45 protein-coding genes and 1 pseudogene (1 of these 46 running past the window's edge) are annotated in these 57671 nt (G+C 50.7%); 33 read left to right on the top strand and 13 right to left on the bottom strand.

What is annotated here, in order from left to right:
* The 7 genes from HMPREF9141_RS01160 to HMPREF9141_RS01130 form a co-directional block, all read left to right on the top strand.
* Positions 1 to 1135: the 3' portion of an O-antigen ligase family protein gene (locus tag HMPREF9141_RS01160; RefSeq protein WP_007366555.1), read on the top strand. Its footprint begins 188 nt before the window's first position; 1135 of the gene's 1323 nt are visible here — the last part of the coding sequence; its start codon lies beyond the left edge, outside the window; the stop codon is at positions 1133 to 1135.
* 3 nt (positions 1136 to 1138) lie between these two features.
* Positions 1139 to 2113, top strand: a complete 975-nt coding sequence (locus tag HMPREF9141_RS01155; protein ID WP_007366554.1) for a glycosyltransferase family 2 protein — start codon at positions 1139 to 1141, stop codon at positions 2111 to 2113.
* On the top strand, positions 2110 to 3066 hold the full coding sequence (locus tag HMPREF9141_RS01150; protein ID WP_007366553.1) for a glycosyltransferase: 957 nt from the start codon (positions 2110 to 2112) through the stop codon (positions 3064 to 3066). The genes HMPREF9141_RS01155 and HMPREF9141_RS01150 overlap by 4 nt, the downstream gene beginning before the upstream one ends.
* Positions 3067 to 3098: 32 nt before the next feature.
* Complete coding sequence (locus tag HMPREF9141_RS01145; RefSeq protein WP_007366552.1) at positions 3099 to 4331, top strand: glycosyltransferase family 4 protein; 1233 nt, start codon at positions 3099 to 3101, stop codon at positions 4329 to 4331.
* Positions 4332 to 4337: 6 nt separating this feature from the next.
* The gene (locus tag HMPREF9141_RS01140; protein ID WP_007366551.1) at positions 4338 to 5438 is read left to right on the top strand and encodes a glycosyltransferase family 4 protein; all 1101 of its coding nucleotides are present in this window, start codon (positions 4338 to 4340) and stop codon (positions 5436 to 5438) included.
* A gap of 123 nt (positions 5439 to 5561) precedes the next feature.
* Complete coding sequence (locus HMPREF9141_RS01135) at positions 5562 to 7733, top strand: GH92 family glycosyl hydrolase (protein WP_007366550.1); 2172 nt, start codon at positions 5562 to 5564, stop codon at positions 7731 to 7733.
* 196 nt (positions 7734 to 7929) lie between these two features.
* Complete coding sequence (locus HMPREF9141_RS01130) at positions 7930 to 8805, top strand: hypothetical protein (RefSeq protein ID WP_007366549.1); 876 nt, start codon at positions 7930 to 7932, stop codon at positions 8803 to 8805.
* A gap of 114 nt (positions 8806 to 8919) precedes the next feature.
* On the opposite strand, the gene HMPREF9141_RS01125 is transcribed toward HMPREF9141_RS01130, so the two are convergent.
* From HMPREF9141_RS01125 to HMPREF9141_RS01105, 5 genes are all read right to left on the bottom strand, one after another.
* Entirely contained in the window at positions 8920 to 9432 is a 513-nt protein-coding gene (locus HMPREF9141_RS01125; protein WP_007366548.1) for a dihydrofolate reductase, read from the bottom strand.
* A gap of 112 nt (positions 9433 to 9544) precedes the next feature.
* The gene (locus HMPREF9141_RS01120; RefSeq protein WP_007366547.1) at positions 9545 to 10339 is read right to left on the bottom strand and encodes a thymidylate synthase; all 795 of its coding nucleotides are present in this window, start codon (positions 10337 to 10339) and stop codon (positions 9545 to 9547) included.
* A gap of 14 nt (positions 10340 to 10353) precedes the next feature.
* Positions 10354 to 11685 (bottom strand): methyltransferase RsmF C-terminal domain-like protein, encoded by a 1332-nt coding sequence (locus HMPREF9141_RS01115; RefSeq protein ID WP_007366546.1) that lies wholly within the window; start codon positions 11683 to 11685, stop codon positions 10354 to 10356.
* 74 nt (positions 11686 to 11759) lie between these two features.
* Positions 11760 to 13853: a PorE family type IX secretion system protein gene (gene porE, locus HMPREF9141_RS01110; RefSeq protein WP_007366545.1), complete on the bottom strand. Its 2094-nt coding sequence runs from the start codon at positions 13851 to 13853 to the stop codon at positions 11760 to 11762.
* Between the two features lie 109 nt (positions 13854 to 13962).
* Positions 13963 to 16650: an endonuclease MutS2 gene (locus HMPREF9141_RS01105; RefSeq protein WP_007366544.1), complete on the bottom strand. Its 2688-nt coding sequence runs from the start codon at positions 16648 to 16650 to the stop codon at positions 13963 to 13965.
* 654 nt (positions 16651 to 17304) lie between these two features.
* Between HMPREF9141_RS01105 and HMPREF9141_RS01100 the strand changes: the two genes are divergently transcribed.
* Together HMPREF9141_RS01100 and HMPREF9141_RS01095 are read left to right on the top strand one after the other, a co-directional pair.
* Complete coding sequence (locus HMPREF9141_RS01100; protein WP_007366543.1) at positions 17305 to 19317, top strand: TonB-dependent receptor; 2013 nt, start codon at positions 17305 to 17307, stop codon at positions 19315 to 19317.
* A gap of 213 nt (positions 19318 to 19530) precedes the next feature.
* The gene (locus tag HMPREF9141_RS01095; protein ID WP_007366542.1) at positions 19531 to 22935 is read left to right on the top strand and encodes a trifunctional glycoside hydrolase family 18/polysaccharide deacetylase/glycosyltransferase family 2 protein; all 3405 of its coding nucleotides are present in this window, start codon (positions 19531 to 19533) and stop codon (positions 22933 to 22935) included.
* A gap of 76 nt (positions 22936 to 23011) precedes the next feature.
* Here the strand turns inward: HMPREF9141_RS01095 and HMPREF9141_RS01090 are convergent, their stop codons facing one another.
* Complete coding sequence (locus tag HMPREF9141_RS01090; RefSeq protein ID WP_007366541.1) at positions 23012 to 23644, bottom strand: cation diffusion facilitator family transporter; 633 nt, start codon at positions 23642 to 23644, stop codon at positions 23012 to 23014.
* A gap of 198 nt (positions 23645 to 23842) precedes the next feature.
* Positions 23843 to 24631, bottom strand: coding sequence for a Cof-type HAD-IIB family hydrolase (locus HMPREF9141_RS01085; RefSeq protein WP_007366540.1), 789 nt, complete (start codon positions 24629 to 24631; stop codon positions 23843 to 23845).
* 349 nt (positions 24632 to 24980) lie between these two features.
* On the opposite strand from HMPREF9141_RS01085, the gene HMPREF9141_RS01080 reads away from it, so the two are divergent.
* Positions 24981 to 26216: a site-specific integrase gene (locus HMPREF9141_RS01080; protein WP_007366539.1), complete on the top strand. Its 1236-nt coding sequence runs from the start codon at positions 24981 to 24983 to the stop codon at positions 26214 to 26216.
* A gap of 13 nt (positions 26217 to 26229) precedes the next feature.
* Positions 26230 to 26592, top strand: coding sequence for a virulence RhuM family protein (locus HMPREF9141_RS01075; protein ID WP_007366538.1), 363 nt, complete (start codon positions 26230 to 26232; stop codon positions 26590 to 26592).
* Positions 26593 to 26683: 91 nt separating this feature from the next.
* Here the strand turns inward: HMPREF9141_RS01075 and HMPREF9141_RS01070 are convergent, their stop codons facing one another.
* Both HMPREF9141_RS01070 and HMPREF9141_RS01065 read right to left on the bottom strand, forming a co-directional pair.
* Positions 26684 to 26989 carry a helix-turn-helix domain-containing protein gene (locus HMPREF9141_RS01070; RefSeq protein WP_014224629.1) on the bottom strand — a complete coding sequence of 102 codons (306 nt, stop codon included), beginning with the start codon at positions 26987 to 26989 and terminating at the stop codon, positions 26684 to 26686.
* Between the two features lie 39 nt (positions 26990 to 27028).
* Positions 27029 to 27322, bottom strand: a complete 294-nt coding sequence (locus HMPREF9141_RS01065; RefSeq protein ID WP_007366536.1) for a helix-turn-helix domain-containing protein — start codon at positions 27320 to 27322, stop codon at positions 27029 to 27031.
* 250 nt (positions 27323 to 27572) lie between these two features.
* Here HMPREF9141_RS01065 and HMPREF9141_RS01060 point away from each other — a divergent pair, with 250 nt between their 5' ends.
* The 6 genes from HMPREF9141_RS01060 (at position 27573) to HMPREF9141_RS01035 (ending at position 38611) form a co-directional block, all read left to right on the top strand.
* Complete coding sequence (locus tag HMPREF9141_RS01060) at positions 27573 to 27965, top strand: helix-turn-helix domain-containing protein (RefSeq protein ID WP_014224631.1); 393 nt, start codon at positions 27573 to 27575, stop codon at positions 27963 to 27965.
* A 3-nt stretch (positions 27966 to 27968) separates the two neighbouring features.
* Positions 27969 to 28319, top strand: coding sequence for a helix-turn-helix domain-containing protein (locus HMPREF9141_RS01055; protein WP_007366534.1), 351 nt, complete (start codon positions 27969 to 27971; stop codon positions 28317 to 28319).
* A gap of 19 nt (positions 28320 to 28338) precedes the next feature.
* Positions 28339 to 29916 carry a DUF3945 domain-containing protein gene (locus HMPREF9141_RS01050; protein ID WP_007366533.1) on the top strand — a complete coding sequence of 526 codons (1578 nt, stop codon included), beginning with the start codon at positions 28339 to 28341 and terminating at the stop codon, positions 29914 to 29916.
* 59 nt (positions 29917 to 29975) lie between these two features.
* Complete coding sequence (locus HMPREF9141_RS01045) at positions 29976 to 32066, top strand: type IA DNA topoisomerase (RefSeq protein WP_007366532.1); 2091 nt, start codon at positions 29976 to 29978, stop codon at positions 32064 to 32066.
* 238 nt (positions 32067 to 32304) lie between these two features.
* Positions 32305 to 32757, top strand: a complete 453-nt coding sequence (locus tag HMPREF9141_RS01040; RefSeq protein ID WP_007366531.1) for a DUF1896 domain-containing protein — start codon at positions 32305 to 32307, stop codon at positions 32755 to 32757.
* A complete protein-coding gene (locus HMPREF9141_RS01035; protein WP_007366530.1) occupies positions 32747 to 38611 on the top strand; it encodes a helicase-like domain-containing protein in 5865 nt (1954 codons plus the stop codon). The genes HMPREF9141_RS01040 and HMPREF9141_RS01035 overlap by 11 nt, the downstream gene beginning before the upstream one ends.
* 187 nt (positions 38612 to 38798) lie before the next feature.
* Here HMPREF9141_RS01035 and HMPREF9141_RS01030 read toward each other — a convergent pair.
* Positions 38799 to 39077 (bottom strand): annotated as a pseudogene (locus HMPREF9141_RS01030) (DUF418 domain-containing protein); the annotation flags it as partial.
* 117 nt (positions 39078 to 39194) lie between these two features.
* Between HMPREF9141_RS01030 and HMPREF9141_RS01025 the strand changes: the two are divergent.
* The 9 genes from HMPREF9141_RS01025 to HMPREF9141_RS00985 all read left to right on the top strand — a co-directional run bounded on the left by HMPREF9141_RS01025 (position 39195) and on the right by HMPREF9141_RS00985 (position 49779).
* On the top strand, positions 39195 to 39572 hold the full coding sequence (locus tag HMPREF9141_RS01025; protein ID WP_007366528.1) for a nuclear transport factor 2 family protein: 378 nt from the start codon (positions 39195 to 39197) through the stop codon (positions 39570 to 39572).
* A gap of 11 nt (positions 39573 to 39583) precedes the next feature.
* Positions 39584 to 40441, top strand: coding sequence for a GNAT family N-acetyltransferase (locus HMPREF9141_RS01020; protein ID WP_007366527.1), 858 nt, complete (start codon positions 39584 to 39586; stop codon positions 40439 to 40441).
* 256 nt (positions 40442 to 40697) lie between these two features.
* Positions 40698 to 42623, top strand: coding sequence for a tetracycline resistance ribosomal protection protein (gene tet, locus HMPREF9141_RS01015; RefSeq protein ID WP_007366526.1), 1926 nt, complete (start codon positions 40698 to 40700; stop codon positions 42621 to 42623).
* The gene (locus HMPREF9141_RS01010) at positions 42623 to 44941 is read left to right on the top strand and encodes a hybrid sensor histidine kinase/response regulator (protein WP_007366525.1); all 2319 of its coding nucleotides are present in this window, start codon (positions 42623 to 42625) and stop codon (positions 44939 to 44941) included. The genes tet and HMPREF9141_RS01010 overlap by 1 nt, the downstream gene beginning before the upstream one ends.
* The gene (locus HMPREF9141_RS01005) at positions 44934 to 46256 is read left to right on the top strand and encodes a sigma-54-dependent transcriptional regulator (protein WP_007366524.1); all 1323 of its coding nucleotides are present in this window, start codon (positions 44934 to 44936) and stop codon (positions 46254 to 46256) included. Before HMPREF9141_RS01010 ends, HMPREF9141_RS01005 begins: the two co-directional genes overlap by 8 nt.
* Before the next feature lie 281 nt (positions 46257 to 46537).
* Complete coding sequence (locus HMPREF9141_RS01000; protein WP_007366523.1) at positions 46538 to 46951, top strand: dihydrofolate reductase family protein; 414 nt, start codon at positions 46538 to 46540, stop codon at positions 46949 to 46951.
* A 211-nt stretch (positions 46952 to 47162) separates the two neighbouring features.
* Entirely contained in the window at positions 47163 to 47780 is a 618-nt protein-coding gene (locus tag HMPREF9141_RS00995; RefSeq protein ID WP_007366522.1) for an RteC domain-containing protein, read from the top strand.
* Between the two features lie 150 nt (positions 47781 to 47930).
* Positions 47931 to 49394: an ATP-binding protein gene (locus tag HMPREF9141_RS00990; RefSeq protein WP_007366521.1), complete on the top strand. Its 1464-nt coding sequence runs from the start codon at positions 47931 to 47933 to the stop codon at positions 49392 to 49394.
* Positions 49387 to 49779 (top strand): hypothetical protein, encoded by a 393-nt coding sequence (locus HMPREF9141_RS00985; protein ID WP_007366520.1) that lies wholly within the window; start codon positions 49387 to 49389, stop codon positions 49777 to 49779. The genes HMPREF9141_RS00990 and HMPREF9141_RS00985 overlap by 8 nt, the downstream gene beginning before the upstream one ends.
* A 41-nt stretch (positions 49780 to 49820) precedes the next feature.
* Here HMPREF9141_RS00985 and mobC read toward each other — a convergent pair whose 3' ends face one another.
* Genes mobC through mobA form a run of 3 tightly spaced genes read right to left on the bottom strand, consistent with a single transcriptional unit; the run spans position 49821 to position 53516 of the window.
* The gene (gene mobC / locus HMPREF9141_RS00980) at positions 49821 to 51830 is read right to left on the bottom strand and encodes a conjugal transfer protein MobC (RefSeq protein WP_007366519.1); all 2010 of its coding nucleotides are present in this window, start codon (positions 51828 to 51830) and stop codon (positions 49821 to 49823) included.
* 31 nt (positions 51831 to 51861) lie between these two features.
* Entirely contained in the window at positions 51862 to 53112 is a 1251-nt protein-coding gene (gene mobB / locus HMPREF9141_RS00975) for a conjugal transfer protein MobB (protein WP_007366518.1), read from the bottom strand.
* The gene (mobA, locus tag HMPREF9141_RS00970; RefSeq protein WP_005944180.1) at positions 53091 to 53516 is read right to left on the bottom strand and encodes a conjugal transfer protein MobA; all 426 of its coding nucleotides are present in this window, start codon (positions 53514 to 53516) and stop codon (positions 53091 to 53093) included. Before mobA ends, mobB begins: the two co-directional genes overlap by 22 nt.
* 422 nt (positions 53517 to 53938) lie before the next feature.
* On the opposite strand from mobA, the gene HMPREF9141_RS00965 reads away from it, so the two are divergent.
* The 7 genes from HMPREF9141_RS00965 to HMPREF9141_RS00935 all read left to right on the top strand — a co-directional run.
* Positions 53939 to 54988 (top strand): ParA family protein, encoded by a 1050-nt coding sequence (locus tag HMPREF9141_RS00965; RefSeq protein ID WP_007366517.1) that lies wholly within the window; start codon positions 53939 to 53941, stop codon positions 54986 to 54988.
* Positions 54989 to 54990: 2 nt separating this feature from the next.
* Positions 54991 to 55431, top strand: coding sequence for a DUF3408 domain-containing protein (locus HMPREF9141_RS00960; RefSeq protein ID WP_007366516.1), 441 nt, complete (start codon positions 54991 to 54993; stop codon positions 55429 to 55431).
* Positions 55432 to 55433: 2 nt separating this feature from the next.
* Positions 55434 to 55781, top strand: a complete 348-nt coding sequence (locus HMPREF9141_RS00955; protein ID WP_028899187.1) for a DUF3408 domain-containing protein — start codon at positions 55434 to 55436, stop codon at positions 55779 to 55781.
* Positions 55782 to 55801: 20 nt separating this feature from the next.
* Positions 55802 to 56536: a hypothetical protein gene (locus tag HMPREF9141_RS00950; protein WP_007366514.1), complete on the top strand. Its 735-nt coding sequence runs from the start codon at positions 55802 to 55804 to the stop codon at positions 56534 to 56536.
* 202 nt (positions 56537 to 56738) lie between these two features.
* On the top strand, positions 56739 to 57050 hold the full coding sequence (locus HMPREF9141_RS00945) for a DUF4134 domain-containing protein (protein WP_009016663.1): 312 nt from the start codon (positions 56739 to 56741) through the stop codon (positions 57048 to 57050).
* 10 nt (positions 57051 to 57060) lie between these two features.
* Positions 57061 to 57393, top strand: a complete 333-nt coding sequence (locus HMPREF9141_RS00940) for a DUF4133 domain-containing protein (RefSeq protein WP_007366512.1) — start codon at positions 57061 to 57063, stop codon at positions 57391 to 57393.
* On the top strand, positions 57390 to 57671 hold a 282-nt coding region (locus tag HMPREF9141_RS00935; protein WP_007366511.1), incomplete at its 3' end, for a DUF3875 domain-containing protein. The genes HMPREF9141_RS00940 and HMPREF9141_RS00935, both read left to right, overlap by 4 nt.

Genomic DNA, 57671 nt, shown 5'->3' with positions numbered 1-57671 from the left:
AAGGAATAAGCAATGCGATTTCTCACGAAGTAATGTAAAGTTTGCATTGTTTCCTATTTTCACATTAATATTGCCTCTATCTTTTATCGGACTTTTTGGAAGCGTAGATTATGTCTTTCAATGTAAAGAACTCTTCAAATTCACATTGACAGAAATTGCTCCATATATTTTGTTTATTATTATTGTTAATTCGCAGGAAAAGCTACAGATTTGTTTAAGGTTTTTCGTTTTCAGTTTTATTATAATTGGGATTTATGGTATAGTAACTTATATAATTAGACTGAACCCATTGGTGCAAGCTTTTGCTCTTACCTTCAACTATTCGAAGGAGATGTTCATAGGAAATGGCGAAGAAAGCATACGTGGAGCTTTCACTTCAAGTACAACTGGTAATCAGTCTGAAGGAGCTATCCCCTGGGGACAGATTTGTTTGGTTCTAACGTGTTTTGGTTTCTTCTTTAAAGGGCTGTCAAACACATTCTGGAAAAAGGCCTATGTCATCTTGGCAATCTTAAACTGCTTTATGTCTACAAAACGTTCTGCAATTTTTCCTTTAATGGGAGTCATTGCTTACTATTTGGTTGAGAGAAATCTTTTCGTGAAAAGAAACATTATACGTTTTCTGGTTGTTTTGGGAATATCTGTCATTGTGGTAAATAGTACTCCTACTTTAAAAGAATATTATCATGCTAATATTGAACCTTCAATATTCTTTTGGGATGATAATTTAGCTGAGAAAAATGAGATTACGGGATCAAATAGAGAACTGAGATTTTCACAAGCAAAATATGTAAATAATCTAATATCCAATAATGAGTTATTCGGCTTAGGTTATGGATATACAACAAAACATATAGAGAAATATGGAGGAAACACAGATGCTTTGTTCTTCGAGTCTCTATACTTATGGGCGATTGCTAATTCTGGTTATATCGGTTTGATGGTATGGATATTTTTCTTTTATAGTTGGTCCAGGAAGATGATAGTAGATAATAACAAACATGTGGATATCTATGTTTTTAATGGAGCCTATATTTTAAGTATTTTCCTTACGAATATATATTGCTCATTTGCATACTATATGATAACGTCAGCTTTTATTTTAAAGAATCAGCAAATGAACAAATTAAAGTAGATTATGAATAACGCTTTGTTTTGTACTATAATAATCCCTATTTATCAAGTAGAAAGATACATAGGTAAATGTTTAAAATCCGTGATGGCACAGTCCTTTACGAAGGGTGTTGAATGTATCCTTGTGAATGACTGTACAAAAGATGAAAGCGTCAGAATCGCTCAAAAATTAATTGATAAGTATAGGGGAGAGATTCCTTTTCATATTATAAATAGGCCTAAAAATGGCGGACTTTCCGCGGCTCGCAATACAGGTATTTTGCAAGCGGGGGGTGACTACCTGTATTTCTTGGATAGTGATGACTATATAACCCCTGATTGCATTGAGGTTCTAGAAAGGACTTCAAGAAAGTTTCCCAAGGCTCAAATTGTGCAGGCTGGTGCTCAGGCTACTAGCAGTGGTTTTGAATATTTAAGTTTAAAATCAAAAAAATTGAGAGAATATTCAGAAGATACTGAGTATATTAAGCGTGAGATGCTGATGGCGCACTTTCCTCCAACAGCGTGGAATAAATTGGTTAAACGAAAATGGTTATTGGAGAATCATCTCTTTTTCAAGGAGGGTCTGCTTCATGAAGATGATTATTGGAATTTCTTTGCGGCAAAGTTTGTTTCGGCTTATGCTATATGCAAGGAGGATACTTATATGTATAATATTCGTCCGGGAAGTATTACACAAGCTCCAAATGAACAAAATATAAGATCTCGTTTAATATCAGCTTCTGATTTTATGGATAATATTGACGATCTTTGCCGGCATGAGCAATTAGCTGTCGTCTATAAATTGTTGATAGCAGATTATCGGGTGTTGCCAGGAAAAGAAAGCAGGAATTATCTGCCCTTGTTTACAAGGTTGAAGTCTATGTGTGGAGTTTTTGGTAAGATTGCAATCTTCTTTGTCTTATTTTTCCCAAAAGGTATCCTGAGAAATCGTTTGGCAAAGTTGTTTCATGACAAAATCATACCTCGATTGATATGACAAAGCATAAAATATCAATAGTAGTCCCCGTTTACAATTGTACAGCTTGGTTAGAAGAGTGTGTGAATAGTATACTCGATCAAGATGTACCAGTAAATTTTGAAACGCAAATTGTTCTTGTGGATGATGGGAGTACTGACAATTCTGGAGAGAAGTGTGATGTTTTGGCCGATGGTCAGGATAATATTGTCGTAATTCATCAGTCTAATAGGGGGGTGAGTGTAGCCCGGAATGAGGGAATTAAAGCTTCTGATGGTGATTGGATTTGTTTTGTGGATGGTGACGATGTCTTGAAAAATGGTGCTTTCAAGATATTAGAAAATCAGAATGTAGCAGGATGTGATATTGTCCGTTATGGGGCTTATATTTTCGGAGAGAATAGTAGGTTAGCCTCGTTTGGGAAAAAGTATAGTTCTGATAAAGATGAATATATTAAACTTGTCGTTCGGAGGACGGCAATGTTAGGTGTGTGGGGGGCTTTCTATAAAAGAAAGCTGTTTTTTGAAAATGACATTTTTTTTCAGCAAGGAGTTCGTATAGGTGAAGATTGGATGATATTGTTTAAGTTACTGCTTAAAGCTAAGTCATTTATATATGTAAATCAAGATTTATATGGTTATCGAATGAATGACTGCAGTGTAACAAGAAAGTTGGTCTCCACCGTTCGTCCTGACGCTCTCATAGCATTGAATTATATTCTGGATTTTGCGAAGGCCAATAATTATCCTGTAACAAAACGGGACATAGCAATTGCTCGTTCTGACATCCGTCGAAATATGATGAAGGAAGCGATCCTGAATAGAAATAAAGCTTTCTTTAAAGAGACTGATGAGGCAATAGGCACATATGCACCTCAAAGTTTCTGGAAAGATGTATTGTATAGCCGAAAAATAAAGCATAAAATAGGTTTTATTATATATTGGCTGTTTTTTCTCTGGTATAAAATGAAGTAAACCATATATTGATAAATAATTTCATATATAAGATGAAGATATTGTTAATTGATGTTTATAATTACAACAAAGGTGGTGCTGAGACAGTTTGTTTCAACACTGGAAAACTGTTAGAGGAGCATGGTCACCAAGTGGTTTACTTTACTTTAAGATGGGACAAGAATAATCCCTCACCTTATAGTGGATATTTTCCGGAATCAAAGGAAACCAGGAAAGGCCTCTTGAAGCAGGTAAAGAATGTGGTGAATTATTTTTATCATTTTGAAGCTGCAAAGAAAATAGAACAGTTAATTAAACATGAGAAGCCGGATATTGCTCATATCCATCTGATATGGGGACAGATTACCGCTTCTATTCTTCCTGTCTTAAAAAAACATCAGATACCAATCTTGTTCACAGTGCATGACTATCGCATGGTTTGTCCTGCTTATGTGTTTCGTAATGGCAGCGGTAGAATTTGTGAAGATTGTAAAGGAAAATATTTTTATAAGTGCTTTGTACATACGTGTTGTAAAGGAAGCAAGGTGTTAAGTGCAGTTATGGCTTCTGAGCAATACTTCCGTAATGTTTTTTTTAATCCCAGCAAGTATATCGATGGTTTACTTTATGTCAGTAACTTTGCCAGAGATATTCATGAAAGGTATATGCCTGCCCTGAAAGACATTCCGAGAATTACCCTCTATAACTTTTGCACATCTATTGCCAGGATTCCCAAAGCTATGCCAAAGGAGAGATATTTTTTATACTTTGGCAGATTGTCGTCTGAGAAAGGAGTGAAGACCTTGCTGAAGGTTTTTCGAGACTTGCCAAACTGCCGGTTGGACGTAGTGGGTACAGGGCCGGAAGAAAAGGCTTTAAAGAAGTATGCTCATATATCCTGTATGAATAATGTTAATTTCTTGGGATATAAAAGAGGTAAGGAGCTGCAAGATTTGGTGACCAATGCTTTTTTTGTTTTAGTCCCCTCTGAATGCTATGAGAATAACCCAATGAGCATTATAGAAGCTTATGCGGTAGGAACTCCGGTGATTGGAGCAAAGATTGGTGGTATTCCAGAGATTATATTGGAAGGGAATACTGGCTATCAATTTATAAGTGGGGATGTGCAAACCCTGAAAGATAAAGTAATGCTTGCCGATTCTGTATCTGCAAAAGATTACGTACATTTGAGTTCTGAGACTTTGAATTTCGCACATGGGAATCTAAGTCTGGACAGGTACTATCTGAAATTAATATCTTTTTACAATCAATTTATAAAGAAGTAAGCCTTTATGAAGTTAGTCGTGACGGGTACTCGTGGTATTCCGAACATCATGGGAGGAGTAGAAACGCATTGTGAGGAACTATTTTCTCGTATTGCTTCTCGTGGTTTTGATGTGACTGTAATTAGACGCTCGAACTATATACATGATAGGCTGGAAATGTGGAAGGGGGTAAAGCTCATTACATTGCCTTCTCCCAAGAAAAAATCATTTGAGGCTATTATTCATACTTTCCGTGCCATCAAAAAAGCGAAAAAGTTGGGGGCGGATATACTTCACATCCATGCGATTGGCCCTGCACTGCTGACACCTTATGCCAAATTGCTTGGTATGAGGGTTGTTTTCACACATCATGGCCCAGACTATGATCGGGACAAGTGGAGCGGAATAGCCAAGATTATATTGAGGTTAGGTGAGCGGATGGGTTGTCTATTTGCAGATGAAGTTATTGTTATCTCAGATGTAATAAAAAAAATAATAGCTCAGAAGTATGGGAGAATAAAGAATGTACATCTTATATATAATGGTGTATCTAGGCCGGAACTCTGCGATTACCCAGAGTATTTTTCGAGTCTTGGAATTGAAAAGAAGAGATATATCCTTGCCATGTGCCGCTTCGTACCTGAAAAGAATCTGCATCATTTGGTAGAGGCCTATGTGAAGTTAAGAGGAAAAGGAAAGGATTTAGGAGTAAAATTAGTTCTTGCTGGTGATTCTGACTTTGAGGATGCCTATTCGATTAAGTTGAAGGAGATGGCAAGAAAGAATGGTGTGGTACTTACTGGATTTATTAAAGGAAGGAAACTTCATTCCTTGTTGACGAACTGCTCTTGCTTCTGTCTCCCCTCCTCTCATGAGGGTTTACCTATTGCATTATTAGAGGCAATGAGTTACGGTGTAAGGGTTTTGGTGAGTGATATTCCTGCAAATTTAGAAATTAGTTTGCCTAAAGAAAATTATTTTCATTGTGGAAATGTTGAAGAGCTTTCAGAGAAACTTATAGGTGTTATTAGTAGACCCTTGAAGTCTGTTGATTATGATATGAGCAAGTATAACTGGGAAGAGATAGCAGATGAAGTAGTTGCTATTTACAGAAAATATGAGGGATAAACGGCTTTTGTTTGACACCAAAGGTTGGTATGTTATGTTTTTTATTATGGAGACATTTTGATGTTCATGGATAGATGTTTTTTGTTTGTACTTTCATTATTACTGTTGACAGGTAGCCATGCGATGACACGGAATGAACCCGTGGATTATGTGAACCCACTGGTGGGAACGGAGTCAAAACCGGAACTGTCGACAGGGAACACTTATCCTGCCGTTGCCCTGCCCTGGGGCATGAACTTCTGGACTGCGCAGACCGGGAAGATGGGGGACGGATGGGTCTATACCTATGGCGCCGACAAGATGCGCGGACTGAAGCAGACCCACCAGCCCAGTCCGTGGATAAACGACTACGGACAGTTTTCCATCATGCCGGTGACGGGGCACAAGGTGTTTGACGAGGAGGGACGTGCAAGCTGGTTCTCACACAAGGCCGAGACGGCTACACCTTATTATTATAAGGTATATCTGGCCGACCATGATGCCACGGCAGAGATTGCTCCGACCAGCAGAGCCGCCGCTGTGCGCATTACTTACCCCGAGACGGATACGGCCTATTTCGTAGTGGACGCTTTTGACAAGGGATCATCGGTGACGATACTGCCAGACCAGCGTACGGTCATCGGCTATACGACGAAGAACAGCGGGGGAGTCCCTGATGGATTTAAGAACTATTTTGTCCTTCGTTTCGATCATGCCTTCACCTATACCGGTACGCTGGAAGACGGCATGCTGAAAGATGGCAGACTCTCTTCAACCTGCGATCATGCCATGGCGGTAGTGGGTTTCCACACCCGACGGGGCGAACAGGTCAACGTACAGATAGCTTCATCCTTTATCAGTGACGAGCAGGCACTGCGTAATCTTAAGGAAGTTGAGGGCAGGTCGTTTGATGAAGTGAAGGAAGCGGGCAGGACTGAGTGGAATAGGGTGCTCGGTCGTATAGAGGTGGAGGACGACAATATCGACCATCTCCGTACTTTTTACAGCTGTCTTTACCGTTCCGTCCTCTTCCCCCGGTCATTCTACGAGATTGATGCGGAGGGCAGCGTCATCCACTACAGTCCGTACAACGGCAAGGTGCTTCCCGGCTATCTGTTCACCGATACAGGCTTCTGGGATACTTTCCGGTCGCTCTTCCCACTGCTTAACCTTGTCTATCCGTCGATGAACGAGAAGATGCAGGCCGGGCTTGTCAATGCTTACAAGGAGAGCGGCTTCCTGCCTGAATGGGCAAGTCCGGGGCACAGAGACTGCATGGTAGGCAACAATTCCGCTTCGGTAGTTGCTGATGCTTACATCAAGGGGCTGCGTGGCTATGACATAGAGACGCTCTGGAAGGCTGTGGTACATGGTGCCAATTCCGTCCACCCTGGCATCCGTTCAACCGGTCGCAAGGGCTTTGAATACTATAACCGGCTGGGATATGTCCCCTATGATGTCGGGATAAACGAGAGCGTAGCCCGTACCCTGGAATATGCTTATGACGACTGGTGTATCTACCAGTTGGGGTTGAAACTTGGAAAGAGTGCCAAAGAACTGCGTCCGTTCAAGGAGCGTGCGATGAATTATCGGAAGGTGTTCGACAAAGAAACAGGCCTGATGCGTGGGCGCAACAAGGACGGCACTTTCCAGTCACCGTTCAATCCTTTCAAGTGGGGTGATGCTTTCACTGAAGGGAACAGCTGGCATTACACCTGGAGCGTCTTCCACGACCCTGAAGGGCTGGCCCGCCTAATGGGTGGGAATGACAGGTTCAATGTCATGCTGGACAGTGTGTTCAACCTCCCTCCCGTCTTCGACGACAGCTATTACGGCTTCACCATCCACGAGATACGTGAGATGCAGATTATGAACATGGGCAACTATGCGCATGGCAACCAGCCCATCCAGCACATGATTTACCTTTACGACTACAGCGGACAGCCCTGGAAGACTCAGTACTGGGTGCGTGAGGTGATGAACCGCCTCTATACGACCCAGCCCGACGGATATTGTGGCGACGAGGACAATGGGCAGACTTCTGCCTGGTATGTCTTTTCTGCACTCGGCTTCTATCCTGTCTGTCCGGGTAGTACACGGTATATGATCGGTACGCCTTATTTCCGTACGGCCAAGGTACATCTGGAAAACGGAAAGACTCTTGCTATCCATGCTGACACGGATAATCCTGCGAACCGTTACATCCAGCGTATCATGATGAACGGGCAGCCCTATCCACATTATTATCTTGAACATGAGCAGTTGAAAGCCGGTGCCATGATAAATTTCACGATGAGCGACAGTCCGGTAAAATAAGTTTATCCTGTCTGATTCTTCAACCCAGTCAGCAGCATCTAACCTTTATCTGGTATGCTGATGACTGGGTTTTTCGTTGTAAATAGGGATTTCCCTACTTTCAAATAGTGTATTTACATATTTCTCGTCATCATGTTTGTGTAATTTTGCATCAGATAAGATAAGAAACGGTAAATACTCACAAAAGAATACGGATATGAAACGAGTCACTAAGTTTTTCCTGGCACTTGCCGTAGTTGCAAGTCCCATGGTGTTTACGAGCTGCGATGATGACGATCCTTGGAACAACGGATATTATTACGACGATCTGGTAACGAATGCCGTGCGCAATTACAACTATAAGTATCCTAACGGTTCTGACTATTACACGGCTTATAACTGGTTCTATTACAATTATCCTGATGCTAACACAGAGGAGTTCTATCAGTTCATGGACGCGATAGGGAGCGGACGCTCTGCCTACTGGAACTACTACAACCAAGGCGGTTACAACTGGAACAACAACTACAACGGACAGCAGAATTCACAGAACAGCCAGCTGGTAGCAGAGGCTCAGACGCTGACCGGAGAGTGGGAAGGTGACGTGACCTATGAGTACACGGACGACAAGACCAAGCAGCGCAAGCGTGACAGGTTCACAGCAAACATGAAGTTCTTCCAGTACAGCTCTTCTGCCAATTCCTTGAGCGGGAATGGTGTCGAGGTAGACATGGATGCAAAGGGGAACCAGCAGACACTTGCCTTCTCATGGTATGTCAACAATGATGGAAACATCTACATCAAATACAGCAGGTCGGGTACCGTTTTCGTGTTAGACAGCAAGGATAAAAGGGAGGGCTTCCACTTAGGCTATGAGTCGGCAAAAGGGTATGACACCTTCTATGGTACAGCCTACAGTACCAATACAACTGATGTGATGAAGTTCGACTTTGCCCGTCAGCGTCCTGCAAGTGCCAAGGCTGCTTCAGGTGTCCAGACAAGGGCTGCCGGCCAGGCATCCTTCGGATCCGCCAAGCAGAACAACTATGTGCAGAACAGCACCGGTTCAGTAAACCGACTGCACATGAGGTAAGAGAAATCGCTTTTCTATAGCTTCATATATACTTGAATGGGATCCTGCCAACTGAGAAGTTGGCGGGACTTTTTGGTTCTTTCGATATTGGAAGCAAAGGGGAATAAACTTGGGTTAGAACCCGCCATTGGCCCGTTTCGGTTCTTTCCGGATATAGTTGACAAAGGTGTAAGCAGGATGGTCGGCCGTGGCAGGATGTTCCTCTTGCGCCTCTACCGTCCAGGTGCCATCATCGTAAGCCGGGAAGAACACGTCGGCATGGAGAGGGGTTGCGGCGATTTCAGTAAGGTAAAGCCGGTCGGCGAACGCAAGGGCTTCCTTGTAGAGAGTGGCTCCGCCGATGATGAATACCTGTTCGTCGGCACTGACATGACTTAGGGCCTCGTCGAGTGAAGGATAAACCTCACATCCGGGGAACATCGTTGCTGTCCGGCTCAGTACAATGTTCCGGCGGTCGGGCAGTGCACCTTTCGGCAGGGAGTGAAAGGTTCTGCGCCCCATGATAACGGTATGTCCCGTTGTCAGCTGTTTGAATCTTTTCAGGTCTTCACGGATGAAGTAGACCATGTCGTTCTGATAGCCGATGGCACGATTGGCTGCCACGGCGGCGATGATGTTGATGTTCATGATGGGAATGATAGGTGATGAAGGAAGCCTCCCTAAGTCCGAAGGGAGGAAGGCCTCCCCAAGCCCCTCAGAGGGAGGGGATGTGGGAGGGTTGTAGGGTGTGGGAGGTATTTTATACTGACACCTCTGCGGAAATATGAGGCCAGGGGTGGTAGTCGGTCAGTTCAAAGTCTTCGTACTCGAAGCTGAAAATATCCTTGACAGCCGGGTTGATTTTCATCTTCGGCAGGGGATGCGGCTCACGTGTGAGCTGTAATCTTGCCTGCTCAAGATGGTTCAGATAGAGGTGTGTGTCGCCAGTCGTATGGACGAACTCGCCGGCTTCCAGCCCTGTCACCTGCGCCATCATCTGCAGCAGGAGGGCATAAGAGGCGATGTTGAAAGGTACGCCGAGGAAGGTGTCGGCCGAACGCTGGTAGAGCTGGAGGGAGAGCCTTCCGTCGGCCACATAGAACTGGAACAGACAGTGGCAGGGAGGGAGTGCCATCTCGTCGACCTCTGCCGGATTCCAGGCTGTGACCAGCATACGGCGTGAGTTGGGGTTGTTGCGTATCATTTCCACGACATTCTTTATCTGGTCGATGGTTCCCCCTTTGTAGTCGGGCCATGAACGCCACTGGTGACCGTAGACAGGCCCGAGATTACCGTTCTCGTCCGCCCATTCATTCCATATTCTCACACCATGTTCCTGGAGATAATGTACGTTTGTGTCCCCTTTCAGAAACCATAGCAATTCATAGATGATGCTCTTCAGGTGAAGTTTCTTTGTCGTCAACAGCGGGAAGCCGTCCCGCAGGTCAAAGCGCATCTGGTTGCCGAAGACGGAGAGCGTCCCGGTTCCGGTGCGGTCACCTTTCTGTATTCCTTCCGTGAGGATGCGGTCCAGGAGGTTGAGGTATTGTTGCATATTTCTTTGTATGATTATGTTCTTTCCGTCAGGACAGCCGGTGCCTCCGGCACATGGCTGCTCTTTATCCGCCATTCCTGCGGATAGAGGTTGTTGGCACGGTTGCCGAGGTTCTTTGCGAAGCCTATCGGATACCCTTTATATGTGAGGAGGACAATTCCATGCGGCGCATCGTCAGGCAGTATGACCGCCTCGTGCCGGAGGTAGGCGACAGCTGTAGGATAGTCGGTCTCAACCTTTGGATAGGCCGATCTGTCGGCAGTGCAGGAGAGTGCCAGTGTGTGGTCGGGGACGAGGGTCTTCCCTTTCAGTATTCCTTCCTTCACCCCGTACGACAGTACCCGCAGGTGTCTGCCCGCTTCAGCGACGGCTTTTCCGTACGATATTTCCGTGTTGCGGCTTAATGCCTCGTCCACGCCCTGTTTGCGGATGACCGCCATGAAAAGTCCTTCGCCACGTGTCCTGCCCGGGATGAAGCGGTAGACCGGGAATGCGTGTCCGTTTTTCAGCGGGTTTCCGACAAGCGATTCCGTGATGTTCCATGCCTCCTTGGTAGGTACGGGAAGCAGTTCTGCACCGTATTCATGGAGTATCCACGCCACATTCTCCTCATCTTCGTGGGCATTGAAGGTGCAGGTAGAGTAGACGAGGATACCTCCCGGCTTCAGGTTGTCCCATATATCGGCAATGATGCTGCGCTGCAGCTGCCGGCAGTTCTCCACGTTCTGCGTGCTCCACTCTGCGATGGACTGCGGATCTTTGCGGAACATTCCTTCTCCTGAACAGGGGACATCGGCTATGATGACATCGAAGACCAGCTTCGACTTCTTATAGTCACGTGGATAGTTCTGTGTGACGGCAATGTCTCCATGACCGAATTTCTGCACGTTCTCTGCCAGTATCTGTGCCCTTCTGCCGACAGGCTCATTGGAGAAAAGGAAAGACCCTTCGGGCAGGGCTGTGCGTGCGCAGGTCGTCTTTCCACCCGGTGCGGCACACAGGTCGAGTGCCATGACGGGATGTTTCACCCATTGGCGAAGGACATGGGACAGAAACATGGACGATGCCTCCTGTACGTAATAAACACCGGCATGGAGCAACGGATCGAACGTGAAATTGGGTCTGCTCTCCAGCCAATATCCCTCTTTGCACCACGGAATCGGCTTTGGGTCGAGTGCTGCACGGACCTTACAGCCGCCTTCCGGCAGCTTGAAAGGATTCAGCCGGATGCTCACGGGAGCCGGCCTTCCCATTGCTTCGAGGAAGGTCTGGAAGAGGGTGTCGCCGAAGAGCGTGCGGGTGTAGGCTGCGAAGGCGGGGGGTAGGGGAGTGGGAGCTGCTGTCATTGGCGGTGGGTGGTGAGGGGGCGGTGATAAGCGATGATAGGTGATGATAGGCGGTGGTAAGCAATGATGGAAAATCAGGAATTGAGGTCGATGATGATTTCGTCGTCGGCATCGTCCTTCTTTGCCTTCGGCTTGGGCTGCTGCTTCAGGTTTCCCTTTTCGTCAAACATGCCGTAGGTGGTACGGAGAACCGTGAACTCAGTCCGGCGGTTCAGCTGATTGGCTGTCTCCTGCTTCTCCTTGTCGAGTTTCCTGATGAAGTCTTCGGTCAGGACATCATTCTCTTTCAGCCAGGGATACTTCTCGGTGAGCTTCTTGCGTATCTTCTTCGGGCGTTCCTTCCCATAGCCTACCGGTGTGAGACGGTCGCGGGCAATGCCGTGTGCGGTGAGGTAGGCCACCACTGCATCCGCACGCCTCTGTGAGAGCCGCTTGTTGTACTCGGCAGAACCGATGTAATCGGTATGGGCTGAAAGTTCTATCGTCACATTTGGATTTTCGTCCAGCAGCTTGACGAGTTCGTTCAGCGCCTTTTCAGATTCCGGTCGGAGTGTCGCCTTGTCGAAATCGTAGAAGATGTTGTCGATCAGTACAGGTACATGCAGGCCAGCCAACGGGAACTGGAGGGTATATTCCCTGGATGCTTCAACCGGACTGACCCTTATTTCCTCCTTGTGGTTCAGATGGCCGCTGCAGGTCGCAAGGAGAACGTAATTGACACCGGGCTGTATCTCCTGCTCGAAAGAGCCGTCACCCTTGACGGCCAGTTTCCGGTTGGTTCCGTCGTCGCCCACCATGAACACCTGTGCGGCCGGCAGCTCGTAACCGTCCCTCTCATAGACCCATCCCTTGACGGTCTGTATGATTTCAGGCAGTTCGAAGCTGTAGATGTGATCCCATCCGCGGCCGTCTCCCCGATTGGAGGAGAAGAAGCCCCGGTTGTGCAGCCCCTCGAAGGTCATGCCGAAGTCGTCCCCCTGCGAGTTGAGCGGATAGCCCGGATGTTCCAGATGGTAACGGCGGTCACTGCCCACCTTGGCGATGTAGATGTCAAGTCCGCCCAGCCCGCCATGTCCGTTGCTGGAGAAATAAAGGTCGCCGTTCGGCCGGAATGTCGGAAACTCCTCGTCGCCCGGCGTGTTGACGGGCTCTCCAAGGTTTTCCGCCCCTCCTGTCGTTCCGCCTGTGAGGCGTACCCGCCAGATGTCGAGACCGCCTTTTCCGCCGGGCATATCGCTGGTGAAGTAAAGCCAGTTCCCGTCCGGCGACACAGCAGGATGGGCGAAACTCGACAGGGTGTCACGGCTGATTTCCAGCTTCGTAGCCTTTCCCCATGCTGCATCCGAACGGTTGCTGACGGCTATCTGGGCGTAACGCGGGTAGCTGGGATCGGTCAGGCACTGCGTGATGTACATTTCCCTGCCGTCTGCGGAGAGGGCGGGTGTACCCTCGTCTGCCTCTGTGTTCAGGCCGGACTCAATGGCCTTCGGCGGGCTCCATTTGCCTTTTTCGTCCTTTTCACTCAGGAAGATGTCCCCGGCCTTTACTCCCGTGATCCCGCTCAGTCCGTCCCCTTTCGCCTCATTGCGTGTCGACGTGAAATACAGCTGTTCAGATTTGTCGCCGGCCAGCATGGGCGAGTAGTCCTGCCGGCGGGAGTTGAATACGTCCATCCGTTTCACGATGTACTTCGAACCGTGCGCCTTCTCGGCGGCGGCTTTCCCGGCGGCCTGCAGTCCCTGAGCGATGCCCGGGGCATCAGGCAGCGAGTCAAGGGCAATGTGATATTCCTTCAAGGCTTCTGCATAGCTGCCGTTCTTCATCAGGTTCTCTGCCAGTTTCCTGTGTGTCTCGCCGTTATCCTGCTTATACCGGATGGCATTCCGGTAGGCGGCGACGGCCCTTTGCGATGACGAAATGCGGTCGTAGCAGTCCGCCATCTTCAATGACAGTTCGCCGCGCTGGCGCCTGTCCTTGGGAGAGGTACGCTGATAAGCCGTCTTGAACTGTACGGCAGCGTCATAATATTCGCCCAAGGCAAGGAACTTCTCACCTTTCTTTATATTGCGGTCTACGCCGCAAGCCGCCAGCATCACCGCGATGCCGATGGCCAGAAGAACGTGCTTCTGCCGCCTGTGGAGTATGTGCCGAAACCTTAGATGTTTCATATTCTGATATAACGCTTCTGCTGCCGATTTATTGCTTCGGCCGTCTTAAACACCATGTAAGGGGACTTCGATTCCGTCGTCCCGTCGACCGGTCGCCTCGTCCGGCTGCTTATAGTTCCACGACCGTGATACCCGCACCGCCGAACTGTACGTGCTCGTCTCGGTAGCTTTTCACGTTCGGCACGCTGCCGAGGTACTGCCGGATGAGCTGGCGCAGTATCCCGTTGCCTTTTCCATGGAGAATCCTCACCTGTCCGGCTCCCACGAGGATGGCATCATCGATGAAGTACTGCACCTGGTTCAGCGCCTCGTCCGCCCTCATGCCCCGCACATCCAGCTCCTGACGGAACTGGTTGCGATGCTTGTCTATGGTCTCACGTGTCTCACGGCCGTAGTGATAGGCCTGAAACTGCTGCTGTTCGGTCTGGACAGCGGCGGCATCTACGTGCTCCAGCCGGCTCACGGCCATCTTTGTCCGCATATCGCCGAAGATGACGGTAGCCTGTCTGCCGTCGACGGTCTCAACCTTTCCTACGGTCGTAAGGCCCTTTATCCGGACGGCATCACCGGCTTTCACCTCGCCGTCCGCCTGCCGTTTCCGGACGGCATTCTTCAGGGCTTCGGCGGCGGCCTGCTGCCTGTCCGTCTTCTCTTTCAGATGCTGTTCGTGCCGTTCTTTGCGGTTCTTTATTCTGTCGACTTTCTTCTGGAAGTCCTCATCAGACAGCAGTCCGCTGTCTTTCAGTTTCTTTTTGTTGTCCTTTCCGGGCCCGTCAGCCGGACTTGAAGCCCGCAGTCCCTCTTCATAGGCGGCCAGTTCCTGTCTTATCCGCTTGGTCGCTTCTTTCTCCGCCTGCTTCTCCCGGATTTCCCGGATGGTGTTTTCTATGCGACGGTTGCTCTCCTTGATGATTTCCTCAGCCTGTTCTCTGGCACGTCTGAGAATGTCCTTGCGGCTCTGCTCCAGTGTGGCGATGTCCTTCTCGTACTGTGCGATCCGTTTCTCCAGCTCTTTTTCATGACTGTGGATCGTCTGCCGTTTGCCCTCCCAGTAACGCTTGTCCCTGACGATGTCCTGTAAATACTTATCACTCTGGATGTAGTCGGAACCGACAATGTCGGCCGCCTCCCGGATGACCTCCTCGGGGAGTCCCGTCTTCCGGGCGATTTCGATGGCGAACGAGCTGCCCGGTCTTCCGATGGCAAGCTGGAAGAGCGGGCGCATCTCATGCCGGTCATAGAGCATTGCTCCGTTGACCGTCCCCGGATGGTCTTCCGCAAAGTGCTTGAGGTTCTGGTAGTGGGTTGTGATCACCGCCCAGGCCTGTTTCTGCCAGAACCGGTGCAGGACCGCCTCTGCAATGGCACCGCCGATCTGCGGTTCCGTGCCCGTTCCGAACTCGTCGATGAGAATGAGGGTGCGCCCGGTGGCGCACCGCATCATGATTTTCATGTTCATGAGGTGGGAGGAATAGGTGCTGAGGTCGTTCTCAATGCTCTGTTCGTCGCCTATGTCAATCATGATGTCGGAAAAGAAGCCTGTCGTGGAGCGGTTGCCGACGGGGATGGACAGCCCGCACTGGAGCATGTATTGCAGCAGTCCCACCGTCTTCAGGCAGACCGACTTACCTCCGGCGTTGGGGCCGGAGATGATCAGCAGACGCCTGTCCCTGGTGAGCTGTATGTCGAGCGGTACGACCTTTGAGGGGACATTGCGTGCCTCGTCCCCCTCTTCCTGTATTGTCGCGTCTGCCTGTGAAGAAACGTCTCCGGCCGGTTCCGCGGGTAAGTTGCGGGATGCCTTTTCCTTGTTCTTGCGTTCCAGAGACAGCTGCAGCAAGGGGTGGACAGCTCCTATCCAGTCGATGTGAGGCTCGTCGCCCACCTCCGGTTCAAATCCCTGGAAGAGTCTGGCAAGCTCGGCTTTGGCACGGATGAAGTCCACTGCCGCCATAAGGCGGTAGGAGTCGAGGATTTCCTGCACGTTCGGGCGCATTTTCTTTGCGAAGTCTGTGAGAATCCTGATGATTTCACGGCGTTCCTCATTCTCGAGTTCCCGGATTCTGTTGTTGGCTTCCACCACCTCGGTCGGTTCGATATAGACCGTCCGTCCGGTGGCACTCTCGTCGTGGACGATGCCTGATATTCTCCGTTTCAGTCCCGGAGCGACCGGGATGACCAGCCGGCCGTCGCGCAGGGTAGGCGTGACATCCTTCTCGACAAGTCCCTCTCCCTGTGCCGAACGCAGGATGCTGTAAAGCGTCCGTGAGATGCTTCCCTCCGTCTGGGCGAGCGCCCGCCGGATCTGCAGCAGTGCGGGAGAGGCGTTGTCGCGCATCTTGCCGAATTTGTCTATGATCTGCGAGATGCGCTGGACAAGCACCGGGAAGGTCGCAATGCCGTCAGCCAGTGCATGGAGGGCGGGGTAGCAGGGACGTGTTTCTCCCTGTTCGGTCTCGTCCCCTCGGCTGAGGAAGTCGACGATGGCGATGATCGTCTCCAGCGAACGCTTCAGGTCGAACAGTTCCTGCACTTCCATGTGTGTCCCCTCCAGCCGTATCCTCGACACGCTCTCTCGCATGTCGAAGAAGTGGTCCAGCGGGAAATCATCCTGTTCCTCCTGTATCCGGCGGAACTCCCTTGTCTCTTCCAGCCATGTGTTCACCTGTCCGGCATCCGTAGAAAAGGTCATGGCGTCTACCTGTTCCTTTCCCAGAGGCGACAGGCAACGTTCCCGCAGGAGCGAGCGCACCTCCGTGAAACCGATTTTCTGCTCGAAGTTCTTGGGGTATATCATCGTTCTTTATTCATTTTTTCATTTGCAGGAAAGACGCATCAGTGCGGTCTTTCGGAGAAGCCGGGACCGCCTATGACATTCTTTTGAACTGCAAAATTACAAAATGTTTCTGTAAAACGACGGGTGCAAGGGCAGAACCTTTCGTTCCGATCGGGATAACCTGCCCTGTCTGGCCGGCAAGGAGTCTGCCGACGGCCTGTTGCCTGATTGCTTTTTCCCGCTACCATTCGCTTTTTCTTTCCACAGACTTTCTGCCGTTCTGAAAATATATTACAATCAGATGCTTTCCATCCTTGGGTAACAGGGTTGTCGGACACCTGGATCTGTATTTCCAACGGTCAGTGAAAGAGAGTGTTATGATTCCCTTTGGAAAAGATGCCTGGTCAGCTCCCAACCAAGCACCACTTGCCCTTCAAACAAGCACCGGTAAGAGCTCAAGTAAGGCTTGGTAAGGGTGCAAGTGAGGGTCAGTGAAACTCCGGCTGTGGATTTTTCATGACAAAATCGGGTCGGAACCGACCGGGAAGAGCTTTTCCCTGTTTTACAGATACCGTAATCCGGAATATTTTATGTATATTTGCACTGTATTCTACAGACTGTCGTCCTTGTGCCTGCAGACTGTGGCAAGACGACCTGACCGATACCCTGTAAATTATGAGAAAACTGCTCTTCACGATTCTATTGCTATGTGCCCATGTGGTTTTGTCTGCGCAGACGGAAAACGTACTTCTGAACCGTATTCTCCGCCAGGTGAAGCTGTTTCCACAGGAGAAAACATACGTCTGCACCGATGCCGATCGCTATCAGGCGGGACAGCGCATATTCCTGCGTGTCTTTCTGGTGAACGCCATCACGCATCAGACAGACAGCATCAGCCGCTATGTGTATGTTGAACTCCTGGATCCTGAAAGGCTCATCGTGAAGCGTGTGCGTCTGCTGAGGAGCGACCAGGGCTTTGTCGGGTACATGGATATTCCGGAAGGTGTCGTGAAAGGGCGTTACATGCTTCGCTCCTATACCCGGAATATGCTGAATGTGGAGGGATTTGAGAGTCTGAAAAGCATCTTTGTCGGCGGATGCGGCCGGTTGCTGCCTTCTAAGTATGCCCATACGGTCGACAAGAGTGTACAGCACGGGGGCAGGCTGTTGCACGTCAGCAGATCGGGGACGGATGTCCATGTAACCCTTTCAGGAAGTCAGGATCCGGCGCAGCGGACGTACTGGCTGCTGGTCCATTGCCGTTCCATCCCCTCTTATTTCGGGAAGATAGACGGCAGGGAGGGAGTCGTTCTTCATGGAGACAGCCTGGCCCAAGGCGGTATCTATGCCTTTCTGCTGCTTGACAGCAGCTTCCGTACCGTAGAGGAACAGCTCTGTTTCCTGTATCCGGAGAAAGAACAATGCCCCGTGTCCGTGAGGTGGGAGGAAGCCCATAAGACCCCGGACGGGCTTGTCCCCTGCTCTGTTACGGCAGAAGGGCTGAAAGAGGGCGAGACGATGAACCTGTCGGTACGCATCGAGCGTGTCGGAGAACAGGACGACGGGGCCGGTTCGGACATTGTCGCCCATCTGCTTTTCGATCAAGACCTGTGCGGCTGTCCGGAAGAACCCGCCTCCGTCCTTGGCAAGAGAAACACACTGCAGGCATTCCTTGCAGGGAACAGCTGGGGACGGTACCGCATGGACGAAGTGATAAGGGGAATGTGCCGGCGAGGAAAGAATGAAGCGGAGAAGTCGGCGGTGATATGCGGGAAAGTGGAGACGCTGATCGGACACCGGCCGATAAAAGACGGTGTCGTCAATCTCATATCCCCTGACAAAGGATTCTATGCTGCGACGAAAACCGATGAGAAAGGACATTTTTTCTTTGAAGGGATGGATTTCCCTGAAGGTACTCAATATGTGCTGAATGCCTTTACGAAGACGGGGAAATCGTGGGTGAAACTGGTGCTGGACGAAGACGTGTTCCCGCCTTATGCGGGTGCTCTGCCGCCGTTCGAGTGGATCGCCGATGATACGGTGCGCACGGATGCTACGCTGGATGTTCCGGAAGGAGGAATCCGGATGGAAGAGGTGCAGGTGTTCAGTCATCGTCCCAGCTACGCTTCCCGCTCGGACCCTTATGCCCATACGGCTGATTTCTCCTTTGGTCTGCGTGATATAGAAGAGATCGGTGCGACCTGCCTGCACGAATTGTTGCGCAGGGTGCCGGGCGTTACCGTGGAGTTCGGGAAATGCTATGTCAGAGGCGGCGTGACGGTGGGCGGCCGTCGTCCGGCAGCTGTCGCAATTGACGGGATATTCGTCAATGAAGACTATGACCTGGACAATGTCCAGATGGGCGATGTAGCGCGGGTGGATGTCTTCAAGAGCGGGTCGACGGTCATCTGGGGGGCTGTCGGCGGCATGGGCGTCATTTCCATCACGACAAAGAAAGGTGATTTCAGGGCTTCTGACGTACCGTTGACGAATACGAAGACATTTACCACCCTGGGGTATCAGATGCCCCGGAAATATACGCCCAGCCGGCGTACCCCTGTATGGATTCCCTTCTTGCAGGGCACTTCTTTCCGTCTGCTGTTGCCGGAGGCTCTCCGCAGGGGCTGTCAGGTTGTTGTCGAGGGTGTGACGAGTGAGGGAAGGCTGGTCCGTTGCATAGGACGGTAGGGGAAGGAGCATCTGTCCCGGCTGTCGGGGCCGACTGCCTCCCGGTCTGTTCCGGCCGTGACTTACACTGAGAAGTATGGCGACCTGTTATATTAAATTAATTGTTCTTTTTGTTTTTTTACAGGGTATTTTTCCGTTCCGAACAGATAAAATTATACTTTTGCAGTACTGTTCAGGATAATAAAGACAGAAAGTACAAAAGAGGTTGTCAGTATGGATAGACAGGTTTTTCAGACCGATTCGCGGCAGCGTTGGAATCGGTTTAAGTGGACATTGCGTGTGATTGTTACGGTGGTATTCCTGCTAGGACTGGTGTTTCTTGCCATGTTCGCCTTGGAAGAAAGTCCGCAGATGCCTTTTCGCCACGACTACCGGAAGGTGGTGTCGGCAGGGGCTCCTTTCATGAAGGACAACGAGACGGCGAAAGTCTACAAGTCTTTCCGGGACTTCTTCAAGGAACAGCGGATGCACAGCAACTATGTCAAAGTGGCGGCAAGGCAGCACCGTTTTGTGGGCAAGGCGGGCCGTGCCGCGGCAAAATACATGTCGGAATGGTCCGATCCACGTATGGGCATCCGTTCGGCATGGTATGTGAACTGGGACAAGCACGCTTATCTGTCATTGAAAAACAACCTGAAACATCTCAACATGGTATTGCCGGAGTGGTTCTTCATCAACCCCAGGACGGACAGGATAGAGACAAGGATCGACCGGCGCGCCCTGAGACTCATGCGCCATGCGGGTATCCCTGTTCTTCCCATGCTGACGAACAATTACGGTTCTGCTTTCCGTCCGGAAGCCATCGGACGGATTATGCGGGATGATCGAAAGCGCATGGCGATGATCAACGAGCTGGCTTCAATATGCAGGAAGAACGGCTTTTCCGGCATCAATCTTGATCTGGAGGAACTGGATATCAATGATGATGCACTGCTGATAACTCTGGTGAAGGATTTTGCGCAGGTCTTCCATTCCCAAGGTCTCTATGTGACACAGGCCGTCGCCGCTTTCAATGACGACTACAATATGCCGGAACTGGCTAAATACGACGACTACCTCTTTCTCATGGCTTATGACGAGCACAATGCAGCGAGCCGGCCCGGCCCTGTCTGTTCACAGCGGTGGGTTGAGAAAGCGACGGACTGGGCTGCAAGGAATGTTCCCAACGACAAGATCGTGCTGGGTCTGGCAGCTTACGGCTATGACTGGGTGCAGGGAAAGAAAGGCGGTACTGCCGTTTCGTTCGACCAGATGATGGCTTCTGCACAGAATGCCGGAGCCGCCGTCAGCTTCAATGATGATACCTATAACCTCAATTTCTCGTATAAGAATGAAGATGACGGCAGTCTTCACCGGGTATTCTTCCCCGACGCAGCCACTACATTCAACATCATGCGCTTCGGGGCAGAGTACCATGTAGCAGGCTATGCCGTGTGGCGGCTGGGTACGGAAGACAAGCGTATATGGCGTTTCTATGGGAAAGATATGTCATGGGAGAGTGTCGCCAGGATGTCCATCGGGCGGCTGATGCGGCTCAGCGGTACGGATGATGTCAACTTCGTCGGTGACGGTGAAGTGCTGAATGTGACCTCAGAACCTCATCCGGGGAAGATCGCCGTGAGCATTGACAAGGACAACCGGCTGATAACAGAAGAACATTATAGGGAACTTCCCGCCACATACACCGTTCAGCGGCTGGGCCGATGCGGGGACAAACAGCTGGTCCTGACCTTCGACGACGGCCCTGACGGACGGTGGACACCGTCGGTGTTGAGTACGCTGAAGAAGTATCATGTGCCTGCCGCTTTCTTCATGGTGGGATTGCAGATGGAGAAGAACCTCCCTCTTGTGAAGCAGGTCTATGATGCCGGAAACACGATAGGAAACCACACTTTCACCCATCATGACATGGCAGAGAACTCCGACCAGCGTTCGTTTGCCGAGCTGAAACTGACGCGTATGCTCCTGGAAAGCATAACGGGGCAGAGCACCATCCTCTTCCGCGCTCCTTATAACGCTGATGCCGACCCCACCGGTCATGAGGAGATCTGGCCGATGGTGATTGCGAGCCGGAGGAATTATCTGTTTGTCGGAGAGTCCATCGACCCGAATGACTGGCAGCCGGGTGTGACGGCAGACCAGATCTACAGACGCGTGCTGGAAGGGGTACACAATGAATACGGGCATATCATTCTGCTGCATGATGCCGGCGGTTCGACACGAAAGCCGACCGTCACTGCGCTGCCCAGGATTATCGAGACGCTGCAGCGGGAAGGCTATCAGTTCATCTCTCTGGAACAGTATCTCGGCATGAATCGTCAGACTCTCATGCCTCCGGTAAAGAAAGGCAAGGAGTATTATGCCATGCAGGCGAACCTCAGTCTGGCAGAACTGATTTACCATGTCAGCGATTTCCTCACGGCCCTTTTTCTGGTGTTTCTGGTTCTCGGATTCCTGAGGCTTGTCTTCATGTATATCCTGATGATACGTGAGAAGCGGGCAGAAAACCGCCGGTTCTATGCTCCTATAGATGCCGAGACGGCACCGGCGGTGTCGGTGATCGTTCCAGCCTACAATGAAGAGGTGAATATTGTCCGCACTGTTGATAATCTGAAACAGCAGGATTATCCGGCACTCCACATCTATCTGGTGGACGACGGGAGCAAAGACCATACGCTCGGAAAGGTCATGGAAAAGTTCGGCAACGACGGGAAAGTCACTGTCCTTGCAAAGAAGAACGGCGGGAAGGCATCGGCTCTGAACTATGGGATTGCAGCCTGTAAGACGGACTTTGTCGTTTGTGTCGATGCCGATACGCAGTTGCAGGCTGATGCTGTCAGCAGGCTGATGAAGCATTTCATTGCTGATGAGGCGGGCCGGGTCGGTGCCGTGGCCGGTAATGTGAAGGTGGGCAACCAGCGCAATATGCTTACTTACTGGCAGGCTATCGAGTACACGACAAGCCAGAACTTCGACCGCATGGCTTATTCTAACATCAATGCTGTCACGGTTGTTCCCGGAGCCATCGGTGCCTTCCGCAAGAAGGCGTTGGAAGCGGTCGGCGGCTTTACGACCGACACATTGGCTGAGGACTGCGACCTTACCATGAGCATCAACGAGTATGGATACGTCATTGAAAATGAGAACTATGCCGTCGCCATGACCGAAGCACCAGAGACGCTGCGGCAGTTTGTCAAACAACGTATCCGCTGGTCTTTCGGTGTGATGCAGACTTTCTGGAAGCACCGTTCGTCACTCTTCGCCAGATCGAAAGGCGGCTTCGGCCTATGGGCAATGCCGAATATGCTCATCTTCCAGTACATCATCCCGACCTTCTCTCCACTGGCAGATATGCTGATGCTGCTCGGTCTGTTTACGGGTAACGCCTGGCAGATATTCCTCTATTACCTGCTGTTCCTCCTCGTGGATGCCAGTGTGTCGATCATGGCTTATATTTTCGAGCATGAACGTCTGTGGGTGCTACTGTGGATTATTCCCCAACGGTTTTTCTATCGCTGGATCATGTATTACGTGCTTTTCAAGAGTTATCTCAAGGCAATCAAGGGGGAGTTACAGACCTGGGGCGTACTGAAACGGACCGGAAACGTGGGAGCGTGAGCGGATGTCGGGACTGCTGCCGGACGGTCAGGAGGCTGATACAGCCGGCTCCTGTCTCCGTCCCGGAGGGTCGCGGTCATCGTCGTGTCAGCGACCGTCCTGTATCCCAGAGCAGCCGTTTCGCCCATCTGAGCACCACCAGGGCGCTGGCGACGGCGACGGCGGAATCGATCCAGGTGATGTTCCAGAACATTGCACAGAGCAGGCCGACGATGGCCCCCGTCTCTGTCAGGGCATCTGAAAGGACATGAAGATAGGCTGCCCGGCTGTTGTAGTCTGTCGTGCCATGGTGACCATGTAGGACGGAGGCACTGATGGTGTTGGCGACCAGACCGATGCCCGCTGTCAGCAAAGCAAGTCTGTAATTCAGGATCTCTCCATGGGTCGTCATCCGTTCTACTGCTTCAATGATGATGAATACAGCCATGATAATCAGGAGAATACCACTCGTAAAGGCCGATAGGTCCAGGATTTTCTCCGTATCATATTTTGTTGTCTCCTTGCTTTCCAGATGCCGTACCAGTACGTATGCTGCCCAGTTCAGGCCGATGACCAGCACGTGCGATCCCATGTGGACACCATCGGCGAAGAGGGCCATGGAATGAGAAGTAAGTCCCACGATGATCTCTGCCAGCATCATGCAGAAAGCGAAGACGACCACGAAGGATGTCCGTTTCTCTTGTGAAGAGCGTTCTATTCTGTTTGACATTGTCACTTGTTTAATTCAAAATCCATAGATCAAAGTCTGCAATAAACGTGCCGCTTCTGCAGCCGGCTCTGTCATTCACCGTATGTTTTCAGTCGTCCGGTTTCCTGCACGTGTCCCGTTGCTGATATACTTGAAGGCGGAAGGAACGAGAAGTTGACAGGCAGTGTTTTGACGAATGAGTTATGAAGACAGAACCCATTATGGAATTATCCCGAAATGGATGAAGGCGTTGCATATACCGTCTTCATCCACACTTGTCGTCACGTAATCAGCCGCTGCCTTTACCTCCTCATTGGCATTGCCCATGGCCACCCCGATGCCTGCTGCATGGAGTATGCTCATGTCGTTGCCGCCGTCGCCGAAAGCGATGCACTCCTCCGGGCTGATTCCGATATGCTCCGTCAGTCGGCGAAGGGCATTCCCTTTGTCGGCTCCCCGCACGGTGATGTCTGTAAAATGCGGATTCCACCGGGCTGCTATGCAGTGAGGCATGGAAGGAAGGATCAGCTTCTCGTCGTCCACGCTGAAGAACGGGGTAAGCTGGAGAACCGGCCGGCGCAACAGCGGTTCTATCGGCTTGTGTATATCAATGTTGTTGACCCCTAAGCCACGGACAAAGACCTCATCAAAGATACTGGTGTGGTTGTGGATGCCGATATCCTCTTTTCCACATACTACTACCGCATAATTCCGCCGGCTGGCATCGGCGATCATCGCGCGGACTTCCTGCTCGGGGATGGGCATCAGCGTAATGTCCTCGTCGCCGATGAACGTACGTGCTCCGTTGAAGGTGATATATCCGTCAATGAGATGGCGGATGGCATCGATGTTCGTGATGATGGCCGCGGGTCGTCCTGTGGAAATGAAAATTCTTACCCCGCGTTCTTTTGCCTGTTCAATGGCCTTGACCGTTGAATCTGGAATCCGGTGTGTCTGAAACGATACCAGTGTTCCGTCTATATCGAAGAAAGCTGCTTTAATAGCCATGTCTGTGTCACTTTTGGCTACAAAGTTACTACAAAAAAGTGAAATGCGGAAAGATATAGTGATAGAATTGAGTTACAAGGGTTTCAGTTGTGCTTCCGATTATTCGTGAAGCCATCGCAATCACCCCTAAAGCCAAATCAGGACGCCGCTACGTTACTTGTCCGTAACCATGCCCGAAAAGGCGACAAACGGACACGGATAACGAAACAAGGCGTTAAGGATTAGTGAGTTATTGACAACCCACGCAACAAATCCGGTTACGGAAAAAGATTGCGCCGTTCCTCCCCGTTTTGCGTACCGGCGACGGACTCTTCACCGACTAATTTTGAACCTAAAAAAATTAAGGACGATGAAGAGTACATTTTCAGTAATCTACTACCTCAAACGTCAGGTAGTGAAAAAGGACGGGACAGTACCCGTCATGGGACGCATCACGGTGGACGGCAGCCAGACGCAGTTCAGTTGCAAACTGACCGTCGATCCCAAGCTGTGGGACACCAAAGGGGGACGTGTCACGGGCAGAAGCACGGCGGCACTCGAAACGAACCGCATGCTCGACAAGATGCGTGTGCGCATCAACAGACATTATCAGGAAATCATGGAGCGTGACAATTTCGTCACGGCGGAGAAGGTCAAGAACGCCTTTCTCGGACTGGAACACCGCTACCACACGCTGATGCAGGTGTTCCGCCAGCACAACGAGGACTACGAGAAACAGGTGGAGGCTGGCATGAAAGCCAAAGGCACGCTCCTGAAGTACAAGACCGTTTACAAGCACCTGCAAGAATTCCTCACCATCCGCTACCGCGTGAAGGACATCGCGCTGAAAGAGCTTACGCCCGCTTTCATCTCCGACTTCGAGATGTTCCTACGCACGGACAAGCACTGCTGCACCAATACCGTGTGGCTGTATGTCTGCCCCTTGCGGACGATGGTGTTCATCGCCATCAACAACGAGTGGCTCACACGCGACCCGTTCCGGGAGTATGAAATCAAGAAGGAGGAAACGACACGCAGTTTCCTGACGAAAGAGGAAATCCGGCTGCTGATGGAGGGCAGGCTGAAAAACGCCAAGCAGGAGCTTTACCGCGACCTCTACCTGTTCTGCGCCTTCACGGGCTTGTCGTTCGCCGACATGCGCAACCTGACGGAAGAGAACATCCATACCTACTTCGACGAACACGAGTGGATAAACATCAACCGCCAGAAGACGGGCGTGGTGTCCAATATCCGCCTGCTCGACATCGCAAAGCGCATCATCGACAAATACCGGGGTCTGTGCGGGAACGGCAGGATTTTCCCCGTTCCCCACTACAACACGTGCCTTGCCGGAATCCGTTCCGTCGCCAAGCGTTGCGGTATCACCAAGCATATCACGTGGCATCAGAGCCGCCACACGGCAGCCACGACGGTGTTCCTCTCCAACGGCGTACCCATCGAAACGGTGAGTTCCATGCTGGGACACAAGAGCATAAAGACGACGCAGATATACGCGAAAATCACCAAAGAGAAGCTCAACCAAGACATGGAGAACCTTGCCGCAAGGTTGAACGGCATCGAGGAATTTTCATGTTGCACCATCTAAAAACAGAGAAGCCATGACACGAGGAACCATCATCATAGAGGACAACACGGTCAGCGTAACCGGTAACGAGATATGGATGACCGCCACAGAAATCGCCGGACTGTTCCACACGGGCGTCCCGGCTGTGAACGCCGCCATCAGAGCCGTCCGCAAGCCGGACGTGCTGAACGACTACGAGGTGTGCCGCTACATGCGGCTTGAAAACGGGCTGCACGCGGATGTTTACTCGCTTGAAATCATCATCCCCGTTGCCTTCCGGCTGAACACCTACCATGCACACGTGTTCCGCACGTGGCTGGTAGAGAAAGCACTCTCGAAGGAAAAGCGGCAGGCATACGTGATGTTCATACAGAACGGAAAAGCCGGGTATTGCTGAAAACGCAGAAGACATATAATAATAAGAATAAAAAGGAAACGGACAGCCCCGTGAAGGAGTTGCCCGTTTCCTTTTTTTTCATGCAGCCGCCTTATTCCATCGGCTTGCGGTAGTTCGCCTCCAGCAGCTCACGCAACCCCGATTCGGGGTAAAGCACCTTCCCTCCCAAAAGGATAAAGGGCAGCACCCTGTTGTTGCGGTACTCCTGCAAGGTGCGGCGGCTGACACGGAGCAGTTCCGCCACCTCCCTGTCCGTCAGGTAACGTTCCCCGTCCAACGGCGGGCGGTAACTTTCCAGAAAGGCGGAGAGCCATTTCGAGCCTTTGCGCATGTTCTGCACGACGGAGGCAAGCGGCTCGTCCTCCATTGTAAACACTTCATTGTTCTCGTTCATCATCATTTCGGATTCAGTGGGTTGTGAATAATAAAAATCAAATCATTTCCCGCAGGGATAGAGCGTGCCGACAAGCGGAATGAGCTTTTTGACCTCCTCCGGCTTGTAATAGAACCTGCGGTTAATCTGCGAGTAGCCGATAAGCCGCCTGTCACGCAAGGTCTGCAACGTGCGCGGGCTGATCCTCAACTGCCCGCAGACCTCCTCGCCCGTGAGCCACCTTTCCATCCGCCCGCCGTCGCTCCTGCGCCTCAGGGCGGCTACCTTCTCCGCGAGGGCGTTGAAGGACGCCACCATCATCTCGAAGGTCTTTTTCTCGATAGATACTATTTCCATAAGCAAAACATTTCAGAGTTTGCCGCAAAGGTAACGAAGCCGCCTTGAACACGTGCCGTTTCCCACTAAAAGGCAGCTTGTTGCGTCGTCTGTCCGGGTTACGGAGCCATTATCCGTAAAAATCTTACGTGAGCCACGTAGTGAGCTGTTAAAGCCCCTTTGGTTTATTGCCGAATTTTGTCGCAGAAACATAGCGCAAGCCGAGCGCAGCACGTCAAGCTCGCTTGAACGGTATGCCGAGGCGCAGCCTATGTTCATGCAAATAAACCAAAAGAAAGGACTGAATATGAAAGTGATAACGATGGAAAGTTCCGCCTTCACCGCATTGACGGAACAGATAGCCGAGATAGCGGCACACGTGCGTGCCGTTTCCGGCGGTAGGAAGGAAGAATCCCCCGACAGGCTGCTCACCACCCGCGAGGCGGCGCACCTGCTGAACGTGAGTTGCCGCACCCTCCAGCGCATGCGCAGCGAACAGCGCATCGCCTATGTCGTGCTGCGCGGCAAGTGCCGCTACCGGCAGTCTGAAATAGACCGCCTGCTCGAAGACAGCACCGTCACGGGCGAAGCCGCGACACCGGAACAGCTGAAACGCAACCACACGCTGCGCACGGGCGGCAGACCCAAAGGAAGGAGGACGTAGGACATGGAACTGCTTACCCGCAACAATTTCGAGAACTGGATGCAGAAGGTGATGGAACGGCTCGACCGTCAGGACGAGATGCTGCTCTCCATGCAGCCGTCCGGCAAAGCCCCGAACCCGATGAACGGGATCAGGCTTTTCGACAACCAAGACCTGTGCATGCTGCTCCAAATCAGCAAGCGCACCCTGCAACGCTACCGCAGCATCGGCGCGCTGCCTTACAAGACGCTCGGCAAAAAGACCTATTACAGCGAGGCGGACGTGCTGACGTTCCTCTCCGAACATGTAAAGGACTTCCGCAAGGAAGATATAGCCTTCTACAAGGCCCGTATCCATAATTTCTTTCAAAAATAACCATTAAAACATTTTTCAGATGGCAAAGAAAAAAGACGAAAAGGACGTGCTGGTTGTCCGTGACGAGAAGACGGGCGAAATCAGCGTGGTAGCCGGGCTGAACGCCGACGGCTCCCCCAAGCGCATCCCCGCGAAAGCGGAGAACGCGCAGAGTTTCCTGCAATTCGACCGGCACGGCGACGTGCTGGACAACTTCTTCAAGAACTTCTTCCGGCAGTGCAAGGAACCCAGCCGCTTCGGTTTCTACCGTGTCGCGGCGGACCAAGCCGACAAGCTGCTGGAGGTTATCAAGGACTTGCTGAAAGACCCCGACGGCAACAAGGAACTGCTTGCGCCCCACAAGGTGGACACCTCCGGCTACGAAAAGAAAGTACAGGAGGAGCAGTCCGCCGAAAAGCAGGAACAACCGGAACAGAAACAAGATGACGAACCTAAAAAACAGGAAGAGATGGAACAGAAAAACGAACAGAATCAGGAAAGCCCGCAGCAGACGCAGGGCAACCGGGGCTACCAGCCCATCGACGAGAGCAAGATCAACTGGCAGGAGTTGGAGGAGAAATGGGGCGTGAAGCGCGACGACCTTGAAAAGTCGGGCGACCTTAACAGAATGCTCAACTACGGCAAGTCCGACTTGGTGAGGGTGTCGCCCAATTTCGGCGGAGAGGCTTTCGAGCTGGACGCCCGCCTCTCCTTCAAGAAGGACGGCGAGGGCAATGTCAGCCTTGTGCCGCACTTCATCCGCAAGGAGCAGAAGCTCGACGAGTACAAGGAACACAAGTTCTCCGACGACGACCGGAAGAACCTGCGCGAAACAGGCAACCTCGGCAGGGTCGTGGACCTCGTGGACAGGGAAACGGGCGAGATCATCCCCTCGTTCGTCAGTATTGACCGCAAGACGAACGAAATCACGGATGTCCCGACGAACAAGGTGCGCATACCGGAACGCATCGGCAAGACGGAAATCACCAAGCAGGAGCAGGACATGCTGCGTGCCGGGCTGCCCGTGCGCGACAAGCTCATCGAGCGCAAGGACGGCAGGAAGTTCGTCACCACCCTGCAAGTGAACGTGGAGCAGCGCGGCGTGGAGTTCGTGCCGGGAACCGGCAGGTCGCCCCGTACCGCCCGGACGCAGGAAACGAAGAACACCCCCGCACAGGGACAGGCGCAGGGTACGGAGAATGCCGGAGGCACGAACAAGGAGCAACGCCGCAACACGTGGACGAACGCCGACGGCAGCATCCGCCCCATCAGCAAATGGAGCGGCGTGGACTTCACCGAACAGCAGAAAGCCGACTACGTGGCTGGCAAAGCCGTGAAATTAGAGAACGTGACCGACAAGCAGGGCTTCCACGCCACGATGTACATCAAGTTCAACCCGGAGAAGGGACGCCCGTACCGCTACGACACCAACCCCGACAACGCGCAGAAGGTCGCCCCTTCCAACGAGAGCCGCACGCAGGTGGCGGTGAACAGCGAGGGCAAGACCAACGAGGCTACCAAGAACCTGAAAGAGCCGTTGCGGAAGGGACAGACCGCCCCGAAGGACACCGCACAGCAACAGCAGCAGAAAAGAAACAACAAGGGCATGAAGATGTAATCCCGTGTCCGCCACTAAATCCGAAGTAACATTTGTAAAATTCAAAACGACAGAAGAATATGAAGACAATCATTGCAGAAAAGCCGTCTGTGGCACGTGAGATCGCCCGTATCGTGGGCGCGACAAAGAGAGAGGAAGGATATTTCGAGGGAGGCGGCTACGCCGTGACTTGGGCGTTCGGACACCTTGTGCAGCTTGCCATGCCCGACGGCTACGGCATACGCGGTTTCGTCCGTGACAATCTGCCCGTCATTCCCGACACCTTCACGCTCGTCCCCCGTCAGGTAAAGACGGAGAAGGGCTACAAGCCCGACAGCGGCGTGGTGGCGCAGATCAAGACCGTTGCCCGGCTATTCAAGGAAAGCGAACAGATCATCGTGGCGACCGATGCAGGGCGCGAGGGTGAGCTTATCTTCCGCTACCTCTACCATTATACCGGATGCACCACCCCGTTCGTCCGCCTCTGGATAAGCTCGCTTACCGACAAGGCTATCCGCGAGGGACTGCGCAACCTCGAAGCGGGCGGCAAATACGACAACCTCTATCTTGCCGCCAAAGCGCGGAGCGAATCAGACTGGCTCGTGGGCATCAACGGCACGCAGGCACTCTCCATCGCCGCCGGACACGGCACGTACTCCATCGGGCGGGTGCAGACACCCACGTTGGCGATGGTGTGCGCACGCTATTGGGAGAACCGCCGCTTCACGCCCGAAGCCTTCTGGCAGCTCCATATCGCAACGGACGGCTGCGATGAAGGAACGGTGAAGTTTTCCTCTTCCGAAAAGTGGAAAGAGAAAGAGCCTGCGACGGAACTATATAATAAGGTGAAGTCGGCAGGCACAGCCACCGTCACGAAAGCCGAACGCAAGGAGAAGACGGAGGAAACACCGCTGCTGTACGACCTGACGACGCTCCAGAAGGAAGCCAACGCCAAGCACGGCTTCACGGCGGAACAGACGCTTGAAATCGCGCAGAAGCTTTACGAGAAGAAGCTCATCACCTATCCGCGAACCGGAAGCCGCTACATACCCGAAGACGTGTTCGCCGAAATCCCCAAGCTGCTCGCCTTCATCGGGGCTTTGCCCGAATGGAAAGGCAAGGTGCAGCCGAAATGCGTCCCGACACGCAGAAGCGTGGACGGCGGCAAGGTGACGGACCACCACGCCCTGCTCGTCACGGGCGAGAAGCCACTATTCCTCTCCAAAGAGGACAGCACCGTCTATCAGATGGTTGCCGGACGCATGATCGAGGCTTTCTCCGAAAAATGCGTCAAGGACACCGCCACCGTCACGGCGGAGTGTGCCGGAGTGGAGTTCACGGTGAAAGGCAGCGTCATCAGGCAAGCCGGATGGCGTGCCGTCTATAGCGTGGAGGACAAGGAAGAAACCTCCATCCCCGATTGGCGGGAAGGCGACACGCTGACGCTGAAAGGCTGCTCCATCACGGAGGGAAAGACCAAACCCAAGCCGCTGCATACAGAAGCGACACTGTTGTCGGCAATGGAAACGGCGGGCAAGGACATAGAGGACGATGCACTCCGTCAGGCGTTGAAGGACTGCGGCATCGGCACGCCCGCCACCCGTGCGGCGATTATCGAAACGCTCTTCAAGCGCGGCTACATGGAACGCTGCAAGAAATCGCTTGTGCCGACTGAAAAAGGGCTTGCCCTCTATTCGGTCGTGAAGACGATGCGCATCGCCGACGTAACCATGACGGGCGAATGGGAGAAGAATCTGGCACGCATCGAGCGCGGGGAAATGCCCGCCGAAACCTTCCGCAGGGAGATAGAGGCGTACACACGCGAAATCACCTCCGAACTGCTCTCGTGCGACAAACTGTTCGCCCGCAGGGATTCCGGCTGCAAGTGTCCCAAGTGCGGGACGGGCAGCATGCAGTTCTACGGCAAGGTGGTACGCTGCGACAACGCGGAGTGCGGGCTGCCCGTGTTCCGCCTGAAAGCGAACCGCACCCTTTCCGATGACGAGATCAAAGACCTGCTCACCGACGGGCATACGAAGCTGCTCAAAGGCTTCAAGAGCAAGCAGGGCAAGAGCTTCGACGCCATAGTCGCCTTTGACGGGGACTATAACACGACTTTCGTGTTCCCCGAAAGGAACACGAGCAGGAAATTTTCAGGACGGAAGAAATAGTATTAACTTTTGAGAAAGTAGGCTGCACCTCAACAATAGAAATAAACGGGTTTATTTCGTATTGTCTTCGATTTGCACTACCTTTGCCACTTGTTCAGAGTAATGAATTGTTCTTCGATACCGGATTACACTCATACTTTGGATTTAGTGGTGGCACTCGGAGGGATACCGAGTGCCTTTTCTTTCTCCTTTTCAGACGACTATCCCCGTCATTATCAATCCACTAAATTCCAAAGTAATGAACAACAAGAAGAAAAACGAGGGTCAGACCGACTTTTCCTATTACGGTCTGTACCTGCTGGACTACCTCCGCACGAACAGGTTTGAACAGGCTTCCGACGATGCCTTCATCCGGGAGCGTGCCGACCGTGCCGCCGAAACGTATGAGCGTGCGCGGCTCGAAGGCTATCCGCCCGAAGGGGCGCAGGAGTTGGCGATGGACACGCTCCTGCGGGGGCTTCGCTATTCCAAGTACGCCATCCTCCGCGAAGTCGTGGAAAACGAGTTTGCCGACGAAGTGCCGGGAAAGAAACGCGAAGCCTTCATCCGAAAGTTGCTGCCGCCGGTCGGCAACGTATTCTCCGCCTATGACCTTTCGGACGACAATTTCGCCCTGTCGCCCGAATACGACCTGCTCTACACGGAGCTGACGGGAGCCGCCGTCCTTTATATCGGGGAATATGGCGTTTAACCGCAAACAACGGCTGCGGGACAACATCGAGGCGATACGGACGGCATTCATCCTTGACAGGGAACGGAGGACGGCAACCGCCGAGGAACAAGCCATACTTCGGAAGTATTGCGGTTTCGGCGGGTTGAAGTGCATACTGAATCCTGCAAAGGAACTGACGGATGCCGTGCATTGGGCGAAATCGGACCTCGAACTGTTTACCCCTACGGTAGAACTGCACAGGCTGGTGCGTGAAAACAGCAAGGACGATACGGAGTACAAGCGGTACGTGGATGCCATGAAGCAGTCCGTGCTGACCGCTTTCTACACCCCGCCGGAGATAACCGGCACGATTGCGGAGGCTCTGCATGAACACGGCATACGTCCCGACCGTGTGCTGGAGCCGTCGGCGGGCGTGGGCGCATTCGTGGATGCCGTGCTGGAAAACAAGCCGGACGCGGACATCATGGCTTTCGAGAAAGACCTGATGACGGGCAAGATATTGGGACACCTGCATCCCGACCAAAAGGTAAGGGTGCAGGGATTCGAGAAGATAGAGAAGCCCTTCACGGACTATTTCGACCTTGCCATCTCGAACATCCCGTTCGGCGACGTGGCTGTGTTCGACCCGGAATTTACAGGAAGCCAAGACCCGGCAAGGCGTTCCGCACCGAAGGCAATACACAACTACTTCTTCCTGAAAAGCCTTGACGCGGTGCGTGAGGGCGGCATCGTGGCGTTCATCACCTCTCAAGGGGTACTGGACGCACCGTCCAACGCGCCCATACGCGAGTATATGATGCGTAATGCCAATCTGGTGGGAGTCGCACGCCTGCCGAACAACCTCTTCACGGACAACGCGGGTACGGAAGTGGGCAGCGACCTGATTATCCTGCAAAAGAACAGCGGCAAGAAACGGGAGCTGTACGATTATGAAGAGTTGTTCGTGCAGACGGAAAAGACACCGATAGGCAGTTTCCAGAACGGGTATGTCGGCAGCATCGGCATGATTCCCCACTCGGATCTGATAAGCGGCACAGACCCTTACGGGAAACCAGCCTATAAAGTCATGCACCGGGACGGCATCGGGCAAATGGCGGAGGATTTGCGGGAACATATGGATATTGAGCTGTATAAGTTGGACAAAAAGCTGTATGAAATGCACAGCCTGCATCCGGCACAGGGGAAAAGCACGGTAACAGAAACCATTTCCACACCGGTTGTCACTCCTGAGATACAGCCACGTCATGAAATGGCAGCGAAGCCCGAAGCGGCAACACCGCAGCCGGAGGAAGAAAAGTCGGAGATAGAGCCGCGCCGCCCCGATTATTCGGAGGGCGTGCAGCTCTCCCTGCTCGACCTCTGGGGCATGACCGAGGAAGTACGCAAGCAGGAAGCCCCCGCCAAGAAGAAAAAGACGGCGAAAAAGGAAAGCCCGGCAAGGCGTATGCCTCCCAAACCGCAGGCGCAGGTTACGCCGAAGGTTACGACTGCACCGCCACAGCCGTCTGTTGCACCACTGACGGAGAAGAGGGACAGCCATGAAACAAAGCCGGTGAGTTTCGCAGCCAAAGGCGATCTGGATGATATTTACGCCTCTTTGGATTGGGACACCAATCCGCCCATCAACGGTTTCTATGAAATGATGATGGACCTCACGCCGGAGCGACGCAAGGAACTTCGCAGGCTGGCGGCACAGCATCAGGAGAAGCAACGGGTGGACGGGACGGCGGTGAAAGCCGCTCCCGCCATTGACATGCCGGAAAAGGAAGCGACAAAACGCCCCGAAGCACAGACGGAAGTCGCAACCGTTCCCGTTACGGACAATAACGCAAGTGAGACAACAACTTCCCTTTTCCCTGAATTTGAAACGGAAAAGCCGAAGGAGGAACCTCTCGACCTTTCTCCCCGTCCGTTCAACGGTATGCTGGAGCCGCACTACCGTGACGGCTCTATGGTACTGGATGCTTCACGCAATCTCGGTTATTTGAAGGGCCTCACGCCTTACGGCGCGACATTCCAACCGCTTGACCTGACCGGCTACCAGAAGGAGAAAGCGATGTTGTATGTGTCACTCCGTGACGCATACGAGCGGCTTTACCGCTACGAGGCGGAGTATCACGATGAAGGGTCTGCGCAACGCGGAGCGTTGAACACCTGCTACGATGAGTTTGTCATGCGCTACGGCAACCTCAATGCCAAGCATAACGTGAAACTGTTGATGATGGATGTCGCCGGACGCGACATCCTTTCGCTGGAACGGGCGGAGGACGGCAGGTTCGTCAAGGCGGACATTTTCGAGCGTCCCGTTTCCTTCTCTGTGGAGAGCCATGCCAACGTAAGCTCTCCCGAAGAGGCACTCTCCGCGTCGCTCAACAAGTTCGGCACGGTCAATCTCGACTATATGCGGGAGATAACCGACAGCACGGAGGAGGGATTGCTTGACGCCCTCAAAGGACGCATCTTCTACAACCCGCTCGTAACCGGTTACGAGATAAAGGACAGGTTCATCGCCGGGAATGTGATAGAAAAGGCGGAGCGCATCGAGGCATGGATGGGCGACAACCCCGAAAACGGACGTATGCCGGAAGTGAAGCAGGCGTTGGAGGCTCTGAAAGAAGCCGAGCCGCCGCGCATCGCCTTTGAGGACCTCGACTTCAATTTCGGGGAACGCTGGATTCCGACGGGCGTGTATGCCGCCTATATGAGCCATCTTTTCGACACGGACGTGAAAATCGCCTACTCCGCAAGCATGGATGAGTTTTCGGTGGCGTGCGGCTGCCGCACCATGAAAATCACGGACGAGTTTTTAGTGAAGGGCTATTACCGGAACTATGACGGCATGCACCTGTTGAAACACGCCCTGCACAACACCTGCCCGGACATGATGAAATCCATCGGTAAGGACGAGCATGGCAATGACATCAAGGTGCGTGACAGCGAGGGCATACAGCTCGCCAACGCCAAGATTGATGAAATCCGCAACGGGTTCTCGGAATGGCTGGAAGAGCAGTCGCCGCAGTTCAAGGAACGGCTGACGACGATGTACAACCGCAAGTTCAACTGTTTCGTGCGCCCAAAGTATGACGGCTCTCACCAGACATTTCCCGACCTCAACCTCAAAGGGCTGGCAAGCCGGGGTATCAAGAGCGTCTATCCGTCACAGATGGATTGCGTCTGGATGCTCAAACAGAATGGCGGTGGCATTTGTGACCACGAGGTGGGAACCGGTAAAACGCTGATAATGTGTATTGCAGCGCATGAGATGAAGCGCCTGAACTTGGCGCACAAACCGATGATTATCGGGCTGAAAGCCAATGTCGCGGAGATTGCCGCCACCTATCAGGCGGCATATCCCAACGCGCGGATTCTCTATGCCTCGGAGAAGGACTTCTCGACCGCCAACCGCGTGCGTTTCTTCAACAACATCAAGAACAACGACTACGATTGCGTCATCATGTCGCACGACCAGTTCGGCAAGATTCCGCAGTCGCCGGAGTTGCAGCAGCGCATCCTGCAAGCGGAGCTTGACACGGTGGAGGAAAATCTCGAAGTCCTGCGGCAACAGGGCAAGAACGTGTCGAGGGCGATGCTGAAAGGGCTGGAAAAGCGCAAGCACAACCTTGAAGCGAAGTTGGAGAAGGTGGAACATGCCATCCAATCGCGCACGGATGATGTGGTGGACTTCAAGCAGATGGGCATCGACCATATCTTCATTGACGAGAGCCATCAATTCAAGAACCTGACTTTCAACACGCGGCACGACCGTGTGGCGGGATTGGGAAACTCGGAAGGAAGCCAGAAAGCCCTGAACATGCTCTTTGCCATACGTACCATACAGGAACGCACGGGCAAGGACTTGGGGGCTACGTTCCTGTCCGGTACGACCATCAGCAACTCGCTGACGGAGCTGTACCTGCTCTTCAAGTACCTTCGCCCTAAGGAACTGGAACGGCAGGATATTCGTTGCTTTGACGCTTGGGCGGCTATCTTTGCCAAGAAGACGACCGACTTCGAGTTCAACGTGACGAACAACGTGGTGCAGAAGGAGCGTTTCCGCTACTTCATCAAAGTGCCGGAGCTTGCCGCCTTCTACAACGAGATAACCGACTACCGCACGGCGGAGGACGTGGGCGTGGACCGTCCGCACAAGAACGAGATACTGCACCACATACCGCCGACGCCGGAGCAGGAGGACTTCATCCAAAAGCTGATGCAGTTCGCCAAGACGGGTGACGCCACGCTGCTGGGCAGACCACCCCTGTCGGAAACGGAGGAGAAGGCGAAGATGCTTATCGCCACCGACTACGCCCGCAAGATGGCTCTCGATATGCGCATGATAGACCCGCATTACGAAGACCACCCCGACAACAAGGCTTCGCACTGCGCCAAGACGATTGCGGAGTATTACCACAGGTATGACGCGCAGAAAGGCACGCAGTTCGTGTTCTCGGATCTGGGAACGTACCAGCCGGGCGACGGGTGGAACGTGTACAGCGAGATAAAGCGGAAACTGACGGAGGACTACGGCATCCCGGCAGGCGAGGTGCGCTTCATTCAGGAGTGCAAGACCGACAAGGCACGCAAGGGGGTGATAGACGCCATGAACGCCGGAACGGTGCGCGTGCTGTTCGGCTCCACCTCCATGCTCGGAACGGGTGTGAACGCGCAGAAACGGTGTGTCGCAATCCATCATTTGGATACGCCGTGGCGTCCGTCCGACCTACAACAGCGTGACGGACGGGGAGTCAGGGCAGGCAACGAGATTGCCAAGCATTTTGCCGGGAACAACGTGGATGTCATCATCTACGCTGTGGAAAAGTCGCTGGACAGCTACAAGTTCAACCTGCTGCACTGCAAGCAGACATTCATCTCGCAGCTCAAAAGCGGGGCGATGGGCGCGCGTACCATCGACGAGGGGGCTATGGACGAGAAATCGGGCATGAACTTCTCGGAGTACATGGCGTTGCTCTCCGGCAATACCGACCTTTTGGACAAGGCGAAACTGGAAAAGCGTATCGCCTCGCTCGAAGGGGAACGCAAGTCGTTCAACAAGGGCAAGCGCGATTCGGAGTTCAAGCTGGAAGCCAAGACGGGGGAACTGCGCAACAATACGGCGGTAATCGAAGCCATGACGGAAGATTGGAACCGCTTTCTTTCCGTTGTCAAGACCGATAAGGAGGGCAATCGCCAGAATGCTGTCAAGGTGGACGGTGTGGATTCTACCGATGAAAAGGTTATCGGAAAGCGTTTGCAGGAAATCGCCAAGAACGCCACGACGGGCGGTTTGTACAAGCCTGTCGGGGAACTTTACGGTTTTCCGATAAAGGTGGTCAGCGAGAGAATACTCAAAGAGGGGCTGGAGTTTACCGACAACCGTTTCGTGGTGGAGGGAAACTACAAGTACACTTACAATAACGGGCATCTGGCGATGGCTGATCCGGTAGCCGCCGCACGTAATTTCCTGAACGCATTGGAGAGGATTCCGTCCATCATCGACCAGTATAAGGGAAAGAACGAGGTGCTGGAAAAGGAAGTCCCACAGTTGCAGGAGATAGCAAGTAAGGTATGGAAAAAGGAGGACGAACTGAAACAGTTGAAGTCCGAACTTGCCGCGCTTGACCGCAAAATACAGTTAGAGCTTGCGCCGCCTACACCCGATGTCGCCGAAAAGGAGAACGACGGACAGGAGGTCAAGCCTGTTTCGGAAGGTGTACGGAGCATATCGCCACAACAAACCGATGATGCACCACCGATACGCAGCCCGATGGATAAACGAAGTCCGTCTGGCAATTTCATTGCCAATCATATCATTATCGGGCGTCCGGGTTTTCAGTTTAAGGATGAAAACCGATCGAAAGGGATAAAAATTTAAAATTATGAATTTTATATAAAATATTAATAGGGGCTATCCAAAAGGTCTAAAAGTAAATCTTATCCCCTCTGCAAGTATCTGTAGAAGAGTGATTGTAAGGATTTCTTTCTTTTTGGGCAGCCTCTATTAAATTTATTTATTCTTTCTTGATTTATGTTTATAAACATTATACCAAAAAATATTCCAACTAACCTTGTTTATGTTTTGTCAGCCACCATTTGCACAACCATATTTGACTCCCAAAGAGAGTGAATTCGATAAGATAACTTGCTGCATACCCACAATAAGGGGCTAAATAGAATACGAATGGGAAATAGATAACAGTACCGACAACAGATTGCGTTATGTAGTTGGTTAAACTCATTTTACCATAAAGCTGTAATGTGGAAACCGCTTTTTTGACACGTTCCTTATGACACAATAATATGAACGAGAATATTTCTACAGAATCATCAGTAAAACAGAAAAAAATACTAATTTTGTTTTTGATGATCATTTCAAAAGGAATTAGAAAAATATCTAATTCTAACTTATAGAGGAAAAAGCAACAATTAAATATTAAAGAATAAAAGATACGAAAAATATGACGCCAAAAGAGATACTACAAGAATGGATTGACTGCTTCAACGCCGCCGATGCAGTCGCTTTGGCAAACTTATACGCTCAGGATGCCATAAACCATCAAGTCGCAAACACCCCGGTTATAGGAAAAACAGCTATCCATAAAATGTTTGTAAATGAATTTGCAACCTCAAAAATGGTTTGTATTGTTGAGCATATATTCGAGGATGGAGAATGGGCTATCATGGAATGGAAAGATCCGCTCGGGTTGCGAGGATGCGGATTCTTCCATGTGCAAAACGATAAAATCGTTTTCCAAAGAGGTTATTGGGATAAGCTCAGCTTTCTCAAACAGCACGGTTTAACCGTAGAGAATAGTGATAAAAATCCAAACACATAACACCGTCCGATATGGGAATCATCATTCATTCTTTAGAGTCCGTTTCTTTCAAAGATTTGTATGCGGCATTCTCATCCGCATTCAAAGATTATGATTTCTCTTTGAATGCGGATGAATTGCGACGCATGCTCGACCGACGAGGATACAATCCACAACTATCTTTCGGAGCATTTTTCGAAGGACGGCTGATTTCTTTTGTGTTTAACGGAACAGGCATGTACAACAACATCTTGACGGCTTATGACACAGGGACGGGAACCGTACCTTCATTCCGGGGATTACACCTAACCCAAAAAATATTCACTTTCAGCCTCGAATTGATATATCAACAAGGAGTTCGGCAATATGTACTGGAAGTTTTGCAACACAATCACAAAGCAATAAAAATATATCGCAAATTAGGCTTTGAAACACAGAGAAATTTCAACTACTACTCTGCCAAACTGAGCGATATTGTTCCTGTATTGCAAGTAAACCATACTGCATGTCGCATACTCCCATCGGATTTAAAAAACTGCCTTAACCAAACGGCCTGGTTCGATTTTCATCCTTCATGGCAAAATGACAGGGCTTCACTGGAACGCGGAATCGACAATTTGGACATATTGGGAGCTTATGAAAGAGAAGAACTTGTCGGATTTGTTATCTTTGAACCGGCATCAGGCGATATTTCATCCCTCGCAGTTGCAAAAGATTACCGGCGTAAAGGAATAGGCAAGTCCTTGCTTAAAAGTGCTGTCAGTCATTTTCAAAGCGATGTACTCAAATTTACTAATGTTGATTGCGATTGTGAATCAGTCACTGGTTTCTTGTCATCATTAGGACTTACCCCAAAAGGACAACAGTTTGAAATGGTCAGAAAAATTTAACCTACATTTATATGAATAGCCCTCATCATCAAATAACAAATTAATAATACCAAATAAAAATACGTATAGATTAAAAAAGTTCTTTGTGCTTTTGTCAGGGAACTTTTTTTTCGTAAATTTGCGTTCAATTATGCGGCAGTAATAATATACATATTAATACGAGTTAAGAATCCTGTAGTTTTCCACATGCTACGAGGAGGTATTAAAAGGTGCGTTTCGGCAATGCATCTATTGTAGTATATTATTGCTTAATCAAATGAACATTATAAATTTAGGAATTCTTGCTCACATTGATGCAGGAAAAACTTCCGTAACCGAAAATCTGCTATTTGCCTGCGGAGCAACGGAAAAGCGCGGCAGTGTTGATAAAGGTGACACCATAACAGACTCTATGGATATAGAAAAACGTAGAGGAATTACTATTCGGGCTTCTACGACATCTATTGTTTGGAATGGTGTGAAATGCAATATCATTGACACTCCGGGACACATGGATTTTATTGCAGAGGTGGAGCGGACATTCAAAATGCTTGATGGAGCAGTCCTCATATTATCGGCAAAGGAAGGCATACAAGCACAAACAAAGTTGCTGTTCAAGACTTTGCAAAAACTGCAAATCCCGACAATTATATTTATCAATAAGATTGATCGTGCCGGCGTAAATCTTGAGCGTTTATATCTGGACATAAAAACAAATCTGTCGCAAGACGTCTTGTTTATGCAAACGGTTGTCGATGGAGTAGTTTACCCGATTTGCACCTCAACAGATATAAGGGCAGAACACAAAGAATTTGTATGCAACCATGACGACGATATATTAGAACTATATTTGGCGGATAAAGAAATCTTACCGGCAGATTATTGGAATGCGATAATCGCTCTTGTGGCAAAAGCCAAAGCCTATCCGGTCTTGCATGGATCAGCAATGTGCAATATTGGCATCAATGAGTTGTTAGACGCCATCATTTCTTTTATATTTCCTCCGGCATCAGTCCCAAATAGACTTTCAGCTTATCTTTATAAAATAGAACATGACCCCAAAGGGCATAAAAGAAGTTTTCTAAAAATTATTGACGGAAGTCTGAGACTTCGAACCGTTATAAAAGTCAATGATTCGGAAAAATTCATCAAGATTAAAAATCTAAAAACCATTTATCAGGGCAAAGAGATAAATGTTGATGAAGTGGTTGCTAATGATATCGCAATTATAGAAGATATAGAAGAATTAAGAATCGGAGATTATTTAGGTGTTAAACCTTGTCTGATTCAAGGATTATCTCATCAGCATCCCGCCCTCAAATCTTCTGTCCGACCAGACAAGCCCGAAGAGAGAAGCAAGTTGATATCCGCTCTAAATGTATTGTTTATTGAAGACCCGTCTCTGTCCTTTTCCATAAATTCATATAGTGATGAATTGGAAATCTCGTTATATGGTTTAACCCAAAAAGAAATCATACAAACATTGCTGGAAGAACGATTCTCCGTAAAGACCCATTTTGATGAAATCAAGACTATCTACAAAGAACGACCTAAAAAGAAGGTGAATAAGATTATCCATATCGAAGTCCCTCCCAACCCTTACTGGGCCTCAATAGGACTGACTCTGGAACCTTTACCGATAGGGTCAGGGGTGCAAATCGAAAGTGAAATCTCCTTTGGTTATCTGAACCATTCTTTTCAAAATGCCGTTTTTGAAGGAATCCGTATGTCTTGCCAATCGGGATTGCATGGATGGGAAGTGACGGATTTGAAAGTAACCTTTACTTATGCCCTTTATTATAGTCCGATAAGTACCCCTGCCGATTTTAGACAATTGTCTCCTTATGTCTTCAGGTTGGCTTTGCAACAATCAGGAGTGGATATTCTCGAACCGATGCTCTATTTTGAGTTACAGATACCACAAGTAGCAAGTTCCAAAGCTATTACAGATCTGCAAAAAATGATGTCTGAGATTAAAGGTATCAGTTGTAATAAAGAGTGGTGTCTTATTGAAGGGAAAGTTCCATTAAATACAAGTAAAGACTATGCTTCAGAAGTAAGTTCATACACTAAAGGCTTAGGCACTTTTATGGTTAAGCCGTGTGGGTATCAAATAACAAAAGGCGGTTATTCTGATAATACCCGTATGGAAGAAAAGGATAAACTTTTATTCATGTTTGAAAAATCAGTATCATCAAAATAATGGAACGATCCAGGAATTTCTATAAGACAATACGGTTGGGGTATATACTTATCTCCGTTCTTATCGGATGTATAGCATATAATAGCTTCTATGAATGGCAGGAGATAGAAGCATTAGAACTTGACAATAAAAAAATAGACGAGTTCCGAAAAGAGATAAACAATATCAATATTCAAATGATAAAATTTTCTCTATTTGGTGAAACAATACTGGAATGGAACGATAAAGATATCGAACATTACCATGCACAGCGTATGGCAATGGATAGTATGCTCTGCCGTTTCAAAGCTACCTATCCGGCAGAGCGTATAGACAGCGTACGCCATCTTCTCGAAGATAAGGAACGGCAGATGTGCCAAATCGTTCAAATACTTGAACAACAACAAGCCATCAACGATAAGATAACCAGTCAAGTACCTGTAATCGTGCAGAAGAGTGTGCAGGAACAGCCCAAGAAGTCCAAGCGCAAAGGTTTCTTGGGCATCTTCGGCAAAAAGGAAGAAGCGAAACCAACTGTGACTACCACGATGCACCGTTCCTTTAACCGGAATATGAGAACCGAACAACAGGCGCAAAGCCGCCGCTTATCGGTTCATGCCGATAGCCTTGCCGCACGAAATGCGGAACTTAACAGGCAACTGCAAGGACTGGTTGTTCAAATAGACGGGAAAGTACAAACTGACCTACAAAAGCGGGAAGCCGAGATAACAGCCATGCGGGAACGGTCGTTCATTCAGATTGGGGGCTTGACAGGGTTCGTTATACTGCTACTGGTCATATCATATATCATCATACACCGAAATGCCAACCGCATCAAGCGATATAAACAGGAAACCGCAGATTTAATCGAGCGACTGCAACAAATGGCAAAGCGAAACGAGGCACTGATAACCTCCCGCAAGAAAGCCGTACATACCATTACCCATGAATTACGCACACCGCTGACTGCAATAACGGGCTATGCCGGACTGATACAAAAAAACTTCAATGCGGATAAAACCGGGATGTATATCCGAAATATTCAGCAATCCTCCGACCGTATGCGTGAAATGCTTAATACTCTTCTGAGTTTCTTCCGGCTGGACGACGGCAAGGAACAACCTAATTTCTCCACGTGTAGGATTTCATCAATAGCGCATACGCTCGAATCAGAGTTTATGCCAATTGCCATAAACAAGGGACTTGCTCTTACTGTGACGAATCACACGGATGCTGTTGTACTGACCGATAAGGAACGCATTCTACAAATTGGAAATAACCTGCTGTCAAACGCCATCAAGTTCACTGAGAACGGTGCCGTTTCTCTGACAATGGGGTATGATAACGGTATGCTGAAACTTATCGTCAAAGATACGGGTTCGGGTATGACCGAAGAGGAACAGCAACGTGTGTTCGGTGCGTTTGAACGTTTGTCAAACGCTGCCGCAAAGGACGGCTTCGGATTAGGTCTTTCCATTGTTCAGCGCATTGTGACAATGCTCGGCGGCACAATCCAGCTGAAGAGCGAGAAAGGCAAGGGCAGCCGTTTCACGGTGGAGATACCCATGCAGTCAGCCGAGGAATTGCCGGAACGGATAAATAAAACACAGATTCATCATAACCGAACACTCCATGATATTGTTGCCATCGACAATGACAAGGTACTTCTCCTAATGCTGAAAGAAATGTATGCACAAGAAGGGATACATTGCGATACCTGTACCAATGCGGCGGAACTGATGGAAATGATACGCCGGAAAGAATACAGTCTGCTTCTGACCGATTTGAATATGCCGGATATAAACGGCTTCGAGCTGTTGGAACTGCTACGCACCTCCAATGTGGGCAATTCAAGGATCATTCCGATTATTGTAACAACCGCTTCGGGCAGTTGCAACAGAGAGGAACTTTTAGAACGTGGATTTTCTGATTGCCTTCTCAAGCCGTTTTCCATATCGGAGCTGATGGAAGTTTCCGACAAGTGCGCCATGAAAGGTAAACAAAATGAAAAGCCTGATTTCTCCTCCCTACTGTCTTACGGCAATGAATCCGTCATGTTGGATAAACTGATAGCGGAAACCGAAAAGGAAATGCAGTCGGTCAGGGATGGGGAACAACGGAAAGACTTTCAAGAACTGGACGCCCTGACACACCACCTACGTAGTTCGTGGGAGATACTGCGTGCCGACCAACCATTAAGGGAACTTTATAAACAGCTTCATGGGAGTGCCGTTCCCGATTATGAAGCATTGAACAACGCCGTGACTGCCGTATTGGATAAGGGTTCGGAGATAATCCGGCTGGCAAAAGAAGAAAGGAGAAAATACGAAAATGGATAAAACAAAAATCATCGTGGTGGAGGACAACATCGTATATTGCGAGTTTGTCTGCAACCTGCTGGCACGGGAGAAATTCCGTACCGTGCAGGCTTTCCACCTCTCGACAGCGAAGAAACTTCTGCAACAAGCCGCTGACAATGATATAGTAGTTTCTGATTTGCGTTTGCCTGACGGTGACGGCATCGACCTATTGCGCTGGATGCGCAAAGAAGGCATGACGCAGCCGTTCATCATCATGACCGACTATGCCGAAGTACATACGGCGGTTGAAAGCATGAAACTCGGTTCGCTGGACTACATACCCAAGCAACTCGTGGAGGACAAACTCGTGCCTTTGCTCCGCACCATACTGAAAGAGCGGAATATCGGGCGAAGCCGCATGCCCGTATTTGCCCGTGACGGTTCAGCCTTTCAGAAAATCATGCACCGGATAAGGCTGGTAGCTCCTACCGACATGAGCGTACTGATATTCGGGGAGAACGGTACTGGCAAAGAGCATATTGCCCATCTACTGCACGATAAAAGCAAGCGTTCAGGCAAGCCTTTCGTGGCGGTGGACTGCGGCTCACTCACCAAAGAACTTGCGCCATCGGCGTTCTTCGGACACGTTAAAGGAGCGTTCACTGGTGCTGAAAACACAAAGAAAGGCTATTTCCACGAGGCGGAAGGCGGCACATTGTTTTTGGATGAAGTGGGTAATCTCGCACCGGAAACCCAACAGATGTTACTCCGTGCCATACAGGAACGGCGGTTCCGTCCCGTTGGCGACAAGTCCGACCGCAGTTTCAACGTCCGCATCATCGCCGCCACCAACGAGGATCTGGAAAAGGCGGTCAATGAAAAGCGTTTCCGACAGGATTTGTTATACCGCCTACATGACTTCGAGATAACCGTTCTGCCCTTACGTGACTGTCAGGAGGACATCATGCCGCTGGCGGAGTTCTTCCGTGAGATTGCCAATAAGGAATTGGAATGCAATGTTAGTGGCTTCAGTTCCGAAGCGCGGAAAGTGTTACTGATCCATTCATGGCCGGGTAACGTGCGCGAACTTCGGCAGAAAATCATGGGTGCGGTGTTGCAGGCTCAGACGGGACTTGTCACGAAAGAGCATCTGGAACTTGGAATAACCGAAACAACCTCTGTTGTCGGCTTCTCCCTACGCAACGAAGAGGAAGATAAAGAGCGGATTATACGTGCTTTGAAGCAGGCTGGCGGGAACCGGAAGGTTGCTGCCGAATTGCTTGGAATAGGCAGGACAACACTCTATAATAAACTGGAAGAATATGGATTGAAGTATAAATTTGAGCAACCATAGCCCGCAATTCGCTGAAAATGGCTATCTTTGCATGACATATTAGAAGGTAACGGCGACTGGCAGAGCCTTTTGCCGCCTATATATAACATAAGACCGCAAGGCGTTTCGAGCGAAAATCTGGTAAATTGACACTACGGAGACGATTGCGTGATGCTTATGCTATGCCTACGCATAGCGTGCATTCACGTACTCTCCGTAAAAGGCTTTACCAGAGCCGTCGCTTGAAAGTAGTGTGATTTGCACGCTACTTTTTTGCCCTTGCCCAACGAAAGGAAACGATAATGGGTAAAGTACAGATTCTTGCCGTCCTCACGATAGACGGTTGTCAAAGCTCCGAGTTATATTGCAAAGCGTATAAGGAACTGCGCCTTGAAGATTGCGGCATCAATGAGATAAGGGAAAACGCCCTTTATCATATCACACCGGATTATTCCATCTCCATGCTTGACGAATGGCGGAAATCCACAACAGACATCTGCTATCTGGCGGAAGTCACTCCTGAAAAAGCGGACTACATCAACGGGCTGCTGCGTATGCGTGTGGTGGATGAAATCATACTTTACACGATTCCTTTCATTGCCGGAACGGGAAAGCGTTTCTTCCAATCCGCCTTGCCGCAGGAACAATGGACGCTGACCTCACAGAAGGTGTACCGCAACGGAGTGGTCCGCCATATCTATAAAGCGTGCGTTTGATGTCCATAAAATGGACGAATGTTCAGTAAATGAACACTTTAAGCTGAATACAATTCCTTTCAGATAAATAAATCGCGAAATTATCACTCTGAAATCCAGCACCTTGCAGAGAGCGTGCCGGATTTTTTATTTTATGGACACGCTTTTTGCCAATCATATTCATGTGCGCATACCGAAAAAACAGAGTGTAAAATTTCAAAATTGACAGGACATGAATTATTTCTTATTGACGGAAACAGAGTTCTTCCGCCGTATAAACGAAGCCGGGGACTGCAATATGGAAACGGCATACACGGCTTTCGCCACGCAAGTGATCGAACTATGCAACGGCAATGTGGACACCACCCGCACCATCATCGCGCTGGCTTACATTGAAATCGAGTTGCAGCACCATCCCGTGCGCAATCTTCCCGAAGAAAAGAGGGAGGTTGCAGCCTACATCAGCAAGGCACTCTCTTTCGTTAGGAAGATGCAGAAGTTCCTTGCCGCTCCCCAAGTGTCACCACTAATCCCCATCCGTACATCCTCCGACAACACAACCGAAAATCCCGCCTCACCCCTGCAATGGACGGGCAACGCCATCGACCTCGTGGAACTTATCTACGGCATCAACGAGATGGGCTGCATCAATAACGGCAACATGCCGCTCAAACAGCTCGCCCCGCTCCTCTACAAGATTTTCGGTGTCGAATCAAAGGACTGCTACCGCTTCTATATCGACATCAAACGACGGAAGAACGAAAGCCGCACCTACTTCCTTGACAGGATGCAGGAGAAACTGAACGAGAAGATGCTCCGCGACGAGGAAATGGAACGTTTGAGAAAATAATCCTGTACCAATGATGAATCAGGGGGTGACGTTATGCCACTCTCTGATTTTTTGTAGGTTTTGTACCTGCCGTGCAGATACATTTCGTTATCTATTCGCCCGAAAACCAGCGAAAAGCACTATCTTTGTACCCACCTTACAGAATTGTATATGAGCATAGACAACCTCGACATAGTAAAACGGCTGATAGCCGAAAAAGAATGCGGACGGGTGGAGTTCAAGGAAACCACCGGACAGTTGGAGCGTGGCATGGAAACGCTTTGCGCTTTCCTTAACGGAGAAGGCGGCACGGTATTGTTCGGTGTTACCGACAAGGAAAAAATCATCGGACAAGACGTGAGCGACAAGACCAAGAGGGATATAGCGGACGCGATCAACCGGTTGGAGCCTGTGGCAATGGTACAAATATCTTATGCACCGCTGCCGGACAGTGAGAAGAAAGTAATTGTTTTTCGTGTTGAAGATTCAAGGCTCAACCGTCCGTTCTGCTATAAAGGAAGACCATATATGCGGGTGGAAAGTGCGACCACAACGATGCCACAATCAAAGTATAATGAACTTCTTTTGCAGCATGAAAAAGTCTGGCATAGCTGGGAAACCTACCCGAATACCGATTTGAAGATTACGGATTTGGATGAAGAGGAAATCCACAAGACGGTACGTTTAGGAATAGAGTACGGACGTTTACCCGAATCGACAGGTGACGAAGTTCCTATCATACTTGAAAAACTGAATCTTCTTGAAGGCGGTGTACTTAAAAATGCAGCCGCCGTATTGTTCGCCAAAAAGAAACTGGTACATTATCCGCAGAACTTGCTGCGACTTGCCCGATTCAGAGGTACAGACAAAACCGTATTTATAGACAACAAACGGGTACACGGGAACTTGTTCCATCTGCTTGACGAGGCAATGGCTTTTGTGTTCAGACATCTTTCATTATCCGGAACAACGGACGCATTGGAGCGTGAGGAACATTTGGAAATACCGCATAAGGCTATACGAGAAGCTGTAATCAACTCCCTATGTCACAGGAGTTACCGTGATATTGGAGGTTCGGTAGCCATAGCCATCTATGATGACCGTGTTGAAATAGAGAATCCCGGTTCGTTTCCGTCCGAATGGGATATGAATAAAATCAAATCCGAACATGGTTCAAAGCCCCATAATCCTTTAATTGCAGACACGCTTTATGTGCGAAAAGTATTGGAGAGCTGGGGACGCGGCATAAATCTCATAATAGAAGAATGTCAAAAGGTTAATTTGCCGGAGCCTGAATATCAAATAACAACCAATGAAGTGAAACTTGTCTTCAGATATAAGGTGGCAGGACAAGAAACAGGACAAGAAACAGGACAAGTAGCAGGACAAGTAGCAGGACAAGTAATGTCGCTTGTATCAGCTTTGGGAAATGATATTTTGCCGTTGAAAGAAATCATGGAGCGTTTATCTTTGAGGGGACGTGATAATTTCCTTACCAGTTACCTAAATCCTGCATTGAGAGAGGGACTTGTCGAACAAACCCATCCGGAAAATCCCAAGCACCGCAACCAAAAATACAGGCTTACTGAAGCTGGAAAAATCATTTTGTCAAAAGGCAACAGGAAGGATGGCTAAGAAGAAACATAAGAAAGATTCAGATGCAGACTTGCCTGTAATCATGGATTACGGCATCGGTTGCATATCCATTTATGACCCGGTTGATATGATGCCATACAATGACCCGCCTGTCACCGAGCAAACCCGTTTCAAGAAACTCCGCAAGGAAATGAAAGCGGAGTTCAAATGGTTGGCGTCTTCTATAACAATAGAGTATTGGAAAGAAAACCGGCAGATACCTTTCGGTGAGGAAATGTCGAAACTCAGAATCCGACTGTTGAGAATCTTCGCCGAAGAATACAGCATACTACTAAAAGATGATACAGAACTGAAAAACTATCTGCTCATGCTTGTCATTACCACCATCAACAAGCATCTCCAATCTGAAAATAAAAATCCGTAACCGGTCGTCGGCTACGGATTTTCCATATATAAACGGATATACTATTTCTGCTGCAACAGATGTTTCAGATTTTCGTCACCCGCGATGCGTTCCAGCTCGTCGGCGACAATCTGTTTCACCTCCTCCTTGATACGCCTGTAATTCGCCTGCACTGTTTCCTTCATGCAGTCTTTGCCATCCTCGTCCGTGAAGTCAGTAATTACGGGTATCGGCTTGTAGGCTTTCTCCTCGCGCTTGACCTTCTCGGCATCCACGACAATCTCACAGTGGAAAATCTTCTGTTCTATACGTTCGTTGAAGTTGTCGGACACCGAACCGACAAACATTCCCTGCGTCAAGCCGGAAATCTTGCTCGGCGGGATAAGCGCGTCCATCTGCGTGTTGATGGAGGTGGAAACATCCTGCCTGTTGATGGAAATGGACTGCCGTTTCTGCAACACCTTTCCGAACCGTTCCGAGAGCGTCTTGGCGGTTTCGCCCACCACCTGACCGGAGAAAATATTGCCGACGGTGTTCATCACCACTTTCGCCTCCTTGTCCCCGTAGTCACGCACCAACTGGCTGAAATCCTGAAATCCCAGACATACGGCAACCTTGTTGCTTCGTGCGGTGGCGATAAGGTTGTCCAGCCCCTTGAAATATATCGTCGGAAGCTCGTCGATGATAACTGACGACTTCAACATCCCTTTCTTGTTGATGAGCTTCACGATACGGGAATTATACAGACCGAGAGCCGCCCCGTAAATGTTCTGACGGTCCGGATTGTTGCCCACGCAGAGTATTTTCGGCTCTTTGGGATTGTTGATGTCCAGCGTGAACTCACTGTCCGACATCACCCAATAGAGCTGCGGGGAAATCATGCGTGACAGCGGGATTTTCGCCGATGCAATCTGCCCCATCAACTGCTCGGCAGCCCCTCCGAGCCACGCGTCCATGAACGGTGAGAGATAGTTCTCCAATTCCGGGTAAGATGTCAGTATCGGGAAGATATCCTCGTAACGGCGGTTCAGGAACTCGATGGCATGGGGGAACGTGCAATACTTGCCATTTTGGAAAATTTTAAGATACCAGATGATAGCCGCGAAGAGGATGATGGGCGATTCCACAAAGAAGTCGCCCTGCTTCTGCACCCAACTCTTGTTTAAGTTGAGCATGATGGTGTACGCGCTTTCGTAAGCGTCCGTAATATCCTCCATGAAGTCCGGGTGAATGGGATTGCAACGGTGCGAGCGTCGCGGGTCATCGAAGTTTATCACGTAGAACTTCGGCTTCACCTTGTATCCCTCCGGGTGGTTGAGCAGATGATTATAGGCTATCGTGGACAAGTCGCTGAATTTGAAGTCGTAAACATACATCGAGAAGCCCTTCTCAATCTGCTGCTTGATAAAATTGTTTACCACCGCGTATGACTTTCCGCTGCCCGGCGTACCCAATACGATGGAAGCCCTGAAGGGATTCACTACGTTAATCCAGCCGTTGTTCCAACGTTTCCTGTAATAAAAGCGGGTGGGCAGATTGACCGAATACTCGCTTTCGATGAGCCGTGTTTCCTGCATGAAGCTCTCGTTCTCGTTGTTGAACACGTCATCCATGAGGTTGTGTTTCAACAGGCGGCTCATCCACAGACCGCCCATCAGCAGGCATACATAGCCCGTGCCTACGGTCAGCACGTAAAGCCCCGTCACCGCTTCAACCGGTAGCGGCAACGCCAGTATCCACCAGTTGAGGAAGAACAGTACGAACCCTGCGGCAAGAGCCGTCCAGATCCGTCCCCAAGTAATTTTCTCTCCCTTGACGCCCTTCGTTCCCAGACAGGACAGGGCAAGGAGGAGGACGGCAAACAGTTTCGTGTAGAGGATGGAACGGAACAGCCCCGCCGTGCGGTTGAAATTCATCAGGATTCTGTCCACCACGCCGATGTCCACGCTCCAGAGCCGTATGGCTTCATAGCAGAACCAGTACACGTTCATGACCACTAAAATAATACTCACGGCACGCAGAAAATCCATGATTTTCGCCAATGCCCTCAAATCGTCTTCTTGTTGTGACATAGATTGAAAAATTTTGATGTTGATACCTCGATTACATTCCCAAACCCTTGCGCCTTTTCTTTTTCTTCTTGCGCTGCATCGCCCGGATAAAGGCTTCCTCCTCGGCATCCACAGCCGGACCTTCGGGAGTGAGCAGACCGATACCTCCCGCCGTGTTCTCGTGGTCGGATGCTGTCTGTTCGCGCATATCCTCTACTGTTTCCACCGGAACGGAAAGCGGAATCGGTGGCTGTCCGGCATAAGGCAGCGTGAAGTGTTCCTGCAAAGCGTTGGCGGAAAGTTCCTTGCCCATGCGCGAGCCGTTCAGCACGCAGCCCGTGCGATGGTCGATAAACGTGGCTCCGTAGATGCGCCCTTCCTCCGTGTAGCGCAGCACGGTGTCGATACCCTTCTCCCTGAGCCGCGAAACGAACTTCTCCTTGTCATACGTGCCTTCAAGCACGGAAAGGACGGTGCGTTTTGTCATGTCGGCGAGTTTCCGGTCCTTAATCTCCTGCTTGGAACGGGCAAACTTCTTCTGCACGGCTTCATAGCCTGCGGACTTCCCGAAAAGCGAGGACTTGAACGGGTTGCCCGTCTTGTTCCCGGCATCATCGGTGACGGAATAGACCAGCCCGTGATACTCACGCCCGCACACGTTTCCCCGCGCTTCCTCCACCGTCATATTATATAAGGAAAGGAGGGCGCGATATTCGCCCATCGTCTGGAAACGGTACTGTCCACTCAGAGCCTTGACGGTATTCCCGACCTGCCTTTTCACGTCGCCCGCCGAAGCGTCCACCTTTCGCAGAGGGTTCTCTATCCGTTGATTCTTACGTTCCGCCGGGTGCAGCCCGTACTTTTGTTCCAGTTCCCGCCGGATGCGGTCGCTGCGGCGGAAAAGGAAATCCTGATTGAGCCGCCTGCCTTTCTCGTCCACATTGATTGTCACGATGTGCAGGTGGTGGCGGTCTATGTCCTCGTGCTTTACAATAAGATACGGCTGGTCCCCGTAGCCGAGTTTTTCCAGATACTCGCGTGCGATGTCCTGCAATTCCGTATCGGTCAGCACATCGTCGGGATGCGGGTTGAGCGAGATATGGAGTACCGGTTTCTCCACCCTCGTATGCTCCGGCATACAGGCGAGAAAACCCTCCATCGCCTTGCGTATGTCCACCGTCCCCGTGCCGTCATTGTAGATGCGGTTGGTGGTGAGCAGACGCCCTTTCGCCTCGTTGATCTTTTCCCCGTTGTAGGCAAGTGCGCCGTACAGCGACTTTCCTACACTGATTTTTGCGACCATTTCGCCTCCATTTCCCTTGAAAGTTCCACAATCTGACGGCTCAGTTTCACGAGTTCGACGGTCTGTTGCTCCAGCTTGTAGAGCAACGCCATTGCCTTTTTCTCGGAAAAATGCAGCCTGAGTTCCTTCACGACTTGGTTGTAGTTCGTGCCTACCGCGCGGAACTGCGCATGGAAATCGGACAGTCTGGTGTAGTAATCCACCAGCGTCCTGTCCACTTTCAGCACCCTGAACGGCTGCCCGAAGAAGTGCGCCTTGATGAAAACCGACTTGGCGTAAACGCCCGACTTCTCGAACATGGCGAGGAAACGGTTGTGTTCCTCCTCGTTGAAACGGACGGTGTAGCGGAATACCGCCGGATCAAGTTTGGGATTTCTCCCGGTCTTGTTTCTTTTCTCTTTCATATAAACTTTGGATTTAGCGGATGGACGGCATAAGCCGCCGCTTGGGGTCACAGACACCGCAGGTTTGAAAAGCTTCCCGACTTCGGAGAGGAAGCCCGCCCCCTGCAAGGGCAAGTGCTTTTCGTGGCTGCTCAAAACGTTTTGAGCGGCTGAAAAGACATCTTGCTATGTTCAGGCGAACATAAAAATCCGTCGGGGCCGGATTGGGGGAATGCCTTTCAAACTCCGGGCTGCGCCACCTGCGGCGAACCCTGCCGTTCGGGTGCAAAGTTACGCCCTTAAAGCGGTATCGGACAGAGGCTTGACCCGGACAATCAGTGCCAACCGGCGCAACATGCCGCCACTTGTCGGGGAAGTGATACAGGTTCAAAAATATCCTTGTTTATTTGCAGCATGATTCAAGAAACGAACGATTTGAAGATATGAAAAATGAGGCTTTCAAATACCCGGCAAACCGCTTCGGCGGCTATTTGCCTGACCGGATACCCGAACCTTCGGATACCCGGTTTTACAATGACGCGGTGATTCACGGATTCAATGACTTCATGACGCAATGTCGTCATTCATCAGTTATCCGAATCCCTGCCCCACCGTTGAAGCGGATACGTGACGAACCGGACAGTCAGAGATTCGCGGACGCGGATATACATGTCACCGATTCCGTATCGGAGCAGGAAAACAATTCATCAACCATTAAAACCAACAGAACCATGAGTAATGAAACATTCGTTGCATTCGCAACACAGAAAGGGGGTATCGGCAAATCCACCGTCACGGCACTTGCCGCCAACTACCTCCACAACGTGAAAGGACACAATGTCGCAGTCATAGACTGCGACACCCCGCAGCACAGCATACACGGGTTGCGTGAACGTGAAACGGGACTTATCGGCGGGAGCCTCTATTTCAAGGCACTCGCGTGTGACCACTTCCGCAAGATAAGGAAGAACGCCTACCCGGTCATCGCAAGCGACGCCCTTAACGCCCTCGATGATGCCGAAAGGATGCTTGCCGAAGAAGAGGTGAAACCCGACATCGTGTTTTTCGACATGCCGGGAACCCTGAAAAGCAACGGCGTGGTCAAGACCCTCTCGCAGATGGACTACATCTTCGCGCCCATGAGTGCCGACCGTTTTGTCGTGGAAAGCACCCTGCAATTCGCTGTGATGTTCCGTGACAACCTCATGACGACGGGACAGGCGAAAACAAAAGGGCTGTACCTGTTCTGGACGATGGTGGACGGCAGGGAGAAGAACGGGCTTTACGACCTGTATGAGGATGTGATCGCCGAGATGGGGCTGCCGGTGCTGTCCACCCGCCTGCCCGACAGCAAGAAGTTCCGGCGCGACCTCTCGGAAGAGCGCAAGAGCGTGTTCCGCTCGACCATCTTCCCGATGGATGCGTCCCTGCTGAAAGGGAGCGGCATCCGTGAGTTCTCGGAAGAGATAAGCCGTATCATCAGACCTCAATAATCATGGGCAGCAGGAAAGTGAACACCGAAGGCATTGACGAGGAACTGTTGATAGCCTCCATCGGCAGACGCAGGCAGGACGGGACCCTGTACCACGCGCAGGAGCCGCCCGCGCCTGCTCCCGAAGAAAAAAGCGTCCCTGAAACGGAACCGCCGCCCGCGCAATACACGGCAAAGGAAAAACCGCAGAGGGACACTGTCCGCCGCAAACGGCAGGAGGACGACTATTCCGGGCTGTTCCTCCGCCGCAACGAGATAAAGACGCGCCAGTGCGTCTATATCAGCCGCGATGTCCACAGCAAGATTCTCAAAATCGTGAACGACATCGCCGGGCGTGAAATCTCGGTAGGCGGCTACGTGGACACCGTGCTGCGCCAACATCTGGAACAGCACAAGGAGAAAATAAACGAACTGTACAAGAAACAACGTGAAGACTTGATTTGAATATGGAAAAGAACCAGAAAAACAGAAGTCCGCAGCATGACGGCGGCGGTATGCTTGCCCAAGTGCAGGCGAGTGTGGAAATCCTATCCCCCGTGCCGTTAGGCGGCAAATGCGGTGAAAAGGACTATGAACGGCTGTTCATCCGTGAAGCCGAAGTGAAGGCACGCGAGGGAAAGATGGCGTATGTGCGTCCGGAGTACCACGACCGCATCATGCGCATCACCCGTGTGATCGGGCATGACAAATTGTCGCTGTCCGCCTACATCGACCATGTGCTTACGCACCACTTCAACCAGTGCGAGGAGGCGATAAAGAGCCTTTACGCCCAGAATTACGACGCAGTATTTTAACCCTCAAAAAGAGAACGTGCATGAGTGAAACAATAAGCATGACTGATATTCTGCTGACCGTATCGGTCGGCTGCAACCTGTGGTTCCTGTTCCTGCTCCTTTATGACAGGATCATGGAAACCAGACTTGTCCGCTTCCTAAGAAGCATAGCCGGAGTGTGGCGGTCGTTGGGCGGCACGGCGGCAAAGCCCGAAACGGTAAGGGACACACCGCCCGCAGACACCCCGGACATCATCGGCAAGAGCCGTTTCAGGATGGCATCGCCCCGGACAACCGCTGCCATACCGACGCAAGAAGCCGCCACTTCGGAAAAAGGCATTGAGCTGACGGAGGAAGAGACTACTTTTGACGACGGAAACACGGAAACCGTGTCCCGTCCCGCACAAGTCCCGGAGGATAAACTCGACGAAACCTTCACGAGCCTCACGCCTTCGGAACTGGAGTTCGGGGAGGACGAGCCGGAGGAAGAAACGCCCGACGCGCCGAGGGCATCGGGAAGCAGTTTCGACGAGATAGACGATGCGGTCAGAACCGCCAAGAACCCGGAAGCGACAACGACGGAACGGGAGCGGGCGGCAAAGGTCTTCACCGACATGGAAGGGACGGAGCTGTACGAGAAGCTGATGACCGGCTCGTCTGAAATGAGCATCCGCATCAAGGGACTTATCGAAATCCGGCTGAAGAAGAATAAACCGAAAAAGGATTTTGTCGTCCCGGACAGTATTGAGAACTTCGACATCCGCAACTATGTATAACGACTAAAAAAGAATGAGAATGAAAACGTAAGACGGCATCACCCACGCGCACGGCGGTACAAGGTACAGCCAATTCGCAACGGACACACCCAAGTCCGTAGAAACAAACGGGCAACCCACTAAACCAAAGTAAAGTAATCGAGTATCAACCGCCCGACAAAGGACCATCCACCCTTTGGACGGCACAAAACAAGAACAGTTTATGAACAAGAACAACAGACAGAAACTTATCCTCTCTGCGGCACTTCTGGTTGCCGCAACCGCCTCCGCCTTCGCGCAGGGAAACGGCATCGCGGGCATCAACGAAGCCACCTCTATGGTGAGTTCGTACTTCGACCCCGGCACGAAACTCATCTACGCCATCGGCGCGGTAGTCGGGCTTATCGGGGGCGTGAAAGTGTATGGGAAATTCTCGTCCGGCGATCCCGACACATCCAAGACTGCCGCCTCGTGGTTCGGGGCGTGCATCTTCCTGATTGTCGCCGCCACCATCCTGCGCTCATTCTTCCTTTAATAAACAATGTATGGCTGAATACCCGATAAACAAGGGTATCGGCCGTCCGGTAGAGTTCAAGGGTTTGAAGGCTCAGTACCTCTTCATCTTCTGCGGAGGTCTGCTGGCTCTCTTCGTCCTGTTCGTCATCCTCTACATGGTCGGCATCGACCAGTGGGTATGTATCGGCTTCGGCGTGGCATCGTCTTCCATCCTCGTATGGCAGACCTTCGCGCTGAACGCCCGGTACGGCGAACACGGACTGATGAAATTAGGGGCAACAAGGAGCCATCCCCGATACCTTATCAACCGGCGGCGGATCACCCGATTATTCAAACGGAAACGAAAGGAAGAAACGACATGAGGAATACATCCAAAATGACAACACTGGAAAACAAGTTCCCGCTATTGGCGGTGGAGCAAGGTTGCATCATCTCCAAAGACGCCGACATCACGGTGGCTTTCGAGGTGGAACTGCCGGAGCTTTATACCGTGACGGGTGCGGAGTACGAGGCTATACACGGCTGCTGGTGCAAGGCGATCAAGGTGCTGCCGGACTTCTCCGTCGTCCACAAGCAGGACTGGTTCATCAAGGAGAAGTACACGCCGGAACTTCACAAGGACGACATGAGTTTTTTGAGA

Source organism: Prevotella multiformis DSM 16608, assembly GCF_000191065.1.
Lineage (GTDB): Bacteria > Bacteroidota > Bacteroidia > Bacteroidales > Bacteroidaceae > Prevotella > Prevotella multiformis.
Note: the sequence above shows the minus strand (reverse complement) of the source record. Positions and strands in the feature narration are given on the sequence as shown.

Excerpts from the sequence above, each read along its gene's own strand:
- HMPREF9141_RS01155 (WP_007366554.1), top strand. The coding sequence starts at position 1,139 with ATGAATAACGCTTTGTTTTGTACTATAATAATCCCTATTTATCAAGTA.
- HMPREF9141_RS01150 (WP_007366553.1), top strand. The coding sequence starts at position 2,110 with ATGACAAAGCATAAAATATCAATAGTAGTCCCCGTTTACAATTGTACA.
- HMPREF9141_RS01145 (WP_007366552.1), top strand. The coding sequence starts at position 3,099 with ATGAAGATATTGTTAATTGATGTTTATAATTACAACAAAGGTGGTGCT.
- HMPREF9141_RS01140 (WP_007366551.1), top strand. The coding sequence starts at position 4,338 with ATGAAGTTAGTCGTGACGGGTACTCGTGGTATTCCGAACATCATGGGA.
- HMPREF9141_RS01135 (WP_007366550.1), top strand. The coding sequence starts at position 5,562 with ATGACACGGAATGAACCCGTGGATTATGTGAACCCACTGGTGGGAACG.
- HMPREF9141_RS01130 (WP_007366549.1), top strand. The coding sequence starts at position 7,930 with ATGAAACGAGTCACTAAGTTTTTCCTGGCACTTGCCGTAGTTGCAAGT.
- HMPREF9141_RS01125 (WP_007366548.1), bottom strand. The coding sequence starts at position 9,432 with ATGAACATCAACATCATCGCCGCCGTGGCAGCCAATCGTGCCATCGGC.
- HMPREF9141_RS01120 (WP_007366547.1), bottom strand. The coding sequence starts at position 10,339 with ATGCAACAATACCTCAACCTCCTGGACCGCATCCTCACGGAAGGAATA.
- HMPREF9141_RS01115 (WP_007366546.1), bottom strand. The coding sequence starts at position 11,685 with ATGACAGCAGCTCCCACTCCCCTACCCCCCGCCTTCGCAGCCTACACC.
- porE (WP_007366545.1), bottom strand. The coding sequence starts at position 13,853 with ATGAAACATCTAAGGTTTCGGCACATACTCCACAGGCGGCAGAAGCAC.
- HMPREF9141_RS01105 (WP_007366544.1), bottom strand. The coding sequence starts at position 16,650 with ATGATATACCCCAAGAACTTCGAGCAGAAAATCGGTTTCACGGAGGTG.
- HMPREF9141_RS01100 (WP_007366543.1), top strand. The coding sequence starts at position 17,305 with ATGAGAAAACTGCTCTTCACGATTCTATTGCTATGTGCCCATGTGGTT.
- HMPREF9141_RS01095 (WP_007366542.1), top strand. The coding sequence starts at position 19,531 with ATGGATAGACAGGTTTTTCAGACCGATTCGCGGCAGCGTTGGAATCGG.
- HMPREF9141_RS01090 (WP_007366541.1), bottom strand. The coding sequence starts at position 23,644 with ATGTCAAACAGAATAGAACGCTCTTCACAAGAGAAACGGACATCCTTC.
- HMPREF9141_RS01085 (WP_007366540.1), bottom strand. The coding sequence starts at position 24,631 with ATGGCTATTAAAGCAGCTTTCTTCGATATAGACGGAACACTGGTATCG.
- HMPREF9141_RS01080 (WP_007366539.1), top strand. The coding sequence starts at position 24,981 with ATGAAGAGTACATTTTCAGTAATCTACTACCTCAAACGTCAGGTAGTG.
- HMPREF9141_RS01075 (WP_007366538.1), top strand. The coding sequence starts at position 26,230 with ATGACACGAGGAACCATCATCATAGAGGACAACACGGTCAGCGTAACC.
- HMPREF9141_RS01070 (WP_014224629.1), bottom strand. The coding sequence starts at position 26,989 with ATGATGAACGAGAACAATGAAGTGTTTACAATGGAGGACGAGCCGCTT.
- HMPREF9141_RS01065 (WP_007366536.1), bottom strand. The coding sequence starts at position 27,322 with ATGGAAATAGTATCTATCGAGAAAAAGACCTTCGAGATGATGGTGGCG.
- HMPREF9141_RS01060 (WP_014224631.1), top strand. The coding sequence starts at position 27,573 with ATGTTCATGCAAATAAACCAAAAGAAAGGACTGAATATGAAAGTGATA.
- HMPREF9141_RS01055 (WP_007366534.1), top strand. The coding sequence starts at position 27,969 with ATGGAACTGCTTACCCGCAACAATTTCGAGAACTGGATGCAGAAGGTG.
- HMPREF9141_RS01050 (WP_007366533.1), top strand. The coding sequence starts at position 28,339 with ATGGCAAAGAAAAAAGACGAAAAGGACGTGCTGGTTGTCCGTGACGAG.
- HMPREF9141_RS01045 (WP_007366532.1), top strand. The coding sequence starts at position 29,976 with ATGAAGACAATCATTGCAGAAAAGCCGTCTGTGGCACGTGAGATCGCC.
- HMPREF9141_RS01040 (WP_007366531.1), top strand. The coding sequence starts at position 32,305 with ATGAACAACAAGAAGAAAAACGAGGGTCAGACCGACTTTTCCTATTAC.
- HMPREF9141_RS01035 (WP_007366530.1), top strand. The coding sequence starts at position 32,747 with ATGGCGTTTAACCGCAAACAACGGCTGCGGGACAACATCGAGGCGATA.
- HMPREF9141_RS01025 (WP_007366528.1), top strand. The coding sequence starts at position 39,195 with ATGACGCCAAAAGAGATACTACAAGAATGGATTGACTGCTTCAACGCC.
- HMPREF9141_RS01020 (WP_007366527.1), top strand. The coding sequence starts at position 39,584 with ATGGGAATCATCATTCATTCTTTAGAGTCCGTTTCTTTCAAAGATTTG.
- tet (WP_007366526.1), top strand. The coding sequence starts at position 40,698 with ATGAACATTATAAATTTAGGAATTCTTGCTCACATTGATGCAGGAAAA.
- HMPREF9141_RS01010 (WP_007366525.1), top strand. The coding sequence starts at position 42,623 with ATGGAACGATCCAGGAATTTCTATAAGACAATACGGTTGGGGTATATA.
- HMPREF9141_RS01005 (WP_007366524.1), top strand. The coding sequence starts at position 44,934 with ATGGATAAAACAAAAATCATCGTGGTGGAGGACAACATCGTATATTGC.
- HMPREF9141_RS01000 (WP_007366523.1), top strand. The coding sequence starts at position 46,538 with ATGGGTAAAGTACAGATTCTTGCCGTCCTCACGATAGACGGTTGTCAA.
- HMPREF9141_RS00995 (WP_007366522.1), top strand. The coding sequence starts at position 47,163 with ATGAATTATTTCTTATTGACGGAAACAGAGTTCTTCCGCCGTATAAAC.
- HMPREF9141_RS00990 (WP_007366521.1), top strand. The coding sequence starts at position 47,931 with ATGAGCATAGACAACCTCGACATAGTAAAACGGCTGATAGCCGAAAAA.
- HMPREF9141_RS00985 (WP_007366520.1), top strand. The coding sequence starts at position 49,387 with ATGGCTAAGAAGAAACATAAGAAAGATTCAGATGCAGACTTGCCTGTA.
- mobC (WP_007366519.1), bottom strand. The coding sequence starts at position 51,830 with ATGTCACAACAAGAAGACGATTTGAGGGCATTGGCGAAAATCATGGAT.
- mobB (WP_007366518.1), bottom strand. The coding sequence starts at position 53,112 with ATGGTCGCAAAAATCAGTGTAGGAAAGTCGCTGTACGGCGCACTTGCC.
- mobA (WP_005944180.1), bottom strand. The coding sequence starts at position 53,516 with ATGAAAGAGAAAAGAAACAAGACCGGGAGAAATCCCAAACTTGATCCG.
- HMPREF9141_RS00965 (WP_007366517.1), top strand. The coding sequence starts at position 53,939 with ATGAAAAATGAGGCTTTCAAATACCCGGCAAACCGCTTCGGCGGCTAT.
- HMPREF9141_RS00960 (WP_007366516.1), top strand. The coding sequence starts at position 54,991 with ATGGGCAGCAGGAAAGTGAACACCGAAGGCATTGACGAGGAACTGTTG.
- HMPREF9141_RS00955 (WP_028899187.1), top strand. The coding sequence starts at position 55,434 with ATGGAAAAGAACCAGAAAAACAGAAGTCCGCAGCATGACGGCGGCGGT.
- HMPREF9141_RS00950 (WP_007366514.1), top strand. The coding sequence starts at position 55,802 with ATGAGTGAAACAATAAGCATGACTGATATTCTGCTGACCGTATCGGTC.
- HMPREF9141_RS00945 (WP_009016663.1), top strand. The coding sequence starts at position 56,739 with ATGAACAAGAACAACAGACAGAAACTTATCCTCTCTGCGGCACTTCTG.
- HMPREF9141_RS00940 (WP_007366512.1), top strand. The coding sequence starts at position 57,061 with ATGGCTGAATACCCGATAAACAAGGGTATCGGCCGTCCGGTAGAGTTC.